43 protein-coding genes and 6 pseudogenes are annotated in these 46,251 nt (G+C 60.8%); 35 read left to right on the top strand and 14 right to left on the bottom strand.

Features of this window, described 5'->3' with window-relative positions; all coding sequences use genetic code 11:
- Positions 1–253 precede the first annotated feature (253 nt).
- The 3 genes from NKH19_RS26755 (at position 254) to NKH19_RS26745 (ending at position 2,527) form a co-directional block, all read left to right on the top strand.
- Positions 254–772, top strand: a complete 519-nt coding sequence (locus tag NKH19_RS26755; protein WP_352983102.1) for a type 2 periplasmic-binding domain-containing protein — start codon at positions 254–256, stop codon at positions 770–772.
- 120 nt (positions 773–892) lie between these two features.
- The gene (locus NKH19_RS26750) at positions 893–1,447 is read left to right on the top strand and encodes a DUF309 domain-containing protein (RefSeq protein WP_352873949.1); all 555 of its coding nucleotides are present in this window, start codon (positions 893–895) and stop codon (positions 1,445–1,447) included.
- A gap of 801 nt (positions 1,448–2,248) precedes the next feature.
- Positions 2,249–2,527, top strand: a complete 279-nt coding sequence (locus tag NKH19_RS26745) for a hypothetical protein (RefSeq protein WP_352873951.1) — start codon at positions 2,249–2,251, stop codon at positions 2,525–2,527.
- A 157-nt stretch (positions 2,528–2,684) separates the two neighbouring features.
- On the opposite strand, the gene NKH19_RS26740 is transcribed toward NKH19_RS26745, so the two are convergent.
- The 6 genes and pseudogenes from NKH19_RS26740 to NKH19_RS26715 form a co-directional block, all read right to left on the bottom strand.
- Entirely contained in the window at positions 2,685–2,957 is a 273-nt protein-coding gene (locus NKH19_RS26740; RefSeq protein ID WP_502911041.1) for a hypothetical protein, read from the bottom strand.
- Between the two features lie 273 nt (positions 2,958–3,230).
- A pseudogene (locus NKH19_RS26735) lies at positions 3,231–3,824 on the bottom strand (IS91 family transposase); the annotation flags it as partial.
- A 3-nt stretch (positions 3,825–3,827) separates the two neighbouring features.
- Positions 3,828–4,716 (bottom strand): annotated as a pseudogene (locus tag NKH19_RS26730) (tyrosine-type recombinase/integrase).
- Between the two features lie 188 nt (positions 4,717–4,904).
- On the bottom strand, positions 4,905–5,417 hold the full coding sequence (locus NKH19_RS26725; RefSeq protein ID WP_352873955.1) for an OmpA family protein: 513 nt from the start codon (positions 5,415–5,417) through the stop codon (positions 4,905–4,907).
- A 10-nt stretch (positions 5,418–5,427) separates the two neighbouring features.
- A complete protein-coding gene (locus tag NKH19_RS26720) occupies positions 5,428–6,087 on the bottom strand; it encodes a L,D-transpeptidase (RefSeq protein WP_352983101.1) in 660 nt (219 codons plus the stop codon).
- 189 nt (positions 6,088–6,276) lie between these two features.
- Positions 6,277–8,130 (bottom strand): adenylate/guanylate cyclase domain-containing protein, encoded by a 1,854-nt coding sequence (locus tag NKH19_RS26715; protein ID WP_352983099.1) that lies wholly within the window; start codon positions 8,128–8,130, stop codon positions 6,277–6,279.
- Between the two features lie 355 nt (positions 8,131–8,485).
- Here NKH19_RS26715 and NKH19_RS26710 point away from each other — a divergent pair, with 355 nt between their 5' ends.
- Positions 8,486–9,661: an acyltransferase family protein gene (locus NKH19_RS26710; protein WP_352983098.1), complete on the top strand. Its 1,176-nt coding sequence runs from the start codon at positions 8,486–8,488 to the stop codon at positions 9,659–9,661.
- Between the two features lie 76 nt (positions 9,662–9,737).
- Here the strand turns inward: NKH19_RS26710 and NKH19_RS26705 are convergent, their stop codons facing one another.
- Together NKH19_RS26705 and NKH19_RS26700 are read right to left on the bottom strand one after the other, a co-directional pair.
- A complete protein-coding gene (locus tag NKH19_RS26705) occupies positions 9,738–10,853 on the bottom strand; it encodes an acyltransferase family protein (protein ID WP_352983097.1) in 1,116 nt (371 codons plus the stop codon).
- Positions 10,854–11,410: 557 nt separating this feature from the next.
- Positions 11,411–11,725: a YMGG-like glycine zipper-containing protein gene (locus tag NKH19_RS26700; RefSeq protein WP_352872752.1), complete on the bottom strand. Its 315-nt coding sequence runs from the start codon at positions 11,723–11,725 to the stop codon at positions 11,411–11,413.
- 263 nt (positions 11,726–11,988) lie between these two features.
- Between NKH19_RS26700 and NKH19_RS26695 the strand changes: the two genes are divergently transcribed.
- The 4 genes from NKH19_RS26695 (at position 11,989) to NKH19_RS26680 (ending at position 15,968) form a co-directional block, all read left to right on the top strand.
- The gene (locus NKH19_RS26695) at positions 11,989–13,557 is read left to right on the top strand and encodes a recombinase family protein (protein WP_352983095.1); all 1,569 of its coding nucleotides are present in this window, start codon (positions 11,989–11,991) and stop codon (positions 13,555–13,557) included.
- The gene (locus tag NKH19_RS26690) at positions 13,557–14,444 is read left to right on the top strand and encodes a ParB/RepB/Spo0J family partition protein (protein WP_352872754.1); all 888 of its coding nucleotides are present in this window, start codon (positions 13,557–13,559) and stop codon (positions 14,442–14,444) included. The genes NKH19_RS26695 and NKH19_RS26690 overlap by 1 nt, the downstream gene beginning before the upstream one ends.
- Positions 14,441–15,343, top strand: a complete 903-nt coding sequence (locus tag NKH19_RS26685) for a plasmid partitioning protein RepB C-terminal domain-containing protein (protein WP_352872755.1) — start codon at positions 14,441–14,443, stop codon at positions 15,341–15,343. The genes NKH19_RS26690 and NKH19_RS26685 overlap by 4 nt, the downstream gene beginning before the upstream one ends.
- A 253-nt stretch (positions 15,344–15,596) precedes the next feature.
- Positions 15,597–15,968, top strand: coding sequence for a hypothetical protein (locus NKH19_RS26680; RefSeq protein WP_352872756.1), 372 nt, complete (start codon positions 15,597–15,599; stop codon positions 15,966–15,968).
- Positions 15,969–16,161: 193 nt separating this feature from the next.
- On the opposite strand, the gene NKH19_RS26675 is transcribed toward NKH19_RS26680, so the two are convergent.
- Positions 16,162–17,058, bottom strand: coding sequence for a LysR family transcriptional regulator (locus NKH19_RS26675; protein ID WP_352872758.1), 897 nt, complete (start codon positions 17,056–17,058; stop codon positions 16,162–16,164).
- Positions 17,059–17,138: 80 nt separating this feature from the next.
- On the opposite strand from NKH19_RS26675, the gene NKH19_RS26670 reads away from it, so the two are divergent.
- The 14 genes and pseudogenes from NKH19_RS26670 to NKH19_RS26605 all read left to right on the top strand — a co-directional run bounded on the left by NKH19_RS26670 (position 17,139) and on the right by NKH19_RS26605 (position 30,216).
- Positions 17,139–18,353 carry a trans-sulfuration enzyme family protein gene (locus NKH19_RS26670; protein WP_352971661.1) on the top strand — a complete coding sequence of 405 codons (1,215 nt, stop codon included), beginning with the start codon at positions 17,139–17,141 and terminating at the stop codon, positions 18,351–18,353.
- Positions 18,354–18,382: 29 nt separating this feature from the next.
- Positions 18,383–19,417 (top strand): transporter substrate-binding domain-containing protein, encoded by a 1,035-nt coding sequence (locus tag NKH19_RS26665; RefSeq protein ID WP_352883297.1) that lies wholly within the window; start codon positions 18,383–18,385, stop codon positions 19,415–19,417.
- A gap of 71 nt (positions 19,418–19,488) precedes the next feature.
- Positions 19,489–20,601 carry an ABC transporter permease subunit gene (locus tag NKH19_RS26660; RefSeq protein WP_352872764.1) on the top strand — a complete coding sequence of 371 codons (1,113 nt, stop codon included), beginning with the start codon at positions 19,489–19,491 and terminating at the stop codon, positions 20,599–20,601.
- Positions 20,602–20,604: 3 nt separating this feature from the next.
- Positions 20,605–21,696: an amino acid ABC transporter permease gene (locus NKH19_RS26655; RefSeq protein WP_352872765.1), complete on the top strand. Its 1,092-nt coding sequence runs from the start codon at positions 20,605–20,607 to the stop codon at positions 21,694–21,696.
- A gap of 43 nt (positions 21,697–21,739) precedes the next feature.
- Positions 21,740–22,488, top strand: a pseudogene (locus NKH19_RS26650) (amino acid ABC transporter ATP-binding protein).
- Between the two features lie 113 nt (positions 22,489–22,601).
- Positions 22,602–22,880 (top strand): annotated as a pseudogene (locus NKH19_RS26645) (multicopper oxidase domain-containing protein); the annotation flags it as partial.
- A gap of 366 nt (positions 22,881–23,246) precedes the next feature.
- Complete coding sequence (locus NKH19_RS26640; RefSeq protein WP_352983090.1) at positions 23,247–23,807, top strand: hypothetical protein; 561 nt, start codon at positions 23,247–23,249, stop codon at positions 23,805–23,807.
- A gap of 109 nt (positions 23,808–23,916) precedes the next feature.
- Positions 23,917–24,129, top strand: a complete 213-nt coding sequence (locus NKH19_RS26635) for a hypothetical protein (protein ID WP_352872770.1) — start codon at positions 23,917–23,919, stop codon at positions 24,127–24,129.
- Entirely contained in the window at positions 24,126–25,583 is a 1,458-nt protein-coding gene (locus NKH19_RS26630; protein ID WP_352983104.1) for a TolC family protein, read from the top strand. Before NKH19_RS26635 ends, NKH19_RS26630 begins: the two co-directional genes overlap by 4 nt.
- Before the next feature lie 15 nt (positions 25,584–25,598).
- Positions 25,599–26,957, top strand: coding sequence for a multicopper oxidase family protein (locus NKH19_RS26625; protein WP_352872772.1), 1,359 nt, complete (start codon positions 25,599–25,601; stop codon positions 26,955–26,957).
- A gap of 43 nt (positions 26,958–27,000) precedes the next feature.
- Complete coding sequence (locus tag NKH19_RS26620) at positions 27,001–27,489, top strand: cupredoxin domain-containing protein (RefSeq protein ID WP_352872774.1); 489 nt, start codon at positions 27,001–27,003, stop codon at positions 27,487–27,489.
- Between the two features lie 21 nt (positions 27,490–27,510).
- The gene (locus NKH19_RS26615; protein WP_352983087.1) at positions 27,511–27,795 is read left to right on the top strand and encodes a copper-binding protein; all 285 of its coding nucleotides are present in this window, start codon (positions 27,511–27,513) and stop codon (positions 27,793–27,795) included.
- A gap of 398 nt (positions 27,796–28,193) precedes the next feature.
- Entirely contained in the window at positions 28,194–28,871 is a 678-nt protein-coding gene (locus NKH19_RS26610; RefSeq protein ID WP_352883288.1) for a response regulator, read from the top strand.
- A 91-nt stretch (positions 28,872–28,962) separates the two neighbouring features.
- Positions 28,963–30,216: a sensor histidine kinase gene (locus NKH19_RS26605; protein WP_352872777.1), complete on the top strand. Its 1,254-nt coding sequence runs from the start codon at positions 28,963–28,965 to the stop codon at positions 30,214–30,216.
- A 607-nt stretch (positions 30,217–30,823) separates the two neighbouring features.
- On the opposite strand, the gene NKH19_RS26600 is transcribed toward NKH19_RS26605, so the two are convergent.
- Entirely contained in the window at positions 30,824–31,111 is a 288-nt protein-coding gene (locus NKH19_RS26600) for a hypothetical protein (protein WP_352872778.1), read from the bottom strand.
- Between the two features lie 655 nt (positions 31,112–31,766).
- Here NKH19_RS26600 and NKH19_RS26595 point away from each other — a divergent pair.
- Positions 31,767–31,898, top strand: a pseudogene (locus tag NKH19_RS26595) (copper-binding protein); the annotation flags it as partial.
- Between the two features lie 30 nt (positions 31,899–31,928).
- Here the strand turns inward: NKH19_RS26595 and NKH19_RS26590 are convergent.
- On the bottom strand, positions 31,929–32,297 hold the full coding sequence (locus tag NKH19_RS26590; RefSeq protein WP_352872779.1) for a hypothetical protein: 369 nt from the start codon (positions 32,295–32,297) through the stop codon (positions 31,929–31,931).
- 594 nt (positions 32,298–32,891) lie between these two features.
- Positions 32,892–33,785 carry a LysR family transcriptional regulator gene (locus NKH19_RS26585; protein WP_352872780.1) on the bottom strand — a complete coding sequence of 298 codons (894 nt, stop codon included), beginning with the start codon at positions 33,783–33,785 and terminating at the stop codon, positions 32,892–32,894.
- A gap of 181 nt (positions 33,786–33,966) precedes the next feature.
- Here NKH19_RS26585 and NKH19_RS33630 point away from each other — a divergent pair.
- The 6 genes and pseudogenes from NKH19_RS33630 to NKH19_RS26560 form a co-directional block, all read left to right on the top strand.
- Positions 33,967–34,647: pseudogene (locus tag NKH19_RS33630) on the top strand (oxidoreductase); the annotation flags it as partial.
- Positions 34,648–34,717: 70 nt separating this feature from the next.
- Complete coding sequence (locus NKH19_RS33625) at positions 34,718–35,059, top strand: hypothetical protein (protein ID WP_502911042.1); 342 nt, start codon at positions 34,718–34,720, stop codon at positions 35,057–35,059.
- A gap of 33 nt (positions 35,060–35,092) precedes the next feature.
- Positions 35,093–35,926, top strand: coding sequence for an SDR family oxidoreductase (locus tag NKH19_RS26575; protein WP_352872782.1), 834 nt, complete (start codon positions 35,093–35,095; stop codon positions 35,924–35,926).
- Between the two features lie 239 nt (positions 35,927–36,165).
- Complete coding sequence (locus NKH19_RS26570; protein ID WP_352983084.1) at positions 36,166–36,657, top strand: (2Fe-2S)-binding protein; 492 nt, start codon at positions 36,166–36,168, stop codon at positions 36,655–36,657.
- On the top strand, positions 36,654–37,646 hold the full coding sequence (locus tag NKH19_RS26565) for an FAD binding domain-containing protein (protein WP_352971648.1): 993 nt from the start codon (positions 36,654–36,656) through the stop codon (positions 37,644–37,646). The genes NKH19_RS26570 and NKH19_RS26565 overlap by 4 nt, the downstream gene beginning before the upstream one ends.
- Entirely contained in the window at positions 37,643–40,024 is a 2,382-nt protein-coding gene (locus NKH19_RS26560) for a xanthine dehydrogenase family protein molybdopterin-binding subunit (RefSeq protein ID WP_352983082.1), read from the top strand. The genes NKH19_RS26565 and NKH19_RS26560 overlap by 4 nt, the downstream gene beginning before the upstream one ends.
- A 64-nt stretch (positions 40,025–40,088) precedes the next feature.
- Here the strand turns inward: NKH19_RS26560 and NKH19_RS26555 are convergent, their stop codons facing one another.
- Positions 40,089–40,982 (bottom strand): LysR family transcriptional regulator, encoded by an 894-nt coding sequence (locus NKH19_RS26555; protein WP_352872786.1) that lies wholly within the window; start codon positions 40,980–40,982, stop codon positions 40,089–40,091.
- Positions 40,983–41,131: 149 nt separating this feature from the next.
- Here NKH19_RS26555 and NKH19_RS26550 point away from each other — a divergent pair, with 149 nt between their 5' ends.
- From NKH19_RS26550 to NKH19_RS26525, 6 genes are read left to right on the top strand one after another with little or no spacing between them, the layout of a single operon-like run.
- Positions 41,132–42,322 (top strand): MFS transporter, encoded by a 1,191-nt coding sequence (locus NKH19_RS26550; RefSeq protein ID WP_352983080.1) that lies wholly within the window; start codon positions 41,132–41,134, stop codon positions 42,320–42,322.
- Entirely contained in the window at positions 42,319–42,789 is a 471-nt protein-coding gene (locus NKH19_RS26545; protein ID WP_352872788.1) for a cyclophilin-like fold protein, read from the top strand. The genes NKH19_RS26550 and NKH19_RS26545 overlap by 4 nt, the downstream gene beginning before the upstream one ends.
- A gap of 19 nt (positions 42,790–42,808) precedes the next feature.
- A complete protein-coding gene (locus tag NKH19_RS26540; protein WP_352983078.1) occupies positions 42,809–43,204 on the top strand; it encodes a (R)-mandelonitrile lyase in 396 nt (131 codons plus the stop codon).
- Between the two features lie 25 nt (positions 43,205–43,229).
- Positions 43,230–44,246 (top strand): zinc-dependent alcohol dehydrogenase family protein, encoded by a 1,017-nt coding sequence (locus NKH19_RS26535; RefSeq protein ID WP_352872790.1) that lies wholly within the window; start codon positions 43,230–43,232, stop codon positions 44,244–44,246.
- A gap of 57 nt (positions 44,247–44,303) precedes the next feature.
- The gene (locus tag NKH19_RS26530; protein WP_352971642.1) at positions 44,304–44,738 is read left to right on the top strand and encodes a lipocalin-like domain-containing protein; all 435 of its coding nucleotides are present in this window, start codon (positions 44,304–44,306) and stop codon (positions 44,736–44,738) included.
- A gap of 40 nt (positions 44,739–44,778) precedes the next feature.
- Positions 44,779–45,963, top strand: a complete 1,185-nt coding sequence (locus NKH19_RS26525; protein ID WP_352983075.1) for an arabinose transporter — start codon at positions 44,779–44,781, stop codon at positions 45,961–45,963.
- Positions 45,964–46,064: 101 nt separating this feature from the next.
- Here the strand turns inward: NKH19_RS26525 and NKH19_RS26520 are convergent.
- Positions 46,065–46,251, bottom strand: a 187-nt coding sequence (locus NKH19_RS26520; RefSeq protein ID WP_352872794.1) for a hypothetical protein, incomplete at its 5' end; no start/stop codon positions are given.

Raw genomic sequence — 46,251 nt, 5'->3', positions numbered from 1 at the left:
TCAACGCGAGCGCGACGACCGGTTCTTGATCTCTACCTCAACCGCAGGCGCCCCTCCCGCGCAGCGGGTTCGTTCTCCGGCCCCCTTCCGGTCATTCACAAGCCGGCCGATAGCCGAAGTGAGCCAGTGCTGTTTACGTCGGAAAATACATAGGCCGCCACTACATGTTCGCGTTTTGTGCTTCGAAAGTCGCATAATTGGCAGAGAGGAATGTGTCCCGAACGGGAAGTACTGACACACCCGTAACGACGACATGGTGACCTGGCTGCAGCAGGGCAGCGCTGCTTTTGGGGTGCTGCCCTTCGCGCGCTTTGCCCAGCTCAACAATCCCGAGCAGTCCACCTTCCCCGGCAAGATCAAAGCCATGGCCTTCCCTGGCTCCAAAGCGCTGTCGGGCGGCGCGGAAATGGCGGCGGTCGTGGAATCATGGGCGATGGCGGTCCCCGCCAATTCCACCGACAAGGAGCTTTCCTGGAGCTTCATCAAAGCGGTCTCCAGCAAGGCGGTCACGCTTGGGGCGGCGCGAAACGGTAATGGACCGGTTCGCGTATCCACCTATGCGGATGCCGAATTCTCGGCATCCCAGCCGCTCGCAAAGGTAGAAGCCGCCACGCTGGCCAAGGCGCGTCCGGCATTCCCGGCCTTTCCCGAAGCCGTGCGTGCGCAGGCGACTTTCCTTGAGGAGGTGCAACTCGCGGTGCTTGGGCGCAAGTCGCCACAAGAAGCTGTCGCGGCGATCGTGGAGCGGGTTACGGCACTCATGCCAGATTGACCGGCAGGATTTCGCTGCTTGGAAGCAGGTTGATTTACGTCATTACCCATGACGACGGCTGTGAGAGGCGGACGCCGATCCGGCCCCATCCGCCAGGATGATTGCCATGGGCGTGCTTTCATGTTTGCTGGAACTATGTCACGACCACGCTTGCTGCCCGAAAACAGTTTTCCTACCTATGCGTACCTGCCTGGCAAACATCCTCATCCGGTGCGCGATCCCTTGGGCCACAGTTACCAAAGCGACCCGGTGACCGTCGCGGTTGAGGAAGCTCTGGGCTCAGATGTATTTCGTTGGGGAATCGACCTTTTCAACCACGGCTACTACTGGGAAGCTCACGAGGCTTGGGAGCCTCTTTGGCACGCGGCGAAACAAAGCACTCAGTATCGCCTATTCTTCAAGGGGCTGATCCTGTTGGCTGCGGCTGGGGTCAAGATCCGCGAGGGCAAGCGGGTCGCTGCCGCGCGCCATGCGGTAAGAGCTGCGGCGCTTCTTCGTCAGGTGGTGAGCGCGCCGAGCCCGCCTTTTGAAGCCGCACTCGGGATGCCAGCTGCCGCGCTCGCAGAACACGCCGAAGCGGCCACAACTTCCCCCGCTGTTTTGCAGGAGCCTGCGCCTGGCCAGCCTGAGCCCGTTTTCGATTTCATCCTCGCACCAAAATCCGAGAGTGTCTGATTGGCAATCCTACGATACCGTTCAAGGTCAGCTTCGTCAGCGGGAAGCGGGCGTTGATCGTAGGTCAAGCGCAGGGTTCATCGGTTGCGCGCCGGGTTACCGTTTGGAACGAAGGGAAGACCAAAGACGTTCAGACGGCTAAATCTCAGGATGGATTTAGCCCAGGAATGCTTGCAAACGCTGAGCGTGATGCAACGGACCATCTCCGAGGCGAATACCTGCCTTGCGCACCTGCGATGAAGTTCGTCGAGCGAACGGTCGCCCCGAACTCGTTGGGAAGCTCCAAATACTGATGATGCATCTCGAGGACGCCAAGGCCGGTGCAGTTAAAGGCAGAGGCAGTTAAGGCTGGAAAAGCTGCTGGTCATTGACATCGAGATCGGGACAAGACCGGTGCAGCCAACACCGGCCAAACCGGCTTGACGGAACATTAGCGATCTCTAACTATTTGTGCTGTGGCAGACGATGCACACCCCATCGCCTGCTGAAGATCGCGATCTTTCACCGGCTCTCGATCGGCCCGCGCCTCCCGCAAGTGGCGCGGGCTTTCCGCACCAGGGGTCGAGATGGCCGACAAGCCCGCCACCACCTACACCGTCCAGCGTCTTCGACAAGCCGCATTGGCGCACCGTGCTGACCACCAAGGACAAGGCCGAAGCGCTGGCCATGGCGAAGGGGACTGGCGACAAGATGAGGATCGAGGAGATCACGTCGAAATTGAAGTAGGGCGCTGGGAACCGAGTTTAGCAGGTGACGTTTTCCCCGCAGGTCACGCTAAATGACCTAACTACGGAGGAAACAATGAACATCAAGATGCTCACAATGGGCGCGATGGCGCTTGCGATGATGACTGGTTCGGCTCTTGCTGGCAGTACATCCGCGCTGGACGACCCGGCAAAGATGTCGCCGTTCTTCACCGATGCCGGCATGAAAACCTTGAGGACAGAAGCGGATTTCAAGACTGCATGGATGTCCCTGAAACCCGATGAACAGAAGGCCGTGTTGAAAGACTGCGGCGATACCACGCTCAACAAGTCGCATGCAGATTTCTGCGCGATGGCAAAGAAGATGGGTGGCTAACAACGTCGAAGGCGGGCGCACTGAGTCCGCCTTCGCGTTGACTGCGCAATGGCCGGCGCCACTTCGAGGTTGCCTGAAAAAAGCGCCTGCCAGGGGGCGGTTGGGTTTCCGCTGGGACCCCGACAACCTAACAGGCCGACGGCCGGGAAAGCCCAGCCTACGCGCTCCCGTCCGTCTCGCTTTCCTCATCGATCATCAGCACCGGCAGATAGGCCTTGGTTTCCAGCCACTCCCGCAGAACGATCTCAATGAGATCCGACGGACCAATCTTCATCTCGGCGGCTATGTACTTCAGCGCGTCTTCCGTCGCCGCCTCCAGTGGCACGCCAGCGACGTTCCTGAGCATCAAGGCAGCGCGCCGAAGGATGATCTGCGGGTCCGGCCGCGACATGTCCGCGATGCGGTCGGCGGCGCTCTCAAACGCCGCCACGGCTCGGCATAGTCAAGGTATTCGGCGTCGCGAATGTCTCAGTTCGATGGTTTGCAGTCGGTCCGCTTTTTGGCAGGAATTGAATGAAGCGGACGTTCGCAGACGTGTTCGCAATTCATGAGGAGCTGGAGTTTGCCCCCACCGATCGCCGTTCGCTTGGCACCCATAATGCAAGCTGGCCCATTCGTGCGGCCGGCGAAGCAGCCCGGCTCCAACAGCATGTGGCATCGATCCTTCAGGTCCACCACATCGGCTCAACCGATAGCGCTGGGCAAGCCCCAGGCGCTGGTTCCCGAGCACGCGCACTGGAAGGAGAAAAGCCGGACGCGACGATATCCACCGGCTTCCGTCTGGCGCGATGCCGCCGCCTGGTACGATCATGTGGACATGCGGATGATGCGTCATTGCCGAGCCCCAGGTGTGGAGGACGGCGGTGATGCCGATCCTGGCGCCGAGGTGCCTGCTATCGGCCGCGATCGTCAGCATCGTCTCCGATGCCGCCTTGAACAGCAGATCATAGATCAGCGCCTTGTTATGGAACGCGATCTCGGCGACTTCGGCCGGCAGCGTGAAGACGATGTGGAAGTATCCGACCGGGAGCAGATCGGCTTCGCGCTCGGCGAGCCATGTACGCGCGGCCGCGCCCTGGCACTTGGAACAATGCCGGTTGCGGCAGGAATTGTAGGCGATGCGCCGCTCGCCGCAGTCCTCGCAGGCTTCGACATGCCCGCCGAGGGCCGCGGTGCGACATTGTTCGATCGCCGACATGACCTTGAGTTGCTGCAGGCTCAGATGACCTGCATAGACGGCCCGATAGGCCGGCGCGGCGGCACGGAAGATGTCGGCGACCTCGATCGAGGCGCGCACGGATCAGCCGGGCGGCGACTTGCCTTCCATCAGCGCCATCAGCCGGTCGAGCGGCCCGGCGACCGCGTGGATTGTCCGGGTCGAGACCTTGGTGTAGAGCGCGGTCGTATCGAGCTTGCTGTGGCCTAGCAGCACCTGGATGACGCGGATGTCGACATCCTGTTCGAGCAGATGGGTGGCAAAGCTGTGCCGCAGCGTGTGCGGGCTGACGCGCTTGCGGATGCCTGCGACTTCAGCAGACTCCTGGACGGCGCGGTGCAGTTGCCGCGACGAGATCGGATCGGTGCAACTGCGCCCCGGGAACAGCCAGCCCGCGCCGCTTGCCTTCGCGCCACCACAACCGCAGCAGTTCCAGAAGTTGCGGCGAGAGCATGGCGTTGCGGTCCCTGCGTCCCTTGCCCTGTTCGACGCGGATCAGCATGCGCGTACTGTCGATATCATCGACCTTCAGGTGCGCGACCTCGGACACACGCAGGCCCGCGCCATAGGCGACGCCGAGCGCGGCCTTGTACTTGATGCCAGGTGCTGCTTCGAGGAGCCGCGCCGCTTCCTCCACGCTCAGCACATCGGGCAGCTTGCGCGGATAGCGCATGATCACCAGCGCACGCGCCAGATCCCGCCGCATCAGTGTCACCATGAACAGGAAGCGCAACGCCGAGACCGCGCCGTTGATCGTCGCGGGGCCGACACCGTTCTCATGCTGGTTCAACTGGAAGCGCCGGATATCCTGGGGCGTCGCAGTGTCGGGAGCGCGCCCAAGGAATGCGGTGAAGCGCCGGACGTGACGCACGTAATCCTGCTGTGTATGCGGTCCCAGACCTCGCATCAGCATGTCTTGCTGCATGCGCTGACGAAGCGGTGATATCGGTGCATTGGTCGGCAGGGTAGCCATGGCGAGTTCCTCTCGTTGAAGGGAACTCCATGGTCTGGTCAGGCAGTTAGGCACTCAAAGCCGAAGATTACCATACTGCATTGCCAACCGCGCCTTCCCGCGAAGCGGGTTCGTGCATGAGGCGCAAAGCAGCCATGCCGCCGTCGCGTTGTGAGACTCTGATTTGGTGACAAGCAAAACAGCAGCCCCTACGACTCGTCCCTCTCATCGCGCAAATTAGACACAACGCGGCGGTTCTGCGACCTGCAGGCGGCGTCGGGGCAGTCGCGGACGAGCCTGTCCTTGCCGTAGCCCTTGGCCCACATGCGGTTGCGGTCTATGCCGCCGGCGGCGAGGTAGTCCATCACCGCATCGGCGCGCTGCTTCGACAGCGCCGTTTCACTTGCGCCTGGATCGTCGGCGAAACCCTGCAGCTTGAGCAGCCAGCGCGGATGCTTTGCTAACCAGGCGATCTGGGTGTCAAGGGTGGCCTTGGCGACAGAATCGAGCGCGGCCGAACCTTGCGTGAAATAGGTGCGGCGGCCGACATTGAGGATAAAATCCTCCTCGCTGCCCGGCTGCACGTTCTGGAAACCGGCAATCTCGGTGTTGGTGACGTCGGGGGTGGGAAGGGCCAGCGTGTTGCTGGTCGAACAGGATGCGGCCAGCACCAGCAGGCCGGCGGCGAGCAGCCGGCGCGTGGTTTCAATCATGCGGTTCATGATGCGCCAATCATTCGACAGTGGTGGAAGCGGGCGCCTGGTCGGCGATGTGCGGTAGGACCTCCACTGCGGTGCCGATCGGGCACCGCTGGTAGAGGTCGATGATGTCTTCCGGGAACATGCGGATGCAGCCGCTGGAAGCGTCGGTGCCGATGCTCCATGGCTCCAGCGTGCCATGCAGGCGGTAGCCGATGTCGGCGCCGTCGCGGTACAGATAGAGCGCGCGCGGTCCAAGCGGATTGTTGGACGCGCCGCCTGCGACCATGGGCGGTAGGTCCGGCTTGCGCTTACGCATTTCGGGGGGCGGGACCCATTGCGGCCACAGCGCGCGGCGGTCGATCGTCGCGCGGCCGTACCATTTGAAGCCGTCCTTGCCGACGCCGACGCCGTAGCGGATGGCGGTCTTGTTTTCCATGATGAGGTAGAGGAAGTGGTGGCGGGTATCGACCACGACGGTGCCGACCGGCTCGCTGCTGAAATACTTGACGATCTGGCGATGCCATCTCTTGTCGATCTTGGCGAAGTTGGTCTTGCGATAGACAAAATTGGTGTCGCTGGCGGTACCGGCGAAAAAGGATTTTGCCGTCGCGACTTGAACAATATTGCCGGTTGCACCGACCGCGACCAGCGCCAGGCCGCCGAGCACGACACCCCTGCGTGATAAAACCATCGGCAATCCCCCATGCCGTAAGCCTGACGGACCATAGTCGAGAATTATTTCGCCTCAAAGTGGAAAATGCTGCAGTGGGGCCGGAAGGGGACTGGCAGCTTTTCACCAGCGGAGGGTCCAAAGCTGACATTCAAATCGGTGCATCCTGAAGCTAACTAACCACGCCTGTATACCGGCCTCCAACCGAAACTACTTCATTGGCACTCCCGCGGCCACCAGGTCGGCCACCTGTCGATTAATCACTGCAGGCTTGATATGGAACGTCATATCGCGCCACCGCGTGGCCTTAAGCCACGGCTGCATGGCAAGCGCCTTGAGGACTTCACTGCGTGCAGCGTCAGTTTTTCCAAGGTGGACATCGTTGATGGCACGTAGCAGCGGAACAGTGATCAGGAAGTCTGACGCCTTCGTTATCAGGGCAGCAGATTCGGCGTACTTTTCAATATCAGTCAGCGCATTCGCCTTCATCACGAGATAATAATCGGCGAAGTTTGGATCGTTCCTGAGCCCGTATTCTGCTCGCTCAATGGCCTTGTCTGTCAGGCCACTGAAGCGGGCTGCCGATGAAAGGTCGCCGATGAGAAACGCGTCTCCGGGCGAAAGCGCGATCACCTCGTCGGCCCTGCGCAGAGACAGATCAAATTTTCCCTGATAAGCGCTGACGTAGACGGATGACCACAAGCAGCTTTTTCTTGCGTCGGGTCCGAGGTTAGCCCGCGGAAGAATCCTTGCTTCCAGTTCAGACGCCATGCGCCAATGCTCTTCAGGCTTCTCGTCAAAGCCGAGGTTAGCCGCCAAGACGTGATCCCAGGCCAGTCCGCACGATAACAGAGACGAATCGGGAAATTTGGCCAAGCCCTCAAGAATTATGTCCGTCGCCTTTACTAGGCTCTCGGGCGTAAACTGCCCAAAAAAGAAATTGGATCGAAGGAAGAAGTCGTACTCTTCAAGATCCGGTGTGTCCTTTTGCCAGACCTTCTTGTATTCGATGTCGTACATTTTTCCGCGCTGGCCACCAAGCGTGCCAATGATTCGTTCGATCGCTTCGTCCTGAATCACAAGGGGATTGCTTCCAGAGCGATCGAACTTTTCCGCCCAGAGATTTTCGCCTGTGCGCGCGTCGATCAGCTGTGCGGTGATCCGCACCCGGTCCGTCTCTTTCCAGATACTGCCCTCAATCACGTAGGCCACGTTCAACTCTTGGCCGATCCGGCGGACATCGGTTGGCTTGTCCTTATAGACGAAGCTAGAACTATGCGAGAGTACCTTGAGTTCGGTGACGCCTGCCAGCATCGAGATCAAATTGTCTGTCATGCCGTCGCTAAAATAATCTAGCGTCGTGTCGCCGCTCATGTTCTTGAATGGCAAAACTGCCACGGTCGGGATGCCACCTTGGCCTATCTCGCGCTTTGTTCCATAGAACTGCCACCACGCCAGGACCGCTGTGACTGTTAAGACCAGCACTAGGAAGGTCGCTACGACTGGCAGCCGCGAGCGGCTGCGGCTCGTGCGCATGGGCTTGGCCTTGCCGTCGGTCGTGACACGGTATGCCTCAACCGGCTCCGCGATGTTCTTGACCTTTCGCAGGCCCATCGACTGAAAGCCGAAAGCCAGCTTCTTCTCAACCTCGCGCGCGACCTTCGCAGACACCCAGATACCGCCAGGCTCAGCAAGTTGTTCTAGTCGCGCCGCGATATTTACGCCCTCGCCAAACCGATCGTCTCCCTCGACAATCACCTCGCCAAGATTGACGCCGATGCGCACTTCCACGCGCTGGTCTTTCGGCAACGAGGCGTTTCGCTCGGCCAGCCCACGTTGCAACGAAACTGCGCATTCCATCGCCTCGACGACAGAAGAAAACTCCGCCAGCAGACCGTCGCCCATCAGCTTGAAGATAGTGCCATGATGACGCGTTACTGTCGGCTCGAAAAGTTCCTTATGACCGGCGCGCACCCGTTGATGCGTACCCGCTTCGTCGCGCTCCATCATGGTGGAATATCCGACGACGTCAGCAGCAAGGATGGCGGCGAGCTTGCGGTCCATTGCGGAGCACTCTGTCGGCGGCCAACCTCGGAGGCGAGGTGGCAAACCCTCCCGGGTTCCGATCAGTTTCGCCTATCAGGACCTTACCCGCAAGCGACTTGATGGGCCGATTGCGGACAGGCCGCCTTAGGCGAGGATACAGGAGAGCGGACATTCAGGTCATCGCGAACATCGTCATGACCTGGCCCGCGGATCTATACGGCCGAGATGCCGCGCATTGCAGACTGACGGCTCTGGGGTCGAAGACGGCAGCTCATTCGGTAACAGCGGAGAGCAATTCGTCATCTTGCTGTGGGTTGACAATCCAGCCTCAGCCGCCATGCTGCACTGCAACATTACTATCTCGGAGTCCGCAATGACAGATATCAGGTCATCGCGCATCGAATGCCTGGACGGGCTTCGCGCGCTCGCGGCGATCTGGGTGCTTGTCGGGCATTGCCTGCTTCTGACCGGCTGGCGTGTTCCCATCGTCGGCGAGCCGGATCTGGGCGTCGATCTCTTCATCATGCTGTCCGGCTTCCTGATGGTGTTCCACTATCAGCTGCGCCAGGACAAAGAGCCCTGGCAAAGACCGGGAACCTGGCTGAAATTCTGGACGCGCCGCTACTTCAGGATCGCGCCGCTGTTCTACGTCATGCTTTTGCTGGCACTCGCGCTTGGCCCCTATCTCTACGGTTCCAGGATAATCATCGACGATTTCCTGTCGAGGTCGCACCAGGCGCCCGAGCGCTATCTCGACAGCGGCCTGAAGAACATCGTCGCGCATCTGACGTTCCTGTTCGGCCTGCTGCCAGGCTTCGCCTACCGCACGCCGCTCCCCGACTGGAGCCTGGGGCTGGAGATGCAGTTTTACGCGGCCTTCCCGGCCATTATGCTGTTGGTGCGCAGGTTGGACTGGATAAGAAGCGCCGGGCTTGTCGCCGCGGCTGGCTGCATCATCGTGTTTGCGCTGGGCCGATTGTCGATCCATTTTCCGATGCCGTCGTTCCTGGCGCTGAAGATGCAGATATTCCTGTGCGGCATGCTGCTGGCGGGCGTCGTGCACCAGAGCCAGCCACGGCCGATCCTGTATCTGGCACTGGCGCTGCTTCTGGCGGCGCTGCCGTTTGGCGGCGACTACGGACTGGGCAAGCTGCTAGTGCGAGAAGCGCTGGTGGCGGGGTTCTTTGCCCTGGTTCTCTACCGTATGCTGCCGGGAGCGGCGGGAAGGCTGGCGAGGGCGATAGCCGTGACGCTCAGCAACCGGTTCTTTCATCTCATGGGAGAGCTTTCCTTCAGCATCTACCTGATCCATCTGCTGGTGTTGCAGCCTGTCGCGGCGTTCGTCATCAGCCAATACGGCCACGGGCTGGCGGCGCCGCTGCGTTTCGCGATCGTCGTTGCCATCGTCCTGCCGACGGTGACCCTGCTGTCCTGGGTCACCTATAATCTGATCGAGGTTCCCGGCCAGAAGGCGGGCCGATTCGTCGTCCGGCGCTTTGGCCGCAAGGGCGGCGCGCCGGCGCTGGAGAGCATCAAGCGCAGCGCGTGATCGTGCTGCCGATCGCCAATCGCGTCGGCCAAATGGGCACGCTGTCATGACACAACCGGCGGCGAACCAAATCCAGCTAAAACTGTGTCACGCCCTCTCGTGCGCGCCAAAGTGAAAGCCACTGCCGCAGCAGTGTCCGGATGTTCTTGTCGTAGACATAATGCGCGAATGCCGAGACTGCGATGATCGCGATGGATGTTCCCAGAATGAACGGCAAGCCGTGCTCGTTCCACGAGGCCCCGGTCACAGATTCGACCACGGCGTTCGAAAGGCGGATGAGCGGCGTGTGAAGCACATAGATGGCGTAAGAGATATTGCCGGAGAAGAGCGCAATCCAGCGCCAAAACCCGGATAGCCGCAAACGGGAGGCCACGAGAACGAGCCAGGGCCAGACCAGGACTATGATCGTCAGACTGTACAATTGCACATGTTCGACGGGTCTGAAGATCATGAGCACTCCGCATAGCGTCAGGAGAAGAGGCATATAGAGATTGCCGTCCCGACTCTTCCCGGTCGCATATCGATTGAGAAAGACCCCGAGAAAGAACGAGAACGCGATCCGGGCGGGAGCCGCGATCGTGTCGTCCCAATGGGCGCCGCCCCCAAGGACGAAACCCTGCCAAGCCAGAAGCACCAGGGCCAGCAAGGCAACACCGACAATGAGCGCAAGTGATCGAGCAGCCAGCCTTACGCCCAGCGCGGCAAAAACGGCATTGGCGACGAGTTCATAAAAAAGGGACCACGCTGGGCCATTGAGCGGGAAAAGCACGTCGGGAAATGTCGAGAGCGACGGCGGCGTGGGTAAAAAAAGAACGGAAAACCCAACACTTGCAAGCAAGTCCAGCCGCGAATACGAACTGAGCCCGCGCGTTGCGATGATTGCACCCACGCCGATCACGGCCAGGCCGACCGCGGCAAAATATAGAGGGTAGAGCCTGAGAAGACGGATCTCCGCGAACTTCCAAAATGACATGCCCTTTCGGAACTTGTCGTCGTAGGCGTGGGCGATCACGAAGCCGCTCAACAGAAAAAACAGGTCGACGGCGAGGAACCCGGACGGCGCCAGATCATATCGCCGGCCCGTGAATTCGGTGAAGTGGCCAAGCATCACCAAAACAGCAGCGATGCCCCGGAGGCCATGCAGAGCGTCGAAGTGGGTCGTCTCCGCCCTTGATTGTGGCGTTTTGGTCATCCCGTTTCCGTCAGCTTACTTTGCCCATCTACGCATTGGTTGCTGCGATGCACAAGAACGTTTTGCGACGCACACTCAACTCACATCCAGGAGCCCTACATGGCCATTGCAGAAGGCTCAATCAGCCGCGCCCGCGATATCCTTCCCGCCAGTCCGAGCTCGAGAGCGAGCGCAGCCAGTATGAGGCCGTGTGGGAGCAGGTGGCGGAGTTCTGCGACCCCGATGCACCCCATATCTGGAGCGGCCGCCGCACCGGTTCCCCGGACTCGCAGGCAGAGCGGCAGGAGCGGCGCGGTGCGCGCGTCTATGCCAACCACCAACTCGTGGCGGCGCTGGAGAAGGCGGCGCGGGCGGAGGGGTGGGCGGTGTCCGCGACGCTGCCGATCTCCCACTCGGGGTCCATCGAGGGGGATTGGCTATCTCGTCTACTTTCGCCGGTCACCAAATTACTGGATTGGCGGCACCGGTGAAGCTGCTGATCTCTCCCATGAGGGGAGATGTCCGGCAGGACAGAGAGGGGCGCTGTCCCGCCGACCTTACCGTCGCCTGCAATCGCCTCAATAGTCACCGTTGTAGTACCGGTCGTCGCAAGGCGCGGTGTAGATGCGACCGTAGCGGTCCTGGTAGCGGCACATCTGCTCGCCGCGGCGCTGCGGGGTGGTGGCTGAGCCGACGACGGCGCCGAGCAGGGCGCCGCTGGCCGCACCGATGACCGTGCTCTTGGTGTTGCCGCCGATGGCCTGGCCGACGAGAGCGCCGCCGGCGCCACCGATCAGCGCGCCGGTTCCGGCCCGCTGCTGGCCCTCGGTCTGCGCGCAGCCTGCCAGTGCTGCAGTCATCAACACGGCGGCTATGGTTTTGTGAAAGTTCATGTGAGGTCTCCCTTGAAGGCCTGAAATCCCTATGGCTTGCCACGTGCGGTCGCAATGCGGCGGAACGGGGGCACGATGCCTCACGAAAAAAGACATGGTTTCTCGGGCGTTGATTGAGGCCCGCCCTCGAGTTTCGAGAATCTGGTCGCAGCAACAAGGCGCCATTCGACACAAAGTGTCCATGAAAATGTAACGAAATTCCAGCGCCAGTCCGTTAGGTTGGCAGGTTTAGGCAAACGTTCAAACTGCCTTTTAGGCGCTGGATGATGGAACATGCCCATACGGCCCGTCGAGCTGCAGATGACGCGCAGCGCGTGCGCGCTGCTCAGTACGTGCGAATGTCCACGGACCATCAAAGCTACTCGATCGAAAATCAGAAGGATGCAATCCGCGAATTCGCGGATGCGATGAACTACGACATCGTAGCCACATACGAGGACGCCGGCCGCAGCGGTTTGAACCTTGAAGGTCGCGCCGGCCTGCAAAGGCTGCTGTCTGACATCGAAACGAAAATCGCGGATTTCGAGATCGTCATCGTCTACGACGTGAGTCGCTGGGGGCGATTCCAGAACCCCGATGAGAGTGCGTCGTACGAGTACCGGTGCCGAGTTGCTGGAGTGCGAATTGAATACTGTGGCGAACAGTTTGCGAACGATGGCAGCATCGGATCAGACCTGCTCAAGGCAATAAAGCGCAGCATGGCGGCCGAGCACAGTCGGGTCTTGTCGGTCAAGGTGTTTGCCGGCCAGTGCAGGCTCATTCAAATGGGGTACCGGCAAGGAGGGTCGTCCGGTTTGGGCCTGAGACGCCAGCTTATCGACAAGCATGGGCGTACAAAGACGACGCTCGCTCTCAAAGAGTACAAGAGCCTTCAGACGGATCGGGTCATCCTCGTGCCTGGACCACCCGATGAAATTGCGACGGTCCGTTGGATCTATGATCAATACGTGAAGGCTCGTCGGACCGAGCTTCAGATTGCGCGGTCGCTGAATGCCAAGGGAGTGGTCACCGATCTCAATCGATCGTGGAAACGCGAATCCATTCATCAGATACTCAGCAACGAAAAATATGTGGGCAACAACGTCTGGAATCGCGAGTCCTTCAAGCTCAAGCAAAGGAAGGTGACGAATGATATCACCCAATTGGTGCGCGCCGATGGCGTCTTTGAACCCATTGTCGACCGCGGACTTTTCGAACGGGCTCAAGTCATAGCCGACGCCCGCTCATCCAAGATGAGCAGCGACCAGATGTTGGTTGTGCTCGCTGAGCTTCTGAAGAGGCGCGGTACCCTCTCGGGCCCGATCATTGACGCGGCGTCTGACTGTCCGCCAAGCAGCCGCTACAGGAAAGAATTCGGCAGCCTGCTGCGAGCCTACAAGCTCGTTGGATACGATCCGTCTCAGAACTATCGGTTTCTTGATATCAGAAGGCGGCTTCGTGAAATTTTTGAAGAAGTCATTCAAACAACAATCGCGACCATTGAGCGGGCGGGCGGGTCCGCAGTGCGTCAGAGCGATCTCGGCGTGCTTCGCGTCAACGATGAATTCACCGTATCCATTGCGATGGGCCGCTGTCGCAACACGCCTTACGGCTATCCCCATTGGTTGGCCGCTCCCGAACGGTGTAATGCTGCGGACGTGAAGGTGGCCATTCGCATGAGGCCCGATAATCAGACAATCCTCGATTATCTGATAGCGCCAGCAAACGAGATTGGCGGAAAGCCGTTGAATCTTGTCTTGAACAAGCGCCTGCCGTTCAACACCTTCTTCTTCAGATCGTTGGATCCGCTGTTTGCTCTGGCCGAACGCAACGCCATCACGGCTGCACCCTGATGGACGCCACTAACGAACGGATTTCACTGCTGCGCGTGGACGCGATCAAGGTCACCAACCCGCGCACTCGAGGCAAAAAATCCTTCCGAGATATAGTCGACAGCATTGAGAGAGTCGGCCTGAAACGCCCCATCACAGTGACGAAAAAAGAGGTTGACGAAGGCGCTTTCACGCACGACCTGGTGTGTGGTCAGGGGCGCCTTGAGGCTTTCAGGCTGCTTGGCCAGACCGAGATCCCCACGTTTGTGATAGAGGCAACCAAGGCCGAGGCACTGCTCAAAGGATTGGTCGAAAATTGCGCTCGTCGGTATCATACCGCATATGACCTTCTACGTGACATCGGTCGGCTGAAGGAAAGCAACTATACCGACGCCGAAATCGCAGCAAAGATCGGTCTTTCGACCGAATATGTCAGAGGGATTGCACGACTCCTGTCACAAGGCGAACAGCGTCTTTTGCGCGCAGTCGACTCCGGCCAGATTCCGCTATCGGTTGCAGTCGATATCTCAACCGCCGACGAGCCCGGCATCCAGGCAGTGCTTCAGCTTGCCTATAAAAAGAACCAGCTGCGTGGTCACAAGCTTGCGATAGCGCGTCGCTTGATCGAGAACCGGCGCAGGCGTGGGAAAGGCCTGGGAACGTTCCTTCCAGAGCGCACGAAAATCCCTTCTGCGTCAACATTGATCAAAGCCTTCAAGGCCGACACGGACAGAAAACGCATTCTGGTCCGCAAAGCAGATGCCGCGCGGAACCGCCTCCTGTTTGTCACCCACGCGCTGCGGCAGCTCATGGCCGCAGAGGCATTCCAGGCCGTTCTTAGGACGGAAGGGCTGGACACCTTCCCACGGAATCTCGCGGCCAGGATCAGCAGAGGTGAGCCCGCATGACATCGAAGTACACCACAGTTCCGGACATAAAGTGCGCATTTGAGCGCGATACAGTTCGCCTCCGGCTTGAGGACATTCAGCCGCTTCACCTGTTCGCCGAAAGCGCCAGGGAGACTCCGAAATACCAACAGGTCAGGTCGTCCGTTCGAGAAATCGGACTTGTGGAGCTGCCCGTGGTCGCAAGGGATAATGACACGCCGGACAAGTACCTGTTGGTCGACGGCCATATGCGTATCGAGATCTTGCGCGAAATAGGCGTCACTGAGGTTGAATGTCTGGTCGCAAACGATGACGAGGCATTCACCTACAACAAACGGGTGAGCCGGCTCGCGACGATCCAGGAACATTTTATGATCCTGAAGGCCATCGACAACGGTGTGCCCGAGGCGACCATAGCAACAACGCTCAATGTCAATGTCGCCCAGATCAGGCTCAAAAAGCGCCTGCTGAAAGGGATTTGTCCGGAAGCGGTCGAAATACTCAAGGACCGTTTCGTCCCAACGAACACGTTCATCGAGCTACGAAAGTTGGGCGCTGTGCGTCAGATCGAGGCAGCGCAGCTGATGGTCGCTATGAACAAGTTCTCGATCAACTACGCAAAATCCTTGGTCGGCGCGACGCCGCAGTCGCAGCTGGCCGATACGTCGCAGCCGAAAAAACTAGCTGGCCTCAGCGATACCCAAATTGCGTTGATGGAGAACGAGTCGGCCAATCTCGATAGAGAATATAGGCTCATCGAGGAGAGCTACGGATCTGACCATCTGGATCTGGTGGTGGCCACAGGGTATCTTGCCCGACTCCTGGAAAACGCCCGCGTTGTTCGATACCTCGCGCAGAGTTTCCCCGAGATTCTTGCTGAGTTTCAGAAAATGACCGAGGCGATCCGAACGCCTGTCTAGGTCTTGCTGAGCTCGTCGGCATCCCATCTGACTTCATCAGCTATCCGCCTCACATGAGTATGATGCGGGCTTGTCGCGGGGTTCCGGGGCGGTTTTGGCAGCGCATCACCTCGGGGCGCGCCGGCAGTTTGGCCACAGAAAAGCCGTCCGTTTGCCAGACCTATGAGACTTTCGATGAGCGAGTGCTCAAGAAAATGTTCATCATATTAGGCCAATTTGGGGTTGGTACAGCAGCAACAGTAGATGATAATTCATGCAACGTATCGTCAAATTGTTGCCTGAAAAGCTGCGCGGCAGCAGGGTGACCCTTGGTGTCTTCGTTTATGCAGTGATCACATGTGCTGTAGGCGGCTGGGCTTACTCCAGCGGTCATAGAGCTGGCCGAGTTTCTCAATTGAGGGACCAAGTGTCGGCCTATAACAGGCGGATGGGCCTGGACGACAAGTCGAACGCGTTGGGCCAAGTCTTTCTTTGCCGGGAACTCGGCGGCATGCTCGAAGAGTGTCAGAAGATCGGCCGCTGCCCCACGTCCCCCCTCAGGGTGCCGGCTCGTCTCTGTGGGCGCATTGCAGACTGGCGGCTCTGGGCCGACAGCGGGCTGCCGACTTTTGGCAACTTAGCTTGAAGAGCAGCCGTTCAAATCTGAGTTCCTCTCAAACACTTTGTTTTGTCTGTCTCGATAACCCCGCAGTCTGTCCCAAATGCCAATCAGGGGAGTACCATGGCCGGCCACTGATGTGCCGCACACTGCTTCAACGAACTTGTCGAGTGCCGGCTTGATGCATGACGAGCCGAGCGACGAGCGCTGACTTGTTCGCCTACGGTTCGCTCGATAGCGCATTGCGCGCCGCGTAGAGTTCGGCGATGAAGTCGGTAATCAGCGCCGAGTTGATTCCGTCCGGCGGACGCAGGAGCAGCGCGCGGAAGTGCACGGCCGGCTCGAATGGCCTGGCCACGATGCCGCCAATCATGCGGTCGGCAATGACCGAGGGGTTCACCAGGCCGATCCCCATGCCCTTCGCCGCGAGGATGGCGATGGTCAGGCCGTAGGGCGTCTCGATTAGGATGCGCGGCCGCACGGCATTCGCGGTCAGGATTTTGTCCATGGCGACCCTCACCGTGTCTTCCGGTGACAATGCCAGGAACGCCTCGTCGGCGAGATCGGCCGGTGTGATCACCTCCTTCCGCGCCAGCCGGTGAGTCGTTGGCATCACGCAGACGGCGCGCGGCGTGGTGAAGATGCTGTGTAGCACGCCGCTGGTATCGACCTCGTCGGCCGCGAGCCCGATGTCGAAACTGCCGGATGCCACCAAGTCGCGGACGACGTTGGAAGTGCGAACTTGATAGCTGATGCGCACCTGGGGATGCCGGCGCGAGAACGTTACGATGGCGCGCGGCACCAGCCCGTGCCCGAGCGCCGACAAGCTGGCGACGCGGATGGTACCGGTGCCGACCTCCTTGATCTGGGCCGCGCGCAGCTTGAGCCGGTCGAGCCCGACTAGGTTGGCTTTCACCTCGGCATGGAACAACTCCCCTTCGCGTGTCGGCACCAGCCTGCCACGAATGCGGTCGAAAAGCCTGAAGCCGAGTTCAGCCTCTAGCTTGGCTAGCGAACGGCTGATGGCCGGTTGCGAGGTATCGAGCAGCGCGGCCGCCGCGCCGGCGCCGCGCGTGATCATGATCGCGTTGAAGACATCGATGTCGCGCAGGTTCATAGTGCAGCCCATATCAAAAGCGAATTAACTTTATCGCTGCGGTCATAGATGGCAATGGATGAGCCGGCTAAGTTGCGCCCATGAACCGACGCGACGACACTTCACATGTCCATCCTCCCAAGCGCTCCGAGGAACCGTTCCAGGCGGTGGCGATGCCGGTCGAGCGAGCCTCGACCATTGTCTTTGACGATCTGGAGTCGTACGAGCGTCGCGTCGAGCGCCTGTACGACGGGTTCAGCTACGGACTTTACGGCACACCGACCAGCCGGCAGCTCGAAGATCACATCGCCGTGCTGGAAGGCGGATCGCGGGCTCTCGTCATTCCGTCGGGCATGGCCGCCATGACGCTGGCAACCATGGCTGTCTGCCGTGGCGGCGAAAGGGTTCTGATTCCGGAGACGCTCTATGGCCCGGCGCGCGACATGGCCGAGCGTTTTCTCGGCCCCCTCGGGATCGAGGCGGTTTCCTACGATCCACGGCTGGACGCAAGCATCGCGGCCATGATCGACGGCAGAACGCGGCTGGTTTGGGTAGAATCGCCTGGCTCGGCCACCTTCGAAGTCCAGGATGTGCCCGCCATCACAGCCGCGGCCCACAAGGCCGGCGCGCTCGTCGCGGCCGACAACACCTGGGCCTCGCATCTGCTGTTTAAGCCGCTCGCTCATGGCGTCGACATCTCGATGCAGGCGCTTTCCAAACACGCCGGCGGCCATGGTGATCTCCTGATGGGTTCAGTCTCAGTGCGCGACGAGGCGCTGTTCCGACGCCTGAAGGACACGGCGCGCTTCCTCGGCTACGGGGTCTCGCCGGAGGATTGCGCGCTGTGCGAGCGTGGCCTGATGACCATGCCGGTGCGCATGCGTCATGCCGACGCCACCGCGCGGAAGATCATCGCCTGGCTGTCGGAAAGCCCGGAAGTCGCACAGATCTTGCATCCCGCGGAGCCTGGTCATCCTGGCCACGCGGTCTGGAAGCGTGACTTCGCCGGATCGGCGGGCGTGTTCTCCTTCGTGCTGCGGCCGGAACTGGCGCCACTGCAATCCCATGTACTGCGCAGCCTGCGGCTGTTCAGGCTCGGTGCAAGCTGGGGCGGCGTGCATTCGCTGATTGCCGTCAGCGATCCGCGCAAGGGCCGCGCCAGCCTCGACTGGCTGAAGCCTGGCCCGGTCTGGCGCCTGTCGATCGGCCTCGAGGCACTCGACGATCTTCTAGCCGACCTTTCCCAGGCCTTCGAACTTTTTGCTGAAGCCCGGCGCAGCGGAACCGCCGCAGCCGACGTCAAGGCCACCGAATGACGATAACCTCAACGACAAGGGGAATGACTATGAAACATCAAGGTCTGAAATGGCTCACGGGCCTGGCGATAGGATTGGCCAGCCTGAGTACGGGCGCCGTGGACGCCAGCGCGCAGGCGGTCGTCAACAAGATCAAGGAGCGCGGCTATGTCAGCTGCGGCGCCAGCCAGGGCGTGCCCGGTCTCTCCCGGCCGGACGAGAAGGGGTATTATCGCGGCTTCGATTCCGACATCTGCCGCACTTTCGCGGTCGCCATCCTCGGCGACAAGGAGAAGATCCGTTACGTGCCGCTTAACGCAGGCCAGCGTTTCCCTGCGCTGCAAACTGGGGAAATCGACGTTCTGTCGCGCACATCCACCATCACCTACAGTCGCGATACGGTTGTCCGCTTCGTTTGGATCAATCTCTACGACACGGACGGCATGCTCGTGCGCAAGGCCGATAACATTACGGAGCCCAAACTGCTCGACGGAAAGACCGTCTGCCTGCAAGGCGGTGGCAGCCTGACCGAGAAGGCGATAGAGGAAACCGAGGAAGAGTTCGGGATCGCGATGGAGAAAGTCTATTACGACTCGACCGTTCAGGCGCGCGACGCCTTCTTTGGGGGCCGCTGCGATTCCTACGTCACCGACGGCACTGCGGCAGCCGGACAGCGTGCCTCGGTGGCCAAGAACCCGGACGACTACGACATCATCCGAGTCGGCAGGGCCGCCGAACCCAATGGCGTCGCGGTCGCCCGCGGTGACGATCAGCTTTTCGACGTCGTGCGTTGGACACTCAATGCGCTGTTCTGGGCCGAAGCCAACGGCATCACCTCGCAAAACATCGATGAAAAGCTTGCCTCGGGCAGTCCGGAAGTCAAACGCGTGCTGGGCGAGGAGCCCGGTTTCGGCAAGCCGCTCGGATTGGGCGACAAGTGGGCCTACAACGTCATCAAGCAAATGGGCAACTACGCCGAGATCTGGGATCGCAATCTCGGCAAGGACAGCCCGCTGAAGGTCGAGCGCGGCTTGAACGCGTTGTGGAAGGACGGCGGCCTCAACTATCCTTTCCCCTGGGATTGAGCCCCACATAAAGGGGGGAAACGTGCGCGGCGCTCCCTTTCCTGCTAACGCCGCGAAACGTGGAGGTCGAAATGCTGAGCGACGCCAAGACCAGATCGATCATCATCCAGTGTGCCGTCGTGGCCGTGGCTGCCGCCTTCGCTGCCCTGCTCGTCAGCACGACTTTCGCCAATCTCAGGGCACGCGGCATCCCGATCGGCTTCGATTTCCTGATGATGCCGTCAAGGATCGTCATCTCGGAAGCGATCCTCACTTACAAGTCGAGGGATCCCTATTACTGGGCGATCGCGACCGGGATCGCCAACACCGTCTTCATCTCCGCCGTCGTCATCGTCTTTTCATCCGCGCTCGGCCTCGTCGTCGGCATTGCCCGGCTGAGCAGCAATCCCTTGGCAGCGGGCACCTGCCGCGCATTGGTGGAGGTTGCACGCAATTCACCGCCGATCGTGCTCCTGATCTTTCTCTACTCACTGTGGTGGAAGGTGCTGCCGCCGGTCGGCGAAGCGCTCAATCCCCTGCCAGGCGTTTACGCCTCCATGCGCGGCTTTGTGGTGCCGGCTGTCAGCATTGACATCGCCACCCCGGGATTGCTCGTCATTGCTCTCGCCCTGGCACTGGCGGCCGCCGGCTGGGCGGCGAGACGAGGATGGCTGCCGCCGCTGGCCGCACCGGCGATCCTCGCGGTTGGCGTTGCCGGGGTCTGGCTTGCCAACGCGAAGTTCTCCGTCGACTGGCCGACCTTCACCGGGTCGAATTTCAAGGGCGGCAAGGAACTGACGCCCGAACTCAGCACCATCCTGATCGGGCTGACCATCTACACCACCGGATTTGTCGCCGAGATCGTGCGCGGCGGCGTGCTTTCGGTTGGCCGCGGTCAGTGGGACGCAGGTCATTCGCTCGCCCTGCCGCGTGGCAAAATATTGCGTCTGATCATTATCCCGCAGATGCTGCGGGTGATCGTCCCGCCGCTCAACAGCCAATACATCAACGTCGTCAAGAATTCGACGCTGGCGATCGCGGTCGGGTATCCGGACTTCCTTGCGGTGATGAACACCATCATCAGCAAGTCCAGCCATTCGATCGAGGGCGTCTTTATCATCCTCGGCGTCTATCTCTCTCTCAACCTGAGCCTGTCGAGCGCGGCCAATTGGTACAACCGTCGCATCGCCATCGTGGAGCGCTGAACCATGAAGGCCCTGTCTCTTCCCCTTCCGGCCGAGCCAACGCCAGGACAGATCCGCTTCGGCGCCTTGCGGCGGTCCGCCAGGCTCCTGTTCGGCACGCCGCTCAATGCCGCCCTGACGCTGTTGTTCGGCGTTCTGCTCGTCGCCACGGTGCCGCCGATGCTGCGCTGGCTGGTAATCGACGCTGTGCTGTTCGACCCCAGTCCACGCGCGTGTCGGGTGGCCACCGGAGCGTGCTGGAGCTTCATCTACGCCAAGTCCGGGCAGTTGCTGTTCGGCATCTATCCGCTCGACGACCGCTGGCGCCCCGCCATCGTTTGCCTGCTCATCCTGGCGCTGCTCGGCTGGTCAGTGCGGCCTGCCAGCTGGGCTCCGCGGCTGGCGGCGCTCTGGGTGGCGGCACTAGTACTGATCTTCTGGCTGATGGCCGGCGGTTTAGGCCTGACCGAGGTTCCGACCTCTTCTTGGGGCGGCCTGCCGGTCACACTCATCCTCACCGTCGTTGCCATCGGCGTCGCCTTCCCCGTCGGCATCCTCCTTGCGCTGGCCAGGCGCTCGACCATGCCCGCGATACGCGTCGGCGCCGTGGTCCTGATAGAATCGGTGCGCGGACTGCCGCTCTTGTCCATCCTGTTCGTGGCATCGATCATGATGCCGCTGTTCCTGCCCGAGGCTCTGTTGCCTGACAAGTTCGTGCGTGCGCTGGTCGCCCTCACCATCTTCGCCGCGGCCTATCTCGCCGAGGTGATTCGCGGCGGCCTGCAGGCTATCCCGAATGGCCAGTACGAGGCCGCGGCGGCGGTCGGCCTGCCCTTCTGGCGCATGCAATATCTGGTGATCCTGCCGCAGGCGATCCGGGTGGCGATCCCGGCGCTGGCCAACACCATCATCGTCATGATCAAGAACACCAGCCTTGTCCTGGTGGTCGGCCTGTTCGACCTGATCAGCTCTGGTAAAGCGGCGCTGGCCGACCCGGATTGGCCATCGCCTGCGGCCGAGACGTTCCTGTTCATCGGCGCGATCTTCTTCGCACTCTCCTTCTCATTCGCCCGCTTCACCGACTTTCTGGAGCGGCGCGGCCCCACCGCCCACTAGGAAATGCCGTGATGTTATCGTCCCCCTAAAGCGCGTTCCGTCCATGCCAAATCCCAATGATCGGCCGGCAATCGAATTGACCGGGATGAACAAATGGTACGGGGACTTCCATGTGCTTAAGAACATCAACTTGAGGGTCCTTCGCGGCGAAAGCTGGTGATCTGCGGGCCCTCGGGCTCGGGCAAGTCGACCATGATCCGTTGCATCAACCGGCTGGAGGAGCACCAGCAGGGACAGATCGTCGTCGACGGCGTCGAACTCACCAATGATTTGAAGAAGATCGACGTAATCCGGCGTGACATCGGCATGGTGTTCCAGCACTTCAACCTGTTTCCGCACCTGACTATTCTGGAGAACCTAACGCTGGCGCCGATCTGGGTACGCGGGATGCGGCGCGGGCAAGCCGAGCAGACCGCCATGCATTATCTGGAACGAGTGAAGATTCCGGACCAGGCGCACAAATATCCCGGCCAACTGTCAGGCGGCCAGCAGCAGCGGGTTGCGATCGCGCGCGCGCTTTGTATGAGCCCCAAAATCATTCTCTTCGACGAGCCGACGTCGGCACTCGATCCGGAAATGGTCAAAGAAGTGCTCGATACCATGGTCGCGTTGGCCGAGGATGGCATGACCATGCTGTGTGTCACGCACGAGATGGGATTTGCCCGCCAGGTCGCCGACCGCGTCGTCTTCATGGACCATGGCGAGATCGTTGAGATGAACACGCCCTCCGAATTCTTCTCGCATCCGCGTCACCAGCGAAGCAAACTGTTCCTTGCCCAGATCCTGAACTAGCTCGATCTCATAGAGAGGGAGCCCATCAGCTACGGATCGATGAGCCACCTCTCCGAAATCCCGCACCAAAGCAGCGGCCTCGGCAATGGATCACCCGCCCTCTGACCATGCCAACTCTGAAAGTGCGCTTCATTGGCACCCACAATGGGTTTATCCACCCGATGCACGTCCACGGCGGTCCATTCGAAGTTGTCGCCCGCGACGGCGAGACTATCCCGGACTCGGCACGATTCCTTGCCGCGGGTCAACGTCCAGCGCAACGATACGATGTCGTCTGGCAGGCACGTCGGGCCGGAAAATGGCTGATCCACTGCCATATCGGGCATCATACGACCAACAACAATGTCGAAGAACAGGGCGGTGGCGGACTGATGGTCGTGATCGATGTGCAGCTCCGAAGCCTGATCCGCAAGTCGAAGATTAGATGGAAATCTTTGCCGTATACGGCAATCTGTTTGCTGTTGCCTTCCCTGCGGCAACCATTCCTTCCGGCGCAGTCGGAGGCCGCCCTTGCGGGACTCCTCGTTACTGGTTCCTTCCCGCCTCCAATGCTGGTTCTTGTCGCCAGCATAGGCCACCGTCCCGGGCTCGGCGGTGAAAACTGACCGTGGTCGCTGGGGTTCTACGCGAGCCGCTATGGAGCTTTGTCGCAATCGTCACTTTCGCGAAGGTCTCGCGTTATCTGGTCGTCGCCGGAGCGTGCTGAGCCTGAGCTAAACCGAAATCGCGGACATCGCAGCACGGTTGCGTTCCTAAGCATGAGCCATAAACAGGGCATACAAAAATGTATGAAAAATGTTGTGGCACATGGGGGCTTCGAGCAATACCGTTCCTGCAACGATCCTCACTTTTGGTTGCACTGCAGCAAACTGGTCGAAGGCGGCCTTGACAAATCAGCCGAACAATTATGGAAAGGGCCGATGAGGACTGTTGGTCGAATCGCGATCCTAGGAAGCGTACCGCTGCGAGTTCTGCTTGCGATCGGATTCCTGGTCATGTCGGCGCTTCAGCCTGGTCTATTCGCCACAGCCGATGCCACGGGTGTTCACGCCAGCGCGGATCTGCAAGCCGAGACACCTGCACACGGCATGGGCCATCACGGCGCCAAGGCGAATGACACGGACAGGTCGGAGCATCAGCACGGCGACAACCAATCCGCCGACAAGAGCTGTGAAGTCCATTGCGCGCCGGCAAATGCGGTGCCAGTCGATTGTCCTGAGTTGGAGCCTGTTGTCTCCCGCTGCTTTGCGCCCGTCATTGCCGTCATTTTGCCGCTCGGCGAATACAAAGCGCTAATTAGACCCCCCAAATACATCTGAACTGACGCCTCTTTTGAGGGCGTTCGCGCGCAGCGTTGGGAATTCGTTCCCACGCGGCCAAATGCACACGTCAAGATTCAGGTCTACAATGAAAATCGCAAGCTTCGCGATGTTCGCATCGCTGTTCGTTGCCGGATGCGCGGCAACCACGCCGTCCGACGTTCTTCCCGCCTTCAATCCGGCCGATCCCGTCATTGGCATCCGTGGCACGAAATACCATCCGGTCGTCGCTGACTATCGCCAGCGGGAGCCACTCGATCCGCAGGATTGGCGGCGGCTCAATCAAGAACTCTCTCCCGCAGCCCCGGGAGCCGGATCATGAAGCGCCGGCCCCTGACCATAGCTGCGGTGGTGACCATTCCGCTGATCGCTGCCGGATGCACGACCAGCGGGCCCCTTGATGGCATCTCAGTCCCCATGGCCGGCTTCACGACAGTCGCGGCGCGTGCCGATTCCGTGACCGGCAAGAAAACAGTGTGGGTGCAGTCCAGCGAGGAAGCGCGGACGGTTTCGGAGCGCGTGAAGCGCCTCGTCCAGAAGAAGACGATTGGTCCGGACATCGCGGTGCAGGTCGCCCTGCTCAACAACAAAGGCCTGCAGGCCGCCTACGCCGAGATCGGTCTGTCGGCGGCCGATGTCTGGCAAGAAGGGATGCTCGTCAATCCGACAATCTCGGTCGGTATGGCCGGCATCGATCCGGCACGCACGATCGAGGGGGCTGTTGCCAGCAACATCCTTGCGCTGATGACCCGTCAGCGACGCGTCGCGGTCGCGGACACACGCTTCCGTCAGGCCCAGCTCCGCGCCGCCGAAGAAACGTTGCGGCTGGCCGCGGACACGCGGCGGGCCTGGATCAATGCGGCATCGGCCTGGGAAAGCGTTTCCTATCTGAACAAGGCGCAAGCCGCCGCCGACGCTGCCTCCGAACTCGCTCAAAAACTAGGGGAGACAGGCGCTTTTACAAAAACCGGCCAGGCCCGCGAACACGTCTTCTATGCCGAGATCACCGGTCAGGCGGCGGCGGCGCGCCTCGCCGCCCGGACTGCCAAGGAAGAACTCACCCGCCTCATGGGTCTATGGGGACCGGACGTCGATTACTCGGTCCCCAACATGCTTCCAGCCCTGCCCAAAGGCGCCAAGGCCAAACGCGCCATCGAGGCGGAAGCGCTAAGAAATCGCATCGACCTCGAGATCGCGAAACTTGAGCTTGAGGCGCTGGCGAAATCGTACGGTCTCGCCGAGGCGACGCGCTACGTCAGTGACCTGGAACTGCTGTCCGGCGCGGAGGTGGAACGCGAGGAGTCCGAGGAGGGCGGGACGGAGACGAGTGTCGCACCCACCCTGGAGGCGGAGTTCGTCATCCCGATTTTCGATACCGGCAAGGCACGCATGCGCAAGGCCGAGCTTGCCTATATGCAAGCCGCCAATCGGATGGCGGAAAAGGCGGTTAACGTCCGCTCCGAGGCGAGGTCCGCCTATGACACCTACCGTTCGACCTATGACATTGCTCGGCACTATCGGAACAGTGTTGTGCCGCTGCGAACAAAGATCGAGGCGGAGTCGGTCCTCACCTACAACGGCATGATCACCAACACGTTCGAGCTGCTGGCGGACACCCGCGCGAAAATCAGTTCGATCATGGTTTCCCTCAACGCCAAGCGCAATTTCTGGCTGGCCGACGTCAATCTCGGAACCGCCATCCACGGTGGTGGCGCAAACTCGCCCGGCGGCGGCGACGCTCCGGCCGCAGCCGAAGCGGGCGCCGAAGGCCACTGAACTCAGGAGAAGAAAATGCTTTCAAGACGTCAGTTACTCGGCGCCGGAGCCCTGCTCGCCGGTGCCACGGCATGGACCAAGACCTCGGCGATGGGCTTGCCGGAGGCAGCTGTCATGGAATCGCCGGACATGCAGCCACCGATATTTCCGACGAGCGGCCCGGACTACCAGCCGGTTGTGACGCTCAACGGTTGGACGCTGCCCCACCGCATGAACAATGGCGTGAAGGAATTCCACCTTGTCGCCGAGGCGGTCGAGCGGGAACTGGCGCCCGGAATGACCGCCTATCTCTGGGGCTACAACGGTCAGTCCCCCGGGCCGACCATCGAGGCGGTCGAAGGCGACCGCGTCCGCATCTTTGTGACGAACAAGCTGCCGGAGCATACCACCGTGCACTGGCACGGCATGATCCTGCCCAGTGGCATGGATGGCGTGACCGGTCTTACCCAGCCGGGAATCCCGCCCGGCAAGACCTTCGTCTACGAGTTCGACCTCGTGAAGAGCGGCACCTTCATGTACCACCCGCACGCCGATGAAATGGTGCAGATGGCGATGGGCATGATGGGCTTCTTCGTCATCCATCCGAAGGACCCGAAGTTCATGCGGGTGGACCGTGACTTCGTGTTCCTGCTGAACGCCTACGACATCGAGCCCGGATCTTACGTTCCGAAAATCATGACTATGACCGATTTCAACCTGTGGTGTTGGAACAGTCGCCTATTCCCCGGCATCAGCCACCTTGTCGTGTCCAAGAACGACAAAGTGCGGGTCCGTGTCGGCAACCTGACCATGACCAATCATCCGATCCACATGCATGGCTACGATTTCGAGGTGACCTGCACCGACGGGGGTTGGACACGCCCAGAGGCTCGCTGGCCGGAAGTATCGATCGACATTCCTGTGGGCGCCATGCGGGCCTACGAGTTCGAAGCTAAATATGAGGGCGACTGGGCCATCCACTGCCACAAATCGCACCACACGATGAACGCCATGGGACACGATGTGCCAACGTTCATCGGCGTCGACAAGACAAGGGTTACCGAGAAGATCCGAAAAATTCAGCCCGACTACATGCCGATGGGCAATCGCGGGATGGCCGACATGGGCGAAATGGAAATGCCGCTGCCCGACAACACCATCAAGATGATGGATGGCTGGGGGCAATTCGGTCCCATCGAGATGGGCTCCATGTTCTCGGTCGTGAAGGTTCGCGAGGGGCTCGCCTCGGACGACTACGCCGATCCTGGCTGGTACCAGCACCCGGCGGGAACCGTGGCCTACGAGTGGAAGGGTGATGTCCCCGCTCCCACGAAATCAGGCGACGCAAAAACGATGGCCCCGGCAGCGCACGGCGGTCACGGCAAACAGGGATGACAGACCGAAACCCCTCAACCTCAACAATGAGAGAAAGTACAGCATGAAACATATCATCGCAGCGGCCGTTTTGACGGCGCTCAGTTCCGGAGCGGCTCATGCCAGTGGAACCCACGCCGGAGGCCATGGCGACAAAGCCGCCACCATGCCGATCGGCAATCCAGGCGAGGCCGGCAAGGCAAAGCGGACTATCAACATCTCGATGTCTGAGAAGGACGACGGAAAAATGTTGTTCCAGCCGGCCGTCCTTAGGGTGAAGAAGGGCGAGACCGTTCGCCTGAAATTCGTCAACAAGGGCCAAGTCGACCACGAGTTCGTCATGGACGTCCATGAGGGGATCAGGGAGCACAAGGCGCTGATGGAGAAGTTCCCCGACATGGAGCACGCCGATCCCAATGCGATCCGGCTGGCGCCCGGCGCCAGAGGCGAAATCATCTGGACGTTCGCCAATGCTGGCGACTTCGGTTTCGGCTGCTTGGTCCCGGGTCACTACGATTCCGGCATGAAGGGCGACATCAACGTCGCCAACTGACCCAATGCAAAGGAGGCAATCATGACACTATTGGTAAAGACACTCTCGACACTCGCGCTCGTTCTCGGCATCGGCGAGAGCGCGCTTGCGCAGGAATACGTGAAGGGCGAAGTCATCAAGGTCGACGCCAAACAGCAGAAGCTGACGATCAAGCATGGGCCGCTGACCAATCTCGACATGCCCGCGATGACGATGGTGTTCGTCGTCGCGGAGCAGGGCCTGCTCGGTAAGGTCAAAACGGGTCAGGCGATCGAGTTCACAGCCGACCGCGTCAACGGACGTATCACGGTCACCGGCATCAAGTGATCCGGGACCAGCGCCGCGGGTTGAAAACCAATCCGCGGCCCACTGGCTGCTCTCAGAAGCGATCACGGCGTGATCGCTTGAGGTGATGAGCGCCGCGGATCCGCCTTATGCTCGACTTGCGGCACAATGAAGGGATACGCCAAAATGACGATACAATCGTGAAAGTTGCAAGGCGCCTTCGCTTGCGAACCGTGTTGTCGATTCAGTCTATGGATGTTGAGACATCAAAACCCAGTACCCTGGCTGATTGAAAAGCTGCGTCACCGACTAATGGCACCGAGCGAAAACCCCGCCGGGCAAGGCCTCACTGAGACATCGCTTCGTCCGCATCGCTGACAGAAGCAAACTGGAAAGGTCATCAACGCTTGGCGCGCCAAGCCAGATGAGAGATTGCTATTATGAAAATTCTCCTAGTCGAAGACGACGAACAAATCAGCCGTTACATCGAAAATGGATTGAGCTCTTCCGGCCATGTGGTCGATGCCCTGACAGACGGGCGCGATGCTTTGCTTGTCGGACTACGCGATCCCTATGACGTCGCAATTGTGGATCGGGTGCTGCCAGGCCTCGATGGCTTGTCGCTTGTGCGAGGTCTTCGAGGCGCCGGCGGAAAGGTGCCAGTGATCTTCCTGACGGCGGTGGGCGGTGTTGACGATCGAGTTGAAGGCTTGGAGGCAGGTGCGGACGATTACTTGATCAAGCCCTTTGCATTCTCCGAGCTTCTGGCTCGGGTCAATGCTCTGCAAAGGCGTCCTCCGATCACCGCCGAAAAGGCAAAGCTGAAGGTAGCTGACCTGGAACTAGATCTCATCAGCCGCCTCGCCACCCGCGGCGGAACGACGATCGAATTGCTTCCTCGGGAATTCGCGCTGCTTGAACTCCTGATGCGTAACGAGGGCCGTATACTGACGAAGACCATGCTCCTTGAGCGGATCTGGAACTTCAACTTCGACCCGCAAAGCACCGTGGTGGAAACCCATATCAGCCGACTGCGGGCGAAGATCGACAAACCATTCGATGTTCCGCTCCTGCGTAATACACGCAACACCGGCTACACCATTAATGGCCAACGCTAGTATCGCTGGAAGTGCGTCAATCCGACTTGCCGCGTTCTACATCTCCCTGTTTCTGCTCTCGTTCCTGGGAGCCAATTTCGTCGCTTACAACATGGTCGCCGCCTACCTTTACGAGCGGCTGGATTCCAATGTGATGGAACGGTTCCGGGAGATTTCTTCCGCCTATGAGGCGAATGGTGTCGACGGCGCTGCCGTGATGATCCGAAGCCATGGTCCGGCAATCAGGGGACAGGAGACGCTTTACGCACTGAAGGATCCCGACGGCGACTTCTTGGCTGGCAACATTGATATTTCCGCCGTGCCGCCGGGATTTTCCACGCGCGCACCGACAAGCCACGAGGCGGCGCCCAATAACTACAGGCTCTACCGGAAGAACCTAGACGGCTACGACCTGACCGTCGGCGTAAGCTATGACGACACCAATCGCCTGCGCAGCATCGCGCTTGTCAGCTTCGGCTGGGGAACGGCGATCGTGCTTGCTGGAGGTCTCGGTACGGGCGCAGTTTTGGCGTTCCGCACGCGACGGCGTATCGCTAGACTCTCGGATGCGATGCAGTCCGTTGGCGCCGGCGATCTCGCTACCCGCTTGCCGGTCTCCTTGCGCAGCGATGACATCGACGTGCTGGCGACTGAGGTCAATGTCGCGCTGGCACAGCTACAGGCTAGTGTCGCGGCGATGACGCAGGTAACGACCGACATCGCGCACGATCTCAAGACGCCGGTCGGCCGGCTGTTTCTAACGCTTGAGGCCGCTTCCGAAAGCAAAGACCAAACGGCCACGAGGTCCCTCATCGAAAAAGCGATGAGCGAAGTCTCGCATATAGCCGGCACGTTCGAGGGCTTGCTGCGCATATCGCAGATCGAGTCCGGCGCACGCCGTTCGCGATTTGCGAAGGTGAACCTTTCGGAACTGGTCGCCGAAATCTACGATATCTATAGTCACATCGTGGAGGACGCCGAGCGCTCGCTGGTTCTGTCCAATGACAGCCGAAACACGGTCTCATTCATATGGGGCGATGCCGATCTGCTGAAGCAGATGTGCGTGAACCTTGTCGTCAATGCAATGCGCCACACACAACGAGGGTCTCGGATCGCGATCGGTGTCACGACGCAGGCGAACCGCTGCGCAATCGTCGTCAGCGACAACGGGCCGGGCATCGCGGCGACGGAGCGGCAGAAGGTGTTCAAACGCTTCTATCGCCTGGAAAAAAGCCGGACAACCGAAGGGACAGGGCTCGGCCTCAGCCTGGTCAAGGCGATATCGGACATTCATGGCGCGACAATTTCCCTGAAGGACAATAGGCCCGGCTTAATCGTGGAAACAGAGTTCCCGCGTAAACTATAATTTGAGGTCAGTCACGCGTAGACGGATGGTTCATATCGCTTGAGACGAAATTACAAATATTCAATAGCGCTGTCGACCAGACCAGAGTTCGCTAACCCGCCACGATGGCGTGGTTTAGCCGGCGCTCTTGGTCGCCCCGTTGTCCGGCATGGGCCGGTGAATGGGCTGCCGACGGCACTGGCTTTTTCTATATTTCTGGGTAACGGACCGGCCTGCGCATCAGCAGTTATGTCCGATACGATATCGCCGGCGAAAACCTCAGCTCCGACGTCGTTGGCCGTTCTTAGACGGATGCATGCTCACAGACCGAGCTCGGCACGTTGCGCGCCTATACTCAAATCAAACACTACTCGTCGCGCGGTGGCGCTGCGACCACTTCACGACCTATGACAGTATGGCGGGTGAGAGCGGCACCGTGACGCGTTGATTGCGCCACCACCCGTCTTCGAATAGTCCTCACCTACGAGTAGGTTTCCTTGGTGCGGTGTGCTGTGCTGTATAGGTTTCGTTGGCGAAGCAGCCGAAGTGCAAACCAGCCGGCAGAGCTGCCGGCCGGTTTGCCCTGCACGGCTCCGTGGGAAGATGGGAAGCTGCGGTGTCGGTCCTGCTAGCGGCCCGCCCAGCCGGCGCGCTGGCGAGGGCTCCCGCCCTGCCACGATGAGGAGGGGCTCACAGCTTCGACTCGGTTATAGGGGGAATCGGTTTTCTCGATATCGCCATTGTCGAGCACTTGGGAAGATATGTCGGAGTTGGATGCCGATTTCGGGGTTTCGCCCGTCGATCTATGGCCGTGCAGGACCTCGCCGATGCGGGGGCTTGTCGAGTTCGTGCCGCTGTTGGCGACACCGGTCATTGCCGCTAAGACAATCAATGCATATCCGATGGTGTGCTTCATGGTTCAGTCCTTTTGTCAAAAGTGAGCGTTCGAACACCCAGCAACAACAGGCTACCGGGTCGAATTCACGGGCACCTTCCCTCGGATTTACATTTTTGTGATTCTCATGCGTGGCCGCGGTTGAAGCCGAATCGGGAAAATCAGCTGTGAAATGTCACGCGTTGAACGGCAGTCGCCGTTTTCTTATGTCGATGCATGCGTCCAATGCGGCTTCAAGGGGAAGAGCGCGCGTTCAGCCAGATCTCATGAAAAAAGGGAATCCACTGTCGCGCCTGCTTGGGTTCTGAGAGATTGCCGCACCCGGGTGCGGCAGTCCTCCGCTATTCCATTTTTGATTCAGGAGGTCTGCAGCGAGGTATAACGACCACTCGCAAGTGGCCACCAGCCATACACAAGCACGCCGATCCCAAGATCCGGCTGGCGCCTGGTGTCAGAGGCGAGATTATCTGGACATCCGCCAATGCCGGCGAATTCGGTTTCCTCTGCCTTGGTCCCGGGTCACTACGATTCTGGCATGAAGGGCAGCATCGCCGTCGCCAACTGACTACCAATCATGACACTATAGAGAAAGACACTCTCGACGCTCGTGCTCGTGTTCTCCAAGCAGAATAGCAAGCAGACGATCAAACGTGGCCGCTGACTAAATCTCGACACGCCGGCGATGACGATGATGTTCGTCGTCGCGGAGGAGGGCATGCTCGATATCGATAAGTTCAAAACGGGTCAGGCGATCGAGTTCCCAGCCGACCGCGTCAATGGACGCATCACGGTCGCCGGTATCAAGTGACCCGGTCGAGCAATGCTATGGGCACGGAAGTCAGGATGAAGGTGCCGGGCAGAAAATCATCCAGAGATTTTCTTTCCAATCGTCATGTGCGGAGCGGCTCAGGGGCATCTCTATGGGATATTTTCGCGCACCTACGCTCACATATGCCGGAAAGTTACAGCGAACTCGTGCACGATGCCTGCCGGTATCTTCGTACCTGATGGCGCCGTTCGCGTCCGTCTCGACCAGGCCAATAGCGACGTCAAAGTCATAGTCCCCATATAGCGAGACACTGTTGTTCAACACGCTGAGCTGGACCGACGTGGCATCTGGAAAACTGGCTGTGTAAAAGATTAGTTGCTCCGCCGCCGTCGAGGGCGTAGCCACCAAGACGGCGGCAAATAATGCAATGGCGCGCATCTTCCCTCTTTCGGGATCCGAGCTGAGACTATCACCTCTCGCGTCAATGTTCGAATCGAATCTCCATGTCGGCATGGGCGGAGACATTCAGAGGGCTGAATAGTCCTCGTAGCGTGCAGCGTTCGAGGCGGCCGGCAAGCTCATGATGCGGATGCTAAGCGCAATGTCTTTTCTGCGGCAATTAGACTTCGTAAAGAACGTGGCCACGAAGGGGATCAAGCATGAGTGGAACCGTTGGCGATCCTGGCTTGTGCGCGATTTCACAAGAAGGTCAAACACCCGGGACACTAGCTATCGCGCGGTCAGGCGGTCGCAAAGCTGACCTCACGGCCGACATGCGGTGCCGTTCGGCAGCCTTGAGGCGGGAAGCGGAATGACGGCTTTAGGCTCTGAATCCTGGAATCGGACATTCACCGCGACGCAGTCCGTCAGGGTAAGTTGAGACTTTTCCAGGGCGAGTTGCCAGGGCGCGCACCTATTCTGCCTGAGCGGGAACCCGATTGTCGACGTCCCGCGGGGTTGTGCATATGAGGGAAGGATAACTCATACGATGCCAAGGTAGAGCGGCATGTTTGAATGCGGTTCTGCCACCTGTCACGCCATGAGACGGAGTGCCTCGACAAGTAGAGCGAAGGCTGCGGTGTGTTGGCGTCGGCTGGGGTAATAGAGGTGATAGCCTGAGAAGGGTTGGCACCAGTCTTCTAGTACCCGGATAAGGCGTCCGTCTGCGATGAACGGAGCAACCTGGCTTTCAAACGTGTATGCTAAACCGAGCCCGTCAAGGGCCGCAGCTTCGAGCATTTCACCGTCATTGATGACGAGCGGGCCATTCATCCTGACTTCAAGTTCCTCCCCGTCTTTCTCGAACTCCCAGGCAAAGAGCCCGCCGCCGGTCTTCTGACGGTAGCTGATGCCTCTGTGTTCCCCAAGTTCGCGCGGTGTCCTTGGAACCGTTCGGTTTGCAAAATACGACGGTGATCCGACCACCGCCATGCGCAGGTCCGGGCCGATCCTAATTGCCACCATGTCTTTCTGGACCTGCTCACCGATCCGGATACCAGCGTCGAATCTGCTTGCAACGATGTCAACCAGACCCTCGTCCAGGCTCAATTCCACTTCGATATCCGGATACTCCAGAAGGAGTCTGGCGATGACCGGCCACAGTACTGACTTGGCAGCATACCGGAATGTCGTCAGGCGAATGAGGCCAGTGGGCTTGTCGCGCAGGGCGGTGACGGCGGCGATCTCGCTTTCGATGTGATCGAAGGCCGGTCGCAGGCTTCGCAGCAAGCGCTCGCCAGCTTCCGTCACGGACAGGCTGCGTGTGGTGCGTGAGATCAGCCGGACTCCCAGGCGCTGTTCCAGCGTCCTGACAGCGTAACTGAGCGCCGACTGCGATAGACCGAGCTTTGCTGCGGCGCGTGTGAAGCTGCCTGCCTCTGCTACGGCGATGAAGACTGCCAGCTCGCTGAAATCTCCGCGCCTCATTTATCAATCCCATTTCTAACTTCATGCAGATTATAGCGGCTAATCATATCGAGTCCTATTCGCTATTTCACCCTCAGAGACAACGAAACGCGCGTCGAAGGGAAACGCTGTGGACACCTCACGACAGATATTCCAGTCGTTCCAATTTCCGAACGGGTTAAGCGTCGACAACAGGATTGTCATGGCGCCGATGACCACCTGGTCGGCCAACGACGACGGAACGGTCTCTGACGCGGAGATCACCTACTACCGACGTCGGGCAACTGGCGTCGGACTTGTGCTCACAGGCTGCACCCATGTCTTGCCCGACGGCATCGGCTTTGCGGGCGAATTCGCCTCCTACGACGACCGTTTCACCCCAAGCCTCTCCCGGTTGGCGTCAGCGGCCAAAAGCGGCGGGGCCAAGGCCGTCCTGCAAATCTTCCACGCCGGGAACAAGGCCGTGCCGGCGCTTATACCCGGCGGCGACGTCGTCAGCGCCAGTGCGCTCGAAGTCCAGCCCGGCCCCTTCAATCCGGGCGGTGTGAAGACACGTGCACTGACGAATGACGAAATCCTCGCGATCATTACCGCTTTTGGCGAGGCGACACGACGGGCCATTGAGGCAGGCTTCGATGGCATCGAACTGCATGGTGCTCACGGATTTCTGATCCAGAACTTCTTCTCGCCTCTCTACAATCAGCGTGGCGACGAATGGGGCGGCACGCTCGAAAATCGGATGCGTTTCCCAATTGCCGTGGTGCGTGAGGTAAAGCGAGTGGTCGCGGCACACGCGAACCGCCCCTTCCTCGTGGGCTACCGGGTGTCACCCGAGGAACCCGAGTCAGGTGGCTTGCGTATCGCTGACACGTACGAGCTGATTGAATGTCTTATCGATGAAGGTGTGGACTACCTCCACGCATCGCTGACGAGCGTTCTCGAGGCAAAGCCTATTGGGGGCGCCCGAGGGCGACACCATCGCTGGCCTGATCACGCGCCGAGCCAGCGGGCGGGTCTCGGTCGTTGCCGCGGGCCAGGTCAGGACGCCTTTTCAGGCCGAACTCGCCCTGCACAGAGGCCTCACGCTCGTCGCGGTTGGGCAGGGACTGGTGATGAACCCGGAGTGGGTCGAGCTAGCAAAGAGCGGCCGCGAGCATTTGATCGAGACCGAAATCCGGCCGTCGAGCGTTCCAGGTATCGATATTCCAGCGAAACTATGGGGTGTGATTCAGTCCGCCACCGGGTGGTTCAAGATCACCGCTGAGACGGACGTCCCAAAAGCCAACGCTGCGTAAACTGAAAAGATACTGGCTAGGAAGGATACGGCTATGAATAGAGTATGGATGATTACCGGCGCTGGGCGAGGCATGGGCCTCGACTTTGCCAAGGCGGTGTTGGCCATCGGCGATAAGGTCGTTGCGACCGGTCGTAACCCCGATCGGGTCGCCAAGGCGATCGGGCGGTCGGACAATCTTTTGGTCGTCACGTTGGACGTGACCAAGCCGGCCGACGCCGACGCTGCGGTGAAGGCAACCCTGGACCGCTTTGGTCGCCTCGACGTGCTCGTCAACAATGCCGCGGGCTTCTATGCGGGTTATTTCGAGGACCTGACTCCGGCCCATATCGAACTTCAACTCGCCTCCACCCTGACTGGTGCCATGAATGTCACCCGTGCAGTCCTGCCGGTGATGCGCGCGCAGGGTTCTGGCAAGGTCATCGCAATCTCATCGACGGCAGGCCTGGTCGGCTTCGAGTTCTGTTCTGCGTACGCCGCGGCAAAATTCGGCGTGGATGGCTGGATCGAGTCGCTGCAAGCCGAGGTGGCGCCGTTCGGCATTGAAACGATGATCGTGAACCCCGGGTTTTTCCGCACAGAGCTGCTGACGGACGAATCCACTCAATATGCTCCGTCTTCCGTTAGTGATTACAGCGAACGTCGCGCCCAGCAGATAACTGGCTGGAAAGCCGCGAACGGTCAGCAAGTCGGCGACCCGGCCAAACTCGCGCAGGCGTTGATCACTCTGGTCGACAAGCCGGAGCTGCCCCGTCGGTTCATCGCTGGCGCCGATGCGCTTGGCATGGTCAGGCAGAAACTCGCTCTGCTGCAGCAACAGGTCGATGCCCATGAGGAGCTATCCAGCTCACTGGCCTTCGACAGCTGAACGTCGCATCCGGCACTGCCGTTGTCGCAGGCCAATTTATGAGTGCCATTGATAGGCTCATGCGAATTTTGAGGGCTAATTCGAATGTCGCGTCCGTGCTCTCCTGAGGGTTGCTTAGGCAACCGGCCAACGACAGGCCTTCGGAATAGACGCTCCTTTCCGACTGATGCCGCAGGCTTCGTCGGTCCGGTCGACTTCGCGAGAAGTCCCAATCCCCGCCCGCCACTCGAGGAGACGACATGTCAGAGCCCCGACAGCTAGCCTTGGACATCAACAGCCGCCGCCACCAGTTTAATCTTGATGCACGGGTGACCCTGCTGGACGCACTACGCGAGCATGCCAACCTGCCCGGCACGAAAAAAGGCTGCGATCATGGACAGTGCGGCGCCTGCACTGTCCACGTCGACGGTGAGCGGGTATTGAGCTGTCTAACCCTGACGGCCCAGGTCGAAGGCCGCCAGGTCACGACGATCGAGGGCCTCAAGGCTGCCGACGGGGTGATGCACGCAGTCCAGACCGCGTTTATCGAACACGATGCATTCCAGTGCGGTTATTGTACTCCGGGTCAGATCATGTCCGCCGTTGCCTGCATTCGTGAGGGCCACGCCGGTACGGACGAGGACATCCGCGAATACATGAGCGGCAATATCTGCCGGTGCGGCGCTTACCCCCATATCGTCGCCGCGGTGCGCGATGCCGCGAGCCGCCTCAAGAAGGAGGCAGCACTATGAGAACTTTCGAGTATCTCCGCGCCGACGATGCCGCGACGGCGGCGGCAGAGGCTGCCAGGCCAGAGACACGATTTCTCGCCGGGGGCACCACGCTTCTTGACCTCATGAAGCTGAATGTCGAGCGCCCCGCGCGCGTGGTGGACATCACGCGCCTTTCCGGGCTCGACACAATCGAGGTATCCGCGGATGTCATTCGCATCGGTGCGCTCGCCAAGATGAGCAAGGTCGCCGACCACGCCGATATCAAGCAGGCTGCGCCGGCGCTTTCCGAAAGCCTATGGCGCGCTGCCTCGGCACAGCTGCGCAACATGGCGTCCATCGGTGGAAACTTGATGCAGCGAACCCGTTGCACGTACTTCCGGGACCCGGGCGCTTACTCGAACTGCAACAAGCGCAATCCCGGTTCCGGATGCGCCGCCCTTGACGGCGTCAACCGCAACCACGCGGTGCTCGGCACGAGCGACGCTTGCATAGCGATCTACCCCGGAGATTTTGCGGTTTCCCTGGTGGCATTCGACGCCACGGTCATCGTCCGGGGAGCTTCCGAACGCAAAATTCCCGTCGACGAATTCTTCCTGCTCCCGGGCGATACCCCCCATATCGAGCATGAGCTGTCGCCCGGCGAGATGATAGTCGGGATCGAGATCCCGCGTTCGGCAGCCCTGGAACGCTCGCATTATCTCAAGGTCCGCGATCGTGCGTCGTACGAGTTCGCCGCGGCCAGCGCCGCTGTCGGGATCGAATTGGAAGCCGATGGCAAGACAATTCGCGACGTACGCATTGCGGTCGGCGGCCTCGCCACCAAACCTTGGCGCCTGCGCGCCGTCGAAAATTTGCTCAAGGGAAAGACGCTCGACGAGGCGACGCTTCGTAGCGCCGCGGCAGCCGCCGGCGACGGCGCGAAGTCGAGCGGACACAACGCATTCAAGATCGAGCTGGCACCGAAGGTCGTGGCACGTGCCCTGATGACGGTAGGAGATATCGCATGACACATGGTAACGCGTTCGGACTCAACCGCCGCACCGTCATGAAGCTCGGCGCCGGCGTAGCCGCTGTCGCCGGCGCCGCTGTCGATCTCTCGCCAAAAGCCTTCGCGGCTGAGACCGCCCCCGCCAAGGCGCCAGCTCTCGGTGCCCGACTTTCCCGCGCCGAAGGCCCGTTGAAAGTCACCGGGCAGGCCCGCTATGCGATCGAGCAGAAGCTGGAGAACCTGGCCTACGGCGTTACTGTCCAATCGACGCGGCCGGCAGGGCGTATCGTCAACATCGATACGTCGGCCGCCAAGGCTCTACCGGGTGTCCTGGACGTTTATACCGCGCAAAACTCGCTGAAGATTAACAAGCCGACGGTCTACAGCAAGGGCGGCGGAGCCACCGAGGAATTTACCCCAATTCAGGACGATGTGGTCCGTTTCAACGGCATGCATATCGCGCTCGTGGTCGCTGAAACCTTTGAACAGGCAACGGAAGCGGCAAGCCTTCTCAAGGTCGAATATGCGGGCGGCGACCCTATCCTCGACATCAAGGATCCCAAGGCAAAAGCGCAGCTCATCGATCCCATGGGTGCTGCCTGGGGCGATGCGGCGACAGCCCTGGCCAATGCGGAGGTCAAGGTTGACGTCACTTACACGACGTCACGGGAATACAACGTGCCGATGGAGCCGCATGCCTGCATCGCTTCCTGGGAGAACGGGAAAATCACCGTCTGGGAGCCCAGCCAGTGGGTTGGCGGGGCACGAAGCGTCGTGTCGGAATGGCTCGGTATCGACATCGAGAATGTGCGGGTGATCTCGCCTTACGTCGGCGGTGGGTTCGGCTCCAAGATCGGGGCACATCCACATGTGGGGCTGGCTTGCGCGGCCTCACGAAGGCTCAGCAGGCCCGTCAAGGTTTCTCTCAATAGACCGCAGACCTTCACCGGCCTTGGCGGCCGACCGGCAACTCGTCAGACCCTGTCGATCGGCGCCTCGAAGGACGGAAAGATAAACTCGATCGTCCATGAGAGCTGGAACGAGACGGCGATCGACGAAGTCCATGTCGAGGCTTGCAACAATGTGACGAAAATCATGTATGCGACGCCGAACTTCTCGTCACGTCTCTACGTCGTGCCGGTCAATACGGTCCAGCCTGGCTGGAAACGGGGCCCCGGCGAAAACCCCAGTGCCTATGCTCTGGAAAGTGCGATCGACGAGCTGGCCTACGCGCTCAACATGGATCCGATCACGCTGCGCCTTGCCAACTGGGCGGAGATCGATCCCAGCAACGGGATGAAGTGGAGCACTCGACAGTTACGCGAAGCCTATGCCGTCGGCGCGGAAGCCTTCGGCTGGTGGAACCGGAACCCGGCCCCTCGCTCGATGCGCGAAGGCCGCGAGTTGATCGGTTATGGAATGGCCGCTGGGTCATACCCCATGATCCGTACCGCGAGCGAAGCCAAGATCGTACTCCATGCCAGTGGACAGATCGAAGTCCTCAGCGCAGGCACCGACATGGGAACGGGAACCTATACCATTCTCGCCCAGACCGCGGCCGACGCTCTGGGTGTTCCCGTCGAGACCGTGACGGTGCGGCTGGGCGATACCATCCTCCCCAGATCGGCGCTCGCTGGCGGCTCCCAGCAGGCCAACAACCTGACGGGAGCGGTGGACAAGGCGGCCAGGAATGCACGGGATGCCTTGCTGGCGCTTGCCGCATCCGATCCGAAGTCGCCGATGGCAGCGGCGAAGGCGACCGATCTGACTTTCGAAACCGGATCGGTGCGGCCGACCCGCCGACCGAACGGCGGCATCAGCATTGCGGACCTGTTAAAGGCAGTGGGGAAAGACAAACTGGAAATCGAGGGTAACACCTTTGCTCCAGGCGCCACCGAAGAGATGAAGAATCGGGCCGACCGCAGTTTCGCCCAGTTGAAGGGCGCCGTGGAAGGAGGCGTCTCGGCCCATAGCTGGTGTGCGCATTTCGTGGAAGTTCGCATCGATGAGGATTTTGGCACGATCCGTGTCAAGCGCATGGTCTCGGCATTCGACAGCGGCAGGATCTTCAATCCGAAGCTTGCCGAAAGCCAGTGGATCAGCGGTATGGTGATGGGTCTCGGGCAAGCTCTCCTGGAAGAGGGTTACGTCGACCAGCGGGACGGACGCACCATCAACGCGAATTTTGCCGACTATGCCGTCCCGGTCAACGCCGATGTGCCCGACATCCAAGTGATTTCGGTTGGTATTCCGGACATGCAGGCAACTGCTCTGGGGGGCAAAGGAGTCGGCGAGATCGGTGTCGTAGGGGTCGCCCCAGCGATCGGGAATGCCGTCTTCCACGCGACCGGCAAACGCATTCGAAGCCTTCCAATCACGCTGGAAAAGCTCGCTTGATGCGCCTCTGGTGACCCTTGCTGCGCGAATAGGCGAGCATTCAAAGAGTACGCTTCTAAAGGGGTCAGATACGATGGCGGAGCGCCTCCACGATCACCGCCATCGCAGGCGAGAGCTGTCGCCTGCTCGGGTAGTAGAGGTGATAGCCCGCAAATGGCGGACTCCAGTCGTCAAGCACGAGCCTAAGGCATCCCTTGGCGATGTGGTGGCTGACGAGGTTTTCCGGGACATAGGCGATCCCGAAACCGCTTATCGCAGCCTCGATCATGGGAATGGACGAATTGAAGGTGAGTTGGCCTTCCACCCGCACACGAAGGTCGCGGCCATCCCTGGCGAATTCCCAGACATATAATCCGCCGAACGTTGCCTGCCGCATATTAATGCAGTCATGATCGACCAGATCCTGGGGTGTGGTCGGAACCGGATGGCGGGAAAAGTACTCCGGCGAAGCCACGGCCACGAGCCTCCAATCCGGCCCGATCCGCACTGCAATCATATCCCTGTCGATGCTCTCACCAAGCCGCACGCCGGCATCGAAGCGCTCCTCCACAATGTTCTTCAAGCCGTTGTCGCTGTAGAGCTCGACGCGCACGTCAGGATAGTCGCTGAGCACGGGCTGCAGCTTCGGCCAGACGGTCGTCTGGAGCGCATGGTCGGACAGCGTGATGCGGACCGTTCCGGAGGGCTTGTCGCGAAAGGCCACCAGGCTTGCAAGGTCGGCTTCGATTTCCTCGAAGCGGGGAACAAGAGATTGGAAAAGCCGCTCGCCGGCCTCGGTCGGAGCGACGCTCCGCGTCGTACGTGTCAGCAGGCGGACGCCAAGACGAGCTTCAAGCTCCTTGATTGTCGAGCTCAGGGTCGACTGCGAGGTACCGAGCTTGGCCGCCGCCTTGGTGAAGCTGCGCTCCCGCGCGACCGCCACGAACCAGAGCAGATCCTTCATGCCATCGCGCTGCATAGGGCCTCCCGTCTGGCATTTATATCACAAGCAGATAAGTCCATGCGAATTACTCAGTCTAATGGAATGGGTTCCTCTGCAATACCTTCCGGCATGGCGACGGGGATGGGCGGCTGATCCGCCCCAGTCGCCTTGCAAGGATGCCAATCATGGAAACGACTTACGACACAAGGCTTGTCGAAGACCGCGCCGCATGGGGCGCGGTCTTGTCGATGGCGCTGTGTGTTTTCGTGCTCCTCGCGTCTGAATTCATGCCGGTCAGCCTGCTGTCGCCGCTCGCGGCCGATCTTGGCATCACCGAGGGCCGCGCGGGCCAGGCGATCTCGATTTCGGGCGTTTTCGCCGTCGTGACCAGCCTGCTGGTCGCCGGCCTCACGCGCCACATCGACCGCCGACTGGTCGTGACCGGCTTCACCCTCCTCCTCATCGTGTCCGGTTTGGCTGTCACCTTCGCGCCGAACTACGCGTTCCTCATGGTCGGCCGGGCGCTGCTCGGCATCGCGATCGGCGGGTTCTGGTCGATGTCGACCGCGATCGTCATGCGCCTCGTGCCGCAAGACATGGTTCAGAAGGGTCTCGCCATGCTGAACGCTGGCAATGCCATTGCGGCCACCATCGCCGCGCCGCTGGGCAGTTTTCTTGGCGCCTATGTCGGCTGGCGCGGCGCTTTTTTCCTCGTCGTGCCGTTTGGGCTTCTGGCGCTGGCCTGGCAGTGGACAAGCCTGCCGGCGCTGCCCCCGCGCCGGAGGAAGCGTGCTGGCAATCCGCTGGCGCTGCTCGGTCGTCTTCCTGTCGCCACCGGCATGGCGTCGATCATGATGCTGTTCATGGGCCAGTTTGCGCTCTTTACCTATCTGCGGCCCTTTCTCGAGCGCGTCACTCAGCTCGACATCGCTGCCCTCTCAGCGGTCCTGCTGGCGATGGGGCTGGCGGGGGTGCTCGGCACATGGTGCGTCGGCCTGCTTTTGCGCACGCGCCTGTTCAGCATCCTCATCGTCATCCCGTTGGTCATGGCTGCGCTGGCCGCTGCGCTCATCGCTCTCGGTGCACTCCCCGGTCCCACAACACTATTGCTGGTTGCCTGGGGCTTCTTCGGCACGGCCGCGCCCGTCGGTTGGGGTACGTGGCTCAGCCGAACGTTGCCGGACGACGCGGAGGCCGGCGGCGGGTTGCAGGTAGCCGTCATCCAGCTCGCCATCACCGGCGGTGCCGCCATCGGCGGCACGCTCTTCGATACGGTCGGCTGGTGGGGAGCGTTCACTTTAGGCGCGGTGCTGCTCTGCGGATCGGCGCTCGCCGCCCTGGCCGCATCGCATATGGCCCGAAGGTCTTTGCCATGACCATCGGGCGTGCGCCGCTCAGCCGCCGGACGCTGCTCGGCGTCGCGCTCGCGCTGGCGGCCCTCCCTCGCGCAGCCGCCAGCCAGGAAGGCCAATCTCCCGTCAGCCAGGAGCCCACCGACATGAAGATCAGGATGGTTTTCAACGGCCGCACCATGACCGCCACGCTCTACGACAATCCGTCGGCGCGCGACTTCTTCTCCATGCTGCCGCTCGATCTCGAGATCGAGGACTACGCGCATAACGAGAAGATCGCCTATCTGCCGCGCAAGCTGACTGAAGAGGGAAGCGGTCCGTTCGCCAACGAGCAGCCCTATGACCTGTGCTATTTCATGCCTTGGGGCAACCTGGCCATGTTCCACGCCGACTATCGCCACCCCGGGCTGATCAGGCTTGGCCGCTTCGACGAGGGCGAGCAGGCCCTGCACATTCGCGGCAAATTCCCGCTTCGCGTCGAACGCATTTGAGGTCGCAAAGGAGATCACCATGGACATTCTTCGCGCCGGCACCAGGCCTTCCGGCAAGGGACCACCTGACTGGTTCACCGGAACGGTGCGGATCGATCCGCTCTTCAATCCCTTCGACGCCGGGCGGGTTCAAGGCGCACAGGTGACCTTCGAGCCCGGCGCCCGCACCGCCTGGCACACGCATCCGCTCGGCCAAACGCTGATCGTCGTCTCAGGCTTAGGCCGCGTGCAGCGCGAGGGTGGCCCGGTCGAGGAAATCCGTCCGGGCGACGTCGTTTGGTTCGCGCCCGGCGAAAAGCACCGGCACGGCGCGTCGCCTCAGACCGCCATGACCCACATTGCCCTTCAGGAGGTCAAGGACGGCAAGGTCGTGGACTGGCTGGAACAGGTCAGCGACGCCGACTACGGCGCCTGATCTTCTCCAATCGAAAGGAACCAACATGCTTGCAACCGTCCTTCACAAACCGGGCGACATCCGCTGTGAGGAAATCGCCGATCCGAAAATCATGCGGCCAACGGACGCCATCATCAAGCTGTCGGCAAGCTGCATCTGCGGCTCGGACCTATGGCCCTATCGCGGATTGCAGCCGGTCGACGGCCCGATGCATATGGGCCACGAATATTGTGGCATCGTCATCGAGATCGGCGCAGAGGTGCGCACGGTCCGTCCCGGCCAGTTCGTCGTCGGCTCGTTCTGCCTCTCCGACAATACCTGCCCGCATTGCCGCTTCGGCTTCCAGTCGTCCTGCGTGCAGCGCGAGTTCATGTCGGGCGCGCAGGCGCCTTACGCCCGCGTGCCCTTGGCGGATGGCACACTGGTCGCCACCGCCGAGTTGCCGCCGGCCGAACTCATCCCTGACCTGCTGGCTGTGTCCGATGTGCTCGGCACCGGCTGGTATGCGGCCGACGCGGCCGAGGTCCGAGAAGGATCGAAGGTGGTGGTGGTCGGCGACGGTGCGGTCGGCCTGATGGGCGTGCTTGCGGCCAAGGAGATGGGCGCCGAGCGCATCATCGCCATGAGCCGGCACGCCAGCCGACAAAAACTCGCCCGTGAGTTCGGCGCGACCGACATCGTCGCTGAGCGCGGCGTGGAAGGCGTCGCGCGCATCAAGGAACTCACCAAGGGCGTTGGCGCAGACTCGGTGCTGGAATGCGTCGGCACGGGAGAATCCTTCGACCAGGCGCTGGCCTGCTCCCGCCCCGGCGGCACCATCGGCTATGTCGGCGTACCGCACGGCGTGAACTTCGACGGCCAAAAACTGTTCTTCGGCCAGAAGCGCATGCTCGGCGGCCCCGCGCCGGTGCGCCGCTTCCTGCCCGACCTTATGGACCGTGTGCTCAACGGCAGGATCAAGCCGGGCAAGGTCTTCGACCTCAAGCTGCCGTTGGCCGAGGTCGCTGAAGGCTACCGCGCCATGGACGAGCGGCGCGCCATCAAGGTCATGCTTTCGGTGTGAGCGAAGATTGGGCGGACGGCCTGTTCGCGCCCACAAATCAGAAAAGGAACAACGCATATGACGATGAGATTGAAGATAGCCGCCCTGGCGCTTGCGCTTTCGGTCGCCACGCCGGCTCTCTCCCAAGAGTCCCCGATCATCGGCGCATGGCGCATGGGGTCGCTCGAGGCCGGCGCCGATGGAAATCTCAAGCCCGTACCGTATTCCGGTCAGGTCATTTTCACCGAGGCCGGCATTCTCTCGGTGCAGGCCCAGAACCCCGACGCCAAGGCGCCAGACACGCCTTACACAAAGAATGGCTACGAAGCCTATTACGGGCCGGTCGCCATCAACGACCAGGACAAGACCTTCGTCATCACGGTCGAGTCCTCCCTGGTCCGCAACCTTGTCGGGAAGAGCATGAAGCGCAAATTCGAAGTCTCGGACAACAAATTGGTCCTCACGCCGGACAATCCGGCCGAGGGCTGGCGCGTGACCTACGAACGTTACTGATCGGAACAGCTGGCTGTCAAAGTGTTATCGGTGGCCACAAATGGCGCGGACTTCAGACCGAAATGGCGCGATGTCGGAACTGGTGCCAATCATGGCGGCTGTCTTCGCCGGCTTCCTGCTGATCGGCGTGGCACTACCCGTCCTGCCGCTGCATCTTCACCAGCAGCTCGGCTTCGGCCCCTTCGCAGTCGGGTTGGTGACCGGCAGCCAGTTCGTCGCCTCGATGCTGTCGCGCATTGGAGCTGGAAATTATGCCGATGGGCGCGGCGGCAAGCGGGCCGTCATCGTCGGCCTCATTGCCGCTGCCCTGGCGGGGTTCATTTACCTAGGCTCGCTGGCATTGCTCGACCGGCCGGTGGCGTCCGCATCGGCGCTCTTCGCCGGCCGGGCGGTACTGGGCGCGTCTGAGAGCTTCATCATCACCGGCGGTGTCGCCTGGGGCCTCTCCCTCGCGGGCGGACAGAACTCCGGAAAGGTCATAGCCTGGGTGGGCACGGCGATGTTCGCGGCGCTCGCGCTAGGCGCGCCGGTCGGATCTGCGCTTTATGCGGCGAGCGGTTTCACCGCGATTGCAGTCGCGACGATCGTCCTGCCGCTTGCGACGCTGCTTGCCATCCTGCCGATGCGTGGCACCAGCGTCGCCGCAAGCGCCGCGCGACAGTCATGGATGAGCGTGGCGCAAGCGATCTGGCTTCCCGGCGTCGGAGCTGCTTTCAGCAGCCTTGGCTATGGCGCGATCCTGTCCTTTGGCGCGCTGCTCTTTGCCGAACGCGGCTGGCAGCCGGTCTGGCTTCCCTTCACCGCTTATGCCGCGTCGCTGATCGCGGCAAGGCTGTGCTTCGGCCACCTGCCTGACAGGTTAGGGGGCGCGCGCGTCGCCGTGATCTTCGTGGCGGTCGAGGCGGCAGGGCTGATGCTGATCTGGCTTGCGCCCGGGCCCGTTCTCGCCGCCATCGGAGCGAGCCTGACTGGCCTCGGCTATTCGCTGGTCTATCCCGGTTTCGGTGCCGAGGCCGTAAGCCATCTTCCGCCACGCAGCCGCGGCCTGGCCATGGGACTCTACACCGTCTTCCTCGACGTGGCGCTCGGATTCGGCAGTCCGGCGCTCGGCTTGGTCGCCGCGTCGGCCGGGCTGCAATTCGTCTTCTTCGCCGTCGCGACGGCGACGCTTCCGGCGTTGGGCATCGCTCTGCTGCTGGGTCGCCGTAACGCTAGAGCCGGATAGTCTGGGCTCGAGATGTCGCCCAGGTGGTGGTTCAGGACAGACTCCGACGAAACCTTTTCTGTTGTTGCAAAGGTATGCCGTCTTTTGAGATCCTCCGTTACCTAGAAGAAGGTCCCGAGCACCTTCCAGATTTGCTCGACAACCGGAATGCCGGCGGTTTGAACCGCCCCGGGTTGATCGGAGGCTCCAACTCCTGGGAAGGTGGAGCCATGACAAGCAAGACGACCAACAAGTTCTCTCCCGAGGTCCGAGCCCGTGCGGTGCGGCTGGTTCTGGATCACGAAGGCG

Origin of the sequence: Mesorhizobium sp. M1338 (assembly GCF_040318045.1) — a bacterium.
GTDB lineage: Bacteria > Pseudomonadota > Alphaproteobacteria > Rhizobiales > Rhizobiaceae > Mesorhizobium.
The sequence above is the reverse complement of the archived record's forward strand: the minus strand, read 5'-3'. Positions and strand labels throughout refer to the sequence as shown.

Coding starts and splice junctions, on each gene's coding strand:
- NKH19_RS26590 (WP_352872779.1), bottom strand. CDS start 32,297: ATGCGCGCCATTGCATTATTTGCCGCCGTCTTGGTGGCTACGCCCTCG.
- NKH19_RS26655 (WP_352872765.1), top strand. CDS start 20,605: ATGAAGGCCCTGTCTCTTCCCCTTCCGGCCGAGCCAACGCCAGGACAG.
- NKH19_RS26675 (WP_352872758.1), bottom strand. CDS start 17,058: ATGAACCTGCGCGACATCGATGTCTTCAACGCGATCATGATCACGCGC.
- NKH19_RS26560 (WP_352983082.1), top strand. CDS start 37,643: ATGACACATGGTAACGCGTTCGGACTCAACCGCCGCACCGTCATGAAG.
- NKH19_RS26630 (WP_352983104.1), top strand. CDS start 24,126: ATGAAGCGCCGGCCCCTGACCATAGCTGCGGTGGTGACCATTCCGCTG.
- NKH19_RS26685 (WP_352872755.1), top strand. CDS start 14,441: ATGACATCGAAGTACACCACAGTTCCGGACATAAAGTGCGCATTTGAG.
- NKH19_RS26725 (WP_352873955.1), bottom strand. CDS start 5,417: ATGAACCGCATGATTGAAACCACGCGCCGGCTGCTCGCCGCCGGCCTG.
- NKH19_RS26585 (WP_352872780.1), bottom strand. CDS start 33,785: ATGAGGCGCGGAGATTTCAGCGAGCTGGCAGTCTTCATCGCCGTAGCA.
- NKH19_RS26635 (WP_352872770.1), top strand. CDS start 23,917: ATGTTCGCATCGCTGTTCGTTGCCGGATGCGCGGCAACCACGCCGTCC.
- NKH19_RS26640 (WP_352983090.1), top strand. CDS start 23,247: ATGAGCCATAAACAGGGCATACAAAAATGTATGAAAAATGTTGTGGCA.
- NKH19_RS26605 (WP_352872777.1), top strand. CDS start 28,963: ATGGTCGCCGCCTACCTTTACGAGCGGCTGGATTCCAATGTGATGGAA.
- NKH19_RS26620 (WP_352872774.1), top strand. CDS start 27,001: ATGAAACATATCATCGCAGCGGCCGTTTTGACGGCGCTCAGTTCCGGA.
- NKH19_RS26525 (WP_352983075.1), top strand. CDS start 44,779: ATGGCGCGGACTTCAGACCGAAATGGCGCGATGTCGGAACTGGTGCCA.
- NKH19_RS26695 (WP_352983095.1), top strand. CDS start 11,989: ATGATGGAACATGCCCATACGGCCCGTCGAGCTGCAGATGACGCGCAG.
- NKH19_RS26555 (WP_352872786.1), bottom strand. CDS start 40,982: ATGCAGCGCGATGGCATGAAGGATCTGCTCTGGTTCGTGGCGGTCGCG.
- NKH19_RS26715 (WP_352983099.1), bottom strand. CDS start 8,130: ATGGACCGCAAGCTCGCCGCCATCCTTGCTGCTGACGTCGTCGGATAT.
- NKH19_RS26545 (WP_352872788.1), top strand. CDS start 42,319: ATGACCATCGGGCGTGCGCCGCTCAGCCGCCGGACGCTGCTCGGCGTC.
- NKH19_RS26710 (WP_352983098.1), top strand. CDS start 8,486: ATGACAGATATCAGGTCATCGCGCATCGAATGCCTGGACGGGCTTCGC.
- NKH19_RS26570 (WP_352983084.1), top strand. CDS start 36,166: ATGTCAGAGCCCCGACAGCTAGCCTTGGACATCAACAGCCGCCGCCAC.
- NKH19_RS26530 (WP_352971642.1), top strand. CDS start 44,304: ATGACGATGAGATTGAAGATAGCCGCCCTGGCGCTTGCGCTTTCGGTC.
- NKH19_RS26700 (WP_352872752.1), bottom strand. CDS start 11,725: ATGAACTTTCACAAAACCATAGCCGCCGTGTTGATGACTGCAGCACTG.
- NKH19_RS26670 (WP_352971661.1), top strand. CDS start 17,139: ATGAACCGACGCGACGACACTTCACATGTCCATCCTCCCAAGCGCTCC.
- NKH19_RS26565 (WP_352971648.1), top strand. CDS start 36,654: ATGAGAACTTTCGAGTATCTCCGCGCCGACGATGCCGCGACGGCGGCG.
- NKH19_RS26550 (WP_352983080.1), top strand. CDS start 41,132: ATGGAAACGACTTACGACACAAGGCTTGTCGAAGACCGCGCCGCATGG.
- NKH19_RS26660 (WP_352872764.1), top strand. CDS start 19,489: ATGCTGAGCGACGCCAAGACCAGATCGATCATCATCCAGTGTGCCGTC.
- NKH19_RS26690 (WP_352872754.1), top strand. CDS start 13,557: ATGGACGCCACTAACGAACGGATTTCACTGCTGCGCGTGGACGCGATC.
- NKH19_RS26610 (WP_352883288.1), top strand. CDS start 28,194: ATGAAAATTCTCCTAGTCGAAGACGACGAACAAATCAGCCGTTACATC.
- NKH19_RS26755 (WP_352983102.1), top strand. CDS start 254: ATGGTGACCTGGCTGCAGCAGGGCAGCGCTGCTTTTGGGGTGCTGCCC.
- NKH19_RS26665 (WP_352883297.1), top strand. CDS start 18,383: ATGAAACATCAAGGTCTGAAATGGCTCACGGGCCTGGCGATAGGATTG.
- NKH19_RS26680 (WP_352872756.1), top strand. CDS start 15,597: ATGCAACGTATCGTCAAATTGTTGCCTGAAAAGCTGCGCGGCAGCAGG.
- NKH19_RS26600 (WP_352872778.1), bottom strand. CDS start 31,111: ATGAAGCACACCATCGGATATGCATTGATTGTCTTAGCGGCAATGACC.
- NKH19_RS26535 (WP_352872790.1), top strand. CDS start 43,230: ATGCTTGCAACCGTCCTTCACAAACCGGGCGACATCCGCTGTGAGGAA.
- NKH19_RS26750 (WP_352873949.1), top strand. CDS start 893: ATGTTTGCTGGAACTATGTCACGACCACGCTTGCTGCCCGAAAACAGT.
- NKH19_RS26625 (WP_352872772.1), top strand. CDS start 25,599: ATGCTTTCAAGACGTCAGTTACTCGGCGCCGGAGCCCTGCTCGCCGGT.
- NKH19_RS26745 (WP_352873951.1), top strand. CDS start 2,249: ATGAACATCAAGATGCTCACAATGGGCGCGATGGCGCTTGCGATGATG.
- NKH19_RS26705 (WP_352983097.1), bottom strand. CDS start 10,853: ATGACCAAAACGCCACAATCAAGGGCGGAGACGACCCACTTCGACGCT.
- NKH19_RS26575 (WP_352872782.1), top strand. CDS start 35,093: ATGAATAGAGTATGGATGATTACCGGCGCTGGGCGAGGCATGGGCCTC.
- NKH19_RS26615 (WP_352983087.1), top strand. CDS start 27,511: ATGACACTATTGGTAAAGACACTCTCGACACTCGCGCTCGTTCTCGGC.
- NKH19_RS26540 (WP_352983078.1), top strand. CDS start 42,809: ATGGACATTCTTCGCGCCGGCACCAGGCCTTCCGGCAAGGGACCACCT.
- NKH19_RS26720 (WP_352983101.1), bottom strand. CDS start 6,087: ATGGTTTTATCACGCAGGGGTGTCGTGCTCGGCGGCCTGGCGCTGGTC.